Raw genomic sequence first — 56,128 nt, 5'->3', positions numbered from 1 at the left:
CAGGCCGGCGCGCAGGTGGTCACGGCCGGCCAGCTCAAGCTGGACAGCGGTGCCCGCGTACGGCTCGGCGACGACCCGCTGGCCCAGCCGGGCCAGGCCAGCGCAGCCCACCCGCAGCCCTGACCCCTCGGCGCCAAGGACCTCGATATGGCTTTCACAGATCCCTTCATCCGCCGTCCGGTGCTGGCCAGCGTGGTCAGCCTGCTGATCATCCTGCTGGGCATGCAGGCCTTCAGCAAACTGGTAATCCGCCAGTACCCGCAAATGGAAAGCGCGCTGATCACGGTGAGCACCGCCTACCCCGGCGCCAACGCGGAAACCATCCAGGGCTACATCACCCAGCCGCTGCAGCAGAGCCTGGCCAGCGCCGAAGGCATCGACTACATGACCTCGTCGAGCCAGCAGAACCTCTCGGTGATTTCCATCTACGCACGCATCGGCGCGGACAGCGACCGACTCTTCACGGAACTGCTGGCCAAGGCCAACGCGGTGAAGAACCAGTTGCCGCAGGAAGCCGAGGACCCGGTGCTGGCCAAGCAGGCCGCCGATTCGACGGCGCTCATGTATGTCAGCTTCTACAGCGACCAGCTGTCCAACCCGCAGATTACCGACTACCTGTCGCGGGTCATCCAGCCCAAGCTGGCCACCTTGCCAGGCATGGCTGAGGCAGAAATTCTCGGCAACCAGGTATTCGCCATGCGCCTGTGGCTGGACCCGGTGAAGATGGCTGCCTACGGGGTTACCGCCGATGGCTTCAGCAGCGCCGTGCGCCAGTACAACTTCCTCGCCGCCGCCGGCGAAGTGAAGGGGCAATACGTGGTCACCAGCATCAATGCCAGCACTGACCTGAAGAGCGCCGAGGCTTTTGCCGCCATTCCGGTGAAGACCGTCGGCGACAGTCGCGTGCTGGTCGGCGATATCGCCCGGGTGGAGATGGGCTCAGCCAACTACGACTCGATCAGTTCGTTCGACGGCATCCCTTCGGTGTACATCGCCATCAAGGGCACGCCCAGCGCCAACCCGCTGGACGTGATCAAGCACGTGCGCGCCGCCATGCCTGAGCTGGAGGCGCAGCTACCCCCCAACCTCAAGGTCGCCATCGCCTATGACGCCACGGAGTTCATCCAGGCATCCATCGACGAAGTGCTGAAGACCCTGGCCGAGGCGGTGCTGATCGTCATCGTGGTGGTCTTCCTGTTCCTCGGCGCGCTGCGCTCGGTGCTCATCCCGGTGATCACCATTCCGCTGTCGATGATCGGCGTCCTGTTCTTCATGCAACTGATGGGCTACTCGATCAACCTGCTGACCCTGCTGGCCATGGTGCTGGCCATCGGCCTGGTGGTGGACGACGCCATCGTCGTGGTGGAAAACATCCACCGGCATATCGAGGAAGGCAAGACACCGCTCGATGCAGCCATCGAGGGCGCCCGCGAGATCGCCGTGCCTGTGGTCTCGATGACCATCACCCTGGCGGCGGTGTATGCCCCTATCGGTTTTCTCGAAGGGCTGACCGGCGCACTGTTCAAGGAGTTCGCCCTGACCCTGGCCGGTGCGGTGATCATCTCCGGCATCGTCGCGCTGACCCTCTCGCCGATGATGTGCGCCAAGCTGCTGCGCCACGAGGAGAACCCCAGCGGCCTGGCGCATCGCCTCGATCAACTCTTCGAGCGGCTCAAGCGCCGCTACCAGCGCGCCCTGCACAGCACCCTGGAAACGCGGCCGGTGGTGCTGGTGTTCGGCCTGATCGTCATGCTGCTGATTCCGGCATTCCTCGCCTTCAGTACCAGCGAGCTGGCCCCGGAAGAAGACCAGGGCATCGTCTTCCTCATCGCCAATGCCCCACAGCCCAGCAACCTGAACTACCTGAACGCCTATACGGCGGACTTCGTGAACATTTTCAAAAGCTTCCCGGAGTACTACTCGTCGTTCCAGATCAACGGCTCGGACGGCGTGCAGGCCGGTATCGGCGGCTTCCTGCTCAAACCCTGGGGCGAGCGCGAGCGCACCCAGATGGAGCTGCTGCCGCTGGTCCAGGCACGCCTCGACCAGATCCCCGGCCTGCAGATTTTCGGCTTCAACCTGCCCTCGCTACCCGGTACCGGCGATGGCCTGCCGTTCCAGTTCGTGATCAACACACCCAATGACTACGAAACGCTGCTGCAGGTTGCCGAGCGCATCAAGCAGCGCGCCATGCAGTCCGGGCAGTTCGCCTTCCTCAACGTCGACCTGGCCTTCGACAAGCCGGAGATCGTGGTCGATATCGATCGCCAGAAGGCTGCGCAAATGGGCGTATCCATGCAGGACCTGGGCACCACCCTGGCCACCCTGCTCGGTGAAGGCGAGATCAACCGCTTCACCATCGACGGGCGCAGCTACAAGGTGATCGCCCAGGTCGAGCGCGCCTACCGCGACAATCCGGGCTGGCTGAACAGCTACTACGTGAAGAGCAGCAGCGGCGAGATGGTCCCGCTGGGCACCCTGATCAGCCTCAGCGAGCGCGCCCGGCCGAGTCGTCTCAAGCAGTTCCAGCAGCTCAACGCCGCGACCCTGGAAGGCGTGCCAATCGTCAGCATGGGCGAGGCATTGGCCACCGTGCAGCGCATTGCCCGCGAGGAAGCCCCGCGCGGCTATGGTTTCGACCAGGCGGGCAGCACGCGGCAGTTCGTCCAGGAGGGTAACGCCCTGTACCTGACTTTCGCCCTGGCGCTGGCGATCATCTTCATGGTGCTGGCGGCACAGTTCGAGAGCTTCCGCGACCCGCTGGTGATCCTGATCACCGTGCCGCTGTCGATCTGCGGTGCGCTGATCCCGATCTTCCTCGGTTTCTCCAGCATGAACATCTACACCCAGGTCGGCCTGGTCACCCTGATCGGCCTGATCAGCAAGCACGGCATCCTGATCGTCGAGTTTGCCAACCAGCTACGCCACGAGCGCGGCCTGAGCGTACGTCAGGCCATCGAAGACGCCGCGGCCATCCGCCTGCGGCCGGTACTGATGACCACCGCCGCCATGGTCTTCGCCATGCTGCCGCTGATTTTCGCCAGCGGCGCCGGCGCGGTCAGCCGCTTCGACATCGGCCTGGTGATCGCCACCGGGATGACCGTGGGCACGGCCTTCACGCTGTTCGTGCTGCCGTGCGTCTACACCCTGCTGGCCAAGCCCGATAAGCCGCCGGTCGGCCAGGCCCAGACGGCCTGACTGCGCAGCATGTCAGGCCACGCCGCGATCACCCGCTACCCGGCGCCCAGCGAGCAGGCGTTGCTGCGCGCGGCGCTGCGCGGTGCGCTGACCCTGCTGTTTCGCGGTCTGATCCGTCCGGGCCTGCCGATCAGCGGCCAGCGCCTGGTGCTGCGTGTACTGACCGCAGTGCATCCCACCCAGCCAGGCGTGCGACGCCAGGCTGGACAGCTGGCCGGACGCCCCTGCGAGTGGCATCGGCCACAGGGCGCCAGCCACGGCACGCTGCTCTATCTGCATGGCGGCGCGTTCATGCTCGGCGCGCCGGCCAGCCACCGCGCACTGTGCGCGGCACTCGCCCACTACGGGCAGCTGGATGTCTGTGCGCTGGATTACCGGCTGGCCCCCGAACACCCCTTCCCGGCGGCCCTCGACGATGCGCTGGCGGCCTATCGCTGCCTGCGCGCACAGGATGAGCGGGCGCTGTTCATCGGCGGCGATTCAGCCGGCGGCAATCTGGCTCTGGTTACCTGCCTGCGCCTGCGTGAACAAGCCATCAGCCAGCCCGCCGCCCTGCTCTGCCTGGCCCCGGTGGTGGACTTCTCCGGCGTGCAGTTACACCAGCCGGCCGCCGGCGACCCCCTGCTCAACCCCGCCTGGCTGGAACAGGCCCACGCCTGCTATTGCCCGCCCGGCGTCGATCCGCTGCAACCGTGGATTTCCCCGATCAATGCCGACCTGCACGGCCTGCCGCCCCTGCTGCTGCAGGTGGGCGAGGACGAGCTGCTGCGCAATGACAGCCTGCGCCTCGCCGAAAAAGCCGCCGCCAGTGGCGTCAGGGTGCGTCTTGAGCATTACCTGGGGCTGTGGCACGTATTCCAGTGCCACGCCGGGCTACTGCACGCCGCCGACCGGGCCTTGCAATCGGCGGCCGACTTCCTCCGTCAGCATTCCTGAACAGCCGTCCAGAAAAAAGCCCCGCGCGGTTTCCCGGGCGGGGCTGTGGCTGACCGGCGATCAGATCGCGCCGCGCGAACGCAACAGCTCCAGCACCGCCTTGACGCCCTCTTCCACCGACATGGCCTGGGTGTCGATCAGCAGATCGGCATCCAGCGGGATGTCGTAGGGGAAGGACTCGCCCGGGATGTTGTCGCCAGCGGCGGCATACAGGCCCTGCGGATCGCGCTCACGGCACACCGCCGGCGAGGCCTGTACGTAGACCGTGAGCAGGCGCTCGGCGCCGACGATGGCCTTGGCCTGTTCGCGGCCCTCGGCATCCGGGGCGACGAAAGCCGCCAGGGTCAGTAGGCCAGCCTCATTGAACTGCTTGGCCACCTGAGCGGCACGCCGCCAGTTCTCGGCACGTCCGGCACGATCCTGCGGCAGGCCCTTGTTCAGGTCATGACGCAGGTTCTGGCCATCCAGCACATACACCGCACGGCCCATATCGAACAGCTTGCGCTCCACGGCATAGGCCAGGGTGCTCTTGCCCGCGCCGGACAGGCCGCTGAACAGCACGGTGGCCGGCTGCTGACCGAAGCGCGCAGCACGCTCCTCGGTGGAGACATGGGCGAGCTTGCCGTGGTGACCGCCACCCTGGGCGCCGACCGGATCGGCGATGATCATGCCGGCACCGACGGTACCGTTGGTCAGGCGGTCGATGACGATAAAGGCGCCGGTGGTGCGGTTGTGCTCATAGCCATCGAGGGCGATGGGCGCATCCAGGGCCACCTTGACCCGGCCAATCTCATTAAGCTTCAGCTCGCTCGCCGCGCCCTGTTCCAGGGTGTTCACGTCAACGCGATGGACGATGCTCGGGATCGACCCCGGCACGTAGCTGGTGGCGCGCTTGATGTCGTATTTCTTGCCCGGCAGCATGGGCTCCTCGCCCATCCATACCAGCATGGCCTCGAAGCTGTCGGTGACCTGCGGGCGGCTGTCGGCATGCACCAGCATGTCGCCACGCGACACGTCGATCTCGTCTTCCAGGGTCAGGGTAATGGCCTGGCCTGGGCCGGCCTGCTCCAGCTCGCCCTCGAAGGTGACGATGGACTTGACCTTGCTGCTCTTGCCCGAGGGCAGCGCAGTCACTTCGTCGCCCTTGCGCACGATGCCGCTGGCCAGGGTGCCGGCGAAACCACGGAAGTTCAGGTTGGGGCGGTTGACGTACTGCACCGGGAAGCGCAGGTCGCTGAAGTTGCGATCGCCCGCCACTTCCACGGTCTCGAGGATTTCCATCAGCGACTGCCCCTCGTACCAAGGCGAACGCACGCTGCGGTTGACCACGTTGTCGCCCTTGAGCGCCGACATCGGCACGAAGTGCAAGGTGGTCGGTTTGAGGTTGATCTTGTCGGCGAAGGCCAGGTAGTCGGCCTTGATCGACTCGAACACGCCCTGGTCGAAGCCCTTGAGGTCCATCTTGTTGATGGCCACGACGATGTGCTTGATGCCCAGCAGGCTGGCGATAAAGCTGTGACGCTTGGTCTGCGTCTGCACACCGTAGCGCGCATCGATGAGGATGATCGCCAGATCGCAGGTCGAGGCACCAGTGGCCATGTTGCGGGTGTACTGCTCATGACCGGGGGTGTCGGCGATGATGAACTTGCGCTTGGCAGTACTGAAATAGCGATAGGCCACGTCGATGGTGATGCCCTGCTCGCGCTCGGCCTGCAGGCCGTCGACCAGCAGCGCCAGGTCGACGTCATCGCCGGTGGTGCCGACCTTCTTGGAGTCCTTGGTGATGGCTTCCAGATGGTCTTCGTAGATCATCTTCGAGTCGTGCAGCAGGCGCCCGATCAGGGTGCTCTTACCGTCGTCGACGTTGCCACAGGTGAGGAAGCGCAGCAGTTCCTTGCGTTCGTGCTGGGCCAGGTACGCGAGGATGTCTTCGGAAATCAAATCGGACTGATGGGACATGGTTTTTCTCTAATCGCTAAAGGCTTGAAGCTGGAGGCTGAACGAAAAAGCACACCGAGCCAGCCGATAATTCATGGACGCTGAAGCAACCTGAGCAGACCGGAGAGCATCGCCGCGATACGCTTGCAGCGGTCAATCCAGTTCCGACCGATCTCGGTCGAAATAAAGCCGACCTCAACACCTATATAAATCTGAGTTCGCAACTCCGAACATGACCCTTTGGCCATGCTCAGAAAGTAACGTTTTTCCTTGTCGCCATCTCGCGTCATGCCTTCGGCAATATTGCTGGGAACGGACAAGGCCGAGCGGGTTATCTGATCCTTGAAGCCAAAATCCCGACAACCAGCCAGCTCTCGATATACATCCACCGAAAGTCTTGCAGAGAGTTTCCATACATCGAGCCGCTCGAAATCCATTTCATTCAGCCTCCAGCCTTCCAGCGCTTGTATCGGCTTTAAAAGTACCCCTGACGTTTCTTTTCTTCCATCGAACCGGCCTGATCATGGTCGATCACCCGGCCCTGGCGCTCGCTAGTACGGGTCAGGAGCATTTCCTGGATGATTTCCGGCAGCGTGGTCGCGGTGGATTCCACGGCACCGGTCAGCGGGTAGCAGCCGAGGGTACGGAAACGCACCATCTTCTTGGTGATGCGCGCCTTTTCCTCGTCCGACAGGTGCTCAAGGATGCGCTCGTCGTCGATCATGATCAGCGTGCCGTTCTTCTCGATCACTTCGCGCTCGGCGGCGAAGTACAGCGGCACGATCGGGATCTGCTCCAGGTAGATGTATTGCCAGATGTCCAGCTCGGTCCAGTTGGACAGCGGGAAGACGCGGATCGACTCACCCTTCTTGACCTTGCCGTTGTACACGTTCCACAGCTCGGGGCGCTGGTTCTTCGGGTCCCAGCGGTGCTTGCTGTCACGGAAGGAGTACACGCGCTCCTTGGCGCGGGACTTTTCCTCGTCGCGGCGCGCGCCACCAAAGGCGGCATCGAAGCCGTACTTGTCCAGCGCCTGCTTGAGACCCTCGGTCTTCATCACGTCGGTGTGCTTGGCACTGCCGTAGGTGAAGGGGTTCATGTCCTGCGCCACGCCATCTGGGTTGATGTGGGTGAGCAGGTCGAGGCCGTATTCGCTGACCATCTTCTCGCGGAAGCGGTACATCTCCTGGAATTTCCAGCGGGTATCCACGTGCAGCACCGGGAACGGCAGCTTGCCGGGGAAGAACGCCTTGCGCGCCAGATGCAGCATCACGGCGGAATCCTTGCCGATGGAATAGAGCATCACCGGGTTATCGAATTCGGCGGCCACCTCACGAATGATGTGGATGCTTTCCGCCTCGAGCTGTTTGAGGTGCGTCAGTTTGTCGAGCATGGCTACTCACGATTGGCTGGCTGAGGACGGCCCGAGGGCCTTGAACGTGGCGCACTCTAACACAGCACTTGCTTATATTGATGGCGCCACTTAGATCAAAACGTTCTGCTCATATAGCCTTCAAATCGGGTTGGGGCAGTCGATGAAGCGGTGTTCCAGAGCGAAATGGCTGGCCAGGTATTCACCCAGCGCCTGTACGCCGTAGCGCTCGGTGGCATGGTGCCCCGCGGCGATGAAGGCGATGTCGTTCTCCACGGCACTGTGGTAGGTCTGTTCGGAAGCCTCGCCGGTCAGGAACAGGTCCACTCCGGCGGCAATCGCCTGTTCGATATAGCCCTGCCCGCCACCGCTGCACCAGCCAATGCGGCTGACCCGTCGCTGCGGGTTGACCAGCAGCGGCGCGCGTCCCAGTACCTGCTCGACGCGGGCGGCAAACTCGCCGGCCAGCAACGGTTGCGGCAGGCTGCCCTGCAAACCGATCACCTTGGGATTGCCCGGCACCAGCGCATCCTCCACCTCGATGCCCAGGCGGTGCGCCAGTTGTACGTTGTTACCCAGTTCGGCATGCACATCCAGCGGCAGGTGATAGGCCAGCAGGCTGATATCGTGCGCCAGCAGCGCCTTCAGACGGCGCTGCTTGCTACCCACTACCCGGGCATCCTCGCCTTTCCAGAAGTAGCCGTGATGAACCAGCAGCACATCGGCTTCGGCGGCAATCGCCGCATCGATCAGCGCCTGGCTCGCCGTCACGCCACTGACGATACGCCGGACTTGCGGGCGCCCCTCCACCTGCAGGCCATTGGGGCAGTAGTCGCTGATACGTGCAGCATCCAGCAAGCGATCGGTTTCGGCGACCAGGTTGGTCAGGGCAATGGCCATGGCAGGGACTTCCTCGAACAGTACGCAGCGCGGCGGCTGCCGCCTATAATGGCCGCCACCTTAAGGGGCCGCCCGTGCCTCGACAACCCTCAGGATGTCTCCATGAACCAGGCCTTGCGTTACTTTGGCTGGCCGCTGCTGGCCGGCCTGCTGCTGGCGTTACTGCTCATCCAGCGCTACCCCCACTGGGTCGGCCTGGACCAGCCCGGCGCGCACGGCCAGGCACTGCTTGGCGCCCGCTCGCAGGCGGCCACCTATTCCTATGCCAACGCGGTGGACAAAGCCTCGCCGGCAGTCGCCAACCTGTACACCAGCAAGCTGGTCAGCCGTGCCATGCACCCGCTCATGGAGGACCCGCAATTCCGTCAGTTCTTCGGTGACAACCTCCCGCGCCAGCAACGCATGGAGTCCAGCCTCGGTTCGGCGGTGCTGATCAGCCACGAGGGCTACCTGCTCACCAACAACCACGTCATCGCCGGCGCCGACCAGATCATCGTAGCCCTCAAGGACGGCCGGGAAACCCTGGCGCGCCTGGTCGGCAGCGACCCGGAAACCGACCTCGCGGTGCTCAAGATCGACCTACCCGACCTGCCGGCGATTGCCGTCGGGCGCTCCGACCGCATCCGCATTGGCGATGTGGCGCTGGCCATCGGCAATCCCTTCGGCCTGCAGCAGACGGTGACCATGGGCATTATCAGCGCCACCGGACGCAACCAGCTGGGCCTCAACACCTACGAGGACTTCATCCAGACCGATGCAGCGATCAACCCCGGCAACTCGGGGGGAGCGCTGATTGATGCGGAAGGCCAGCTGGTCGGCATCAATACCGCGATCTTTTCCAAGTCCGGCGGTTCGCAGGGCATCGGCTTTGCCATCCCGGTCAAGCTGGCCATGGAGGTGATGCAGTCGATCATCGAGCACGGCCGGGTGATCCGCGGCTGGCTGGGCATCGAAGTGCAGCAACTGACCCCAGAACTGATCGAGGCTTTCGGCCTGCAGGGGCGCGCCGGCATCCTGGTCGCCGGGATCTACCGGGGCAGCCCGGCGCAGCAGGCCAACCTGCTGCCCGGCGACATCATCCTGAGTATCGACGGCGAGGCAGCCAGCAATGGCCGGCGCTCCATGAACCAGGTGGCACGCACCCAGCCAGGACAACGCATCCAGATCGAAATCCTCCGCGATGGCAAGCTGTTGCAACTCAGCGCCGAGGTCGGCGTCCGCCCGACCGCCGGCGAGCAGTAGACACCCCGGCCGGCCCGCGCTGCGCGCTGGCCGGCCGGCAGCAGGGTGATCAGACCTTGCGCACGAACATCGACTTGAGCTTCATCGCGCCGATGCCGTCGATCTTGCAGTCGATGTCGTGGTCTCCGCCGCACAGACGGATGTTCTTCACCTTGGTGCCGACCTTGACCACCAGCGAGCTGCCCTTGACCTTGAGGTCCTTGATCACCGTAACGGTGTCGCCATCCTGCAACAGGTTACCTACCGCATCCTTGATCGGCGCATCAGCGTCGACGGCATCGCTGTCGCCCGCGGCCGACCACTCGTGGGCACATTCGGGGCAAATCAGCAGATCACCGTCGGCATAGCTATAGGGACTGGCGCATTGCGGGCAGGGTGGCAACTGGCTCACGGAAACTCCTCGACGGAATGGGAAAGCGCGGCATTGTACGCCGTTGACCGGGATGACGATCAGACACCGGCAAAAACCTGCCATTTCATTGATCTGCTACGGGGAAAAGTGCCGGCAGATCCTTATAGTGACCCACCATCACCTCTTTCGAGGTACTCCCTGTTCAGCGTGCCGCCTGCGTCCAAGGATTTACGCCCATGCGTGTCATCGTCATTGCTCTACTCGGCTGCCTGACCGGCAGCGTCATGGCCAGTGAAGAAGCACTGGAACGCTTCAACCGCATCACTGCCGACCCGCAACTGCGCGAACAGGCCTACGCCAGTGGCGCAGAGCGGGTACGCTTCTGCAGCTACTGCCACGGCGAAACCGGCAACAGCAAGCGCGCCTACATTCCCAACCTGGCGCAGCAGAGCCCGATCTACCTGTTCAATGCCTTCGAGAAATTCGCCAATGGCCAGCGCAGCGATTTCGTGATGAGCAAGCTGGCCAAGACCCTGACCCTGGAGGAGCGCGTGGACATCGCCGTGTACTTCAGCCAGCAGCAGGTCAAGGCCCCCAAGGAGCCGGTCGATCCGGCCCTTCTGCAGCAGGGCCAGGCCATGTTCTCGAGGATTTGTGTGGCCTGCCATGGTGCCCAGGGCGAAGGCCAGGAAAGCATGCCGCGCCTGGCCGGCCAGCCTGCCGAGTACGTACGCAAGGCATTGACCCGCTTCCGCGACAAGGACCCCAGCCGCGCCGGCTCGGTGATGCTGACCATCGCCGAGAAGTTCACTGACCAGGAGATCAACGCCCTGGCCAGTTTCCTCCAGCAACTGGAACCCTGAGTCAGCAGCGGCCACGCACAGCGGCCGGGTGATGCACCTCGAACAGCCAGGGCTGGCTGTTCGAGGCGTTTAGCAGGCGCTTAGAAGTGCGCCTTGAGCAGCAGGCTGGCGGTGTTCTGCTTGGTCGAACCGACAAAGTTGTCGCTGACGAAACCACCGTCCTGGATGCCGTACTTGTGCTTCCAGTAGTCGTATTCCACACCGACGTAGAACTGCTTCTCGCCCCAGCTCAGCGCCTTGCCCAGGTCATACTTGATCTGCGGGTTGATGTGCAGGTTGGCGTGATACTCACCGGCCGGGCCGTTGTCATCGTTATCGACCACCCAGTCGATGAAGCCGTCGATGAGGATGTCCGAGTTGCCCACCGGCAGGGTGTAGCCCCACACCGGAGTCACCTGCCAGACACCACTGCCGGCGCGCTTGCCATCGGTTTCGCGACGGTAGACGTTGAGCTGGAAGTAATCGAAGCCCGGCACCGCCAGGTCGAAGCCCGGGCCGATCAGGTAGCTTTCGACATCATCTTCACCAAACTCGTAGGTGGTCGCCAGCAGCACGTCACTGATCGGGCCGATGCTCAGCGGCATGTCGAAGACCTTGCCCAGGCTCAGTCGCGGCGACAGCTCGCCGTAGAAGGTACGGCTATCACCGGCACCGTTCTGCCCGCCGTTGTAGTGAATCAGGTCGGTGAAGAAGAACAGGTCACCGAAACGCCAGCCACTGGCATGTTCGAAGGTCACGGTTTGCTGGATGCCCGGATCGACCTTGTAGTCATGACCATACAGGTAGCTCAGGCTGTTGTTCTGCCAGTGCAGCAGCTCGCCAGCCAGCGCCGGCGTGGCGACAGTCAGCGAAGCGGCCAGGGCCAGCGCGCGGTAGGTGTGCGTCATCGGAATACTCCTGAAGGCGGCTGGCCATCGCCAGCATTAAAAAAGCTGGCGATTAAGTCAGATAACCCTGCCGGGAGCAATGGCATTTTTTGCCGCAGCCGGGAAAAACCGACCGCCGTTCAGCGCAACAACGCGGCCAGTTCCGGCCAGTCCTGCTCGGCCACTGCGCGCAGACGCGCCTGCAACTGGCGGTAGCGCTGCAGCACCTGGCGGCCTTCGTCGCTGAGCTGGGCACCACCACCCTGGCGACCGCCGGCCAGGGCCTGCACCAGGGGCTGGCTGAAGCAGCGGTTCATGGTTTCCACCAGCAACCAGGCACGCCGGTAGGACATGCCCAGCGCACGGGCTGCCGCACTGATCGAGCCTTCCCGCTCGATGGCCTCGAGCAGATCGGCCTTGCCCGGCCCCATGGCAATCTCATCGCCCAGCATCAGGCGCACCTTAAGATCCAGCCGCTGCATCGCCTGCCCTCCTGTCGCGCCAGCGCCGCCAGTGTCGGCAAGCGCCGGACGCGACGCAAGCCTTCAACTACCGCCGCGCGCCAGACGCCAACGCTGCAACAGGCCATAGGCCGCCGGCAACAGCAACAGTGACAGCAAAGGCGCGCTGAGCATGCCGCCGACCAACGGTGCGGCGATACGCTGCATGATCTCGGCACCGCTGCCGCTGCCCCAGAACATCGGCAACAGCCCGACTACCAGCACCGCCACAGTCATTACCTTGGGCCGCACCCGCAGCACCGCGCCCTCCACCAACGCCTCCTGCAAGGCCTGGACACTCTTCGCGCCTGCGGCCTGGCGGGCTCGCCAGGCATTATCCAGGTAGAGCAACATGATCACCCCGAACTCCGCCGCCACACCGGCCAGGGCGATGAAGCCGACCGCCGTGGCCACCGACAGGTTGAAGTCCAGCAGGTAGAGCAGCCACACCCCGCCGATCAGCGCAAACGGCAAGCTGGCCATGATCAACAGAGCCTCGCCAACACGCCGGAAGGTCAGGTAGAGCAGCACGAAGATGATCAGCAAGGTCGCCGGCAGTACCCAGGCCAGGCGCGCATTGGCACGCTGCAGATACTCGAACTGGCCGGCATAGGCCAGGGCAACGCCGGCCGGCAAAGCCACTTCGCGGGCAATGCGCTGCTCCAGCTCACGCACCGTCGACAGCAGGTCACGACCACGAATGTCCACGTAGACCCAACCCGCCAGACGCGCATTCTCGCTACGCAGCATCGGCGGCCCCTCGCTCAGGCTGATCTGCGCCACATCACCGAGGCGCAACTGCTGCCCAGACGGGCTGAGCAGCGGCAGCCGCCGCAACGCCTCCGGAGTATCGCGCCAGGCCCGCGGATAGCGCAGGCTGATCGGGAAACGCGCCTGCCCCTCGACCACCTCGCCGATAGTGCGACCACCAACCACCCCGGCCACCAGTGCCTGCACGTCGGCAATGTTCAGACCGAAGCGCGCGGCAGCTCGCCGGTCGATCTGCACATCCAGGTAGGCGCCACCCACCAGGCGCTCGGCGAGCGCCGACGTTACCCCCGGCACCTGGCGCGCCTGGGCTTCGACCGCCTGCGCCACCTGCTCGATGAGCTGCAGTGACGGCCCGCTGACCTTGATGCCCAGCGGACTCTTGATCCCGGTGGCCAGCATATCGATGCGGTTGCGAATCGGCGGCACCCAGACATTCGCCAGGCCAGGCACCTGCACCGCGCGATCCAGCTCTTCGAGCAGGCGCTCCGGGGTCATGCCGGGGCGCCACTCGTCACGGGGCCGCAGGCGAATGCTGGTTTCGAACATTTCCAGCGGCGCCGGGTCGGTAGCCGTCTCGGCACGCCCGGCCTTACCCATCACCCGCTCTACCTCGGGTACCGTACGGATCATCCGATTGGTTTGCTGGAGCAGCTCGCTCGCCTTGTTGGCAGACAGCCCGGGGAGTGCCGAAGGCATGTACAGCAAGTCGCCTTCATCCAGCGGCGGGAGGAACTCGCCACCCAAGCGACTCAGCGGCCACAGACAGGACAGCAGCAACAGCAGTCCCAACGCCAGGGTCAGTCGCGGCCAGGCCAGCACGCGCAGCAACAGCGGCCGGTAGGCGGCAATCAGCCAGCGATTCAACGGATTGCGCTGTTCACCGTGGATGCGTCCACGAATCCAGTAGCCCATGAGTACCGGCACCAGGGTCACCGACAGGCCCGCCGCCGCCGCCATGGCATAGGTCTTGGTAAACGCCAGCGGGCCGAACAGCCGGCCCTCTTGCGCCTGCAAGCTGAATACCGGAATGAACGACAGGGTAATGATCAGCAGGCTGAAGAACAGCGCTGGCCCCACCTCCTCGGCCGCATCGCCGATCAGCTGCCAGTGTTGCGCACCGTGCAGACGCTGCCCGGGATGCGCCTGTTGCCAGGCCTCGATGCGCTTGTGCGCGTTCTCGATCATCACCAGCGCCGCATCGACCATGGTGCCGATGGCGATGGCGATACCACCGAGCGACATCAGGTTGGCATTGACGCCCTGCCAGTGCATGACGATGAAGGCCAGCAGCACACCCAGCGGCAGGCTGATCACCGCCACCAACGAGGAACGCAGGTGGCCCAGGAACAACAGGCAGACCACGGCCACGACGATGAACTCCTCGACCAGCTTGCCACCCAGGTAGCCGATGGCGCGATCAATCAGTTCGCTACGATCGTAAGTGGTGACGATCTCCACGCCTGGCGGCAGGCTGGCGCGCAGTTGCTGCAGTTTCTCGTGCAGCAGCGCGAGGGTGGCCCGGGCATCCTTGCCGGCACGCAGGATCACGACGCCACCGACCACCTCGCCTTCGCCATCCAGCTCGGCAACGCCGCGGCGCATCTCCGGCCCCAGCTGGATATGCGCCACCTGGCCAAGCAACACCGGCACGCCTCGCGCATCCACACGCAACGGCACCTGGCGGAAATCCTCCAGGCTCTGCAAGTAGCCACTGGCGCGGACCATGTACTCGCGCTCGGCGAGCTCCAGCACGGCGCCACCGCTTTCCTGGTTGGCGGCCTGCAAAGCCTGCTCCACCTGTTGCGGGGTGATCCCGTAGACCAGCAACTTTTGCGGGTCGAGCACGACCTGGTACTGGCGCACCATGCCTCCCAGACTGGCGACCTCGGCCACATTGCGCAGGCTGGTCAGCTCATAGCGCAGGAACCAATCCTGCAGGGCGCGCAGCTCGGCGAGGTCATGGCGACCACTACGATCGACCAGGGCGTATTGGAAGATCCAGCCCAGCCCGGTGGCATCCGGCCCCAGGCTGCTCTGCACGCCCGGCGGCAGGCGCCCCTGCGCCTGGTTGAGGTACTCCAGCACGCGCGAGCGTGCCCAGTACAGGTCGGTGCCCTCCTCGAACAGCACATAGATGAAGGAATCGCCATAGAAGGAATAGCCGCGCACTGTCTGCGCACCCGGCACGGCCAGCAGGCTGCTGGCCAGTGGATAGGTCACCTGCTGCTCGACCAGCTGCGGAGCCTGTCCGGGGTAGCTGGTGCGGATGATCACCTGCGGATCGGACAGGTCAGGCAGGGCATCCAGCGGGGTCTGCTGGAGCGACCACAGTCCCCAGGCGCTGAGCAGCAGCGTGCTCAGCAGCACCAGCAGGCGCTGCTGCAAAGACCAGCGGATGATGCGCGCAATCATGGCTGCACCTCCAGCACATCGATGCGTTCCACCTGCAAGCCCTGTGCGCCCTGGCTGACCCCGACACGCACGCGCATGCCCTCCACCAGCCCCTCGCCCAGCTCGGCACGCGCCAGGCGAAACGGCATGGTCATGCCCGGCATGTTGAGTGTTACAAAGGGCCCGTGTTCGAGCAGCAAACGCTGCCCTTCGATACCGCGTATCCAGCCGTCCGCCTCATGCAGCGGGGCCTGCGCCGGACGACTGGCCAAGCCACGCAGGCTGGCTTCGGAATCGAGCAGAAACTGCCCGGAACTGACGACCTGCTGCCCCTCCTGCAGACCTTCGAGGATTTCCACCCACTGGCCGTTATCACGGCCAAGGCGTACCTCCTGGGCAACGAAGCGCCCATCCTCCTCAGCCAGCATGACCAGGTTGCGCTGGCCACTGCGAATCACCGCTTCACCCGGCAGGCGCAGACTCGGCTGCGCGTCCTGCAGACGCAGTTCCAGTTCGGCGAACATGCCTGGGCGCAGCCGCCCCTCGGGGTTGGCCAGCTCGCTGCGCAGGGTCAGGGTACGTGTCTGCGCATCCAGGCTGGGTAACAACGCCAGCACCCGGGCTTCCAGCGGCTGCCCAGGTTGGGCCGCCAGGTGTACGCGCAACGGCATGCCGGGACGGACCCGCAGCGCCGCCTGCTCAGTCACTGCTGCCTCCAGCCATACCGTGTCCAGCCCGTTGAGCAGGGCCAGTTGCTGCCCGCTGCTGACGCGCATGCCCAGGCGCAGATCAAGTTGCTGCAGCTCGCCGGCCGCCGGGGTACGCAGGGTATAGAGTCCTGCCGCGCGTCGACTGCGCGACAGTTCGGCGATGTCCGCGGCAGGCATGCCAAGCAACAACAAGCGCTGGCGTGCCGCCTCCTGCAAGGCTCGGTCGGCATGCGCCAGCAGGGCCAGGTACTCCAGTTGCGCCGCCTGCCAGGCAGGCACCAGCAGGTCAGCCAGGGGCGTGCCGGCCGCCAGCACATCGCCGGGGGCATGCCCATAGACTCGCTCGACAAAGGCATCGGCGCGCGCCTGCAGGCGTATGACCTGGCGCTGGTTGTAGGCCAGGCTGGCGGGCAGTCGCCAGTTTTCCTCCCAGGCGGCGCGAGTGACCCGCGTGGTACGCATGCCCAGGCTCTGTACCCGCTCGGCACTGACCTGCAGGCCGGCCTGTTCGTTCTGCTGGTCGGCATAGCGCGGCACCAGCTGCATGTCCATGAACGGCGACTTGCCGGGTTGGCTGAAATGCTGGTCGGGACGCATCGGGTCATACCAGTACAGAACTCGGCGCTCATCGCCCGGCGTATCCGCAGCGGCTGGCCCATGAGCATGTCCCGCATCCCCGTCGGTCGGCTGCTGCATCGCCAGCCAGTAGCCCAGCAGGCCGCCGGCCAGTAACAGGACGACGGCCAGAAAAGTCATCAGGGTAGCGCGCTTCATGGCTGCGGCTCCTCCAGGTAAAGGTGATAAAGCTGCGCATCGAGCTGGCTCAGGCGCCCCTGTAGCTGCAATTCGCGCAGGCGACTGTCAGCCAGCGCCTGGCGCGCCAGCAAGACGGCCTGCAAGGGCTGGCCTCCCGCCTGGTAGGCCGCCAGTTGCAGCGTCACGGCTTGCTCGGCCAATGGCACCAGCTGCGTCTGGCTGCGCTGCACGGCCTGTTGCAACTGCTGGCGGCTGGCCAGCGCGCCCTGCAGCTCGGCCTGCAGTTGACGCCACAGGGCGTCCTGCTGCGCCTCGCTCTGCCGCTGTAACTGACGCTGCGCGGCGATACGCGGTCCCTGGCGACTGCCGACGAACAGCGGCAGATCGACCCGCCACTCCAGCATGAGCATGTCGCCATAGCCGGCACGGTTGCCGTAAGCCACTTCCACAGCCCAATCCGGGCGCTTTTCGGCCAGCGCCTGCTGCAACCCGGCATCCGCCTGGACAACTCGCGCCCGCTGCACCTGCAAGTCCGGGTGCTGCTGCAGGGCAGCCTGCAACTGCGCGGCATCCAACGTTCGCTGCGGCGGCGGACCTTGCAGCGACTGCCAGGCCGCTGCGCCAATCCAGCGCGCCAACTGGCTACGCGCGGCCTGCAGATCACGCTGCAACTCCTCGTCGCGCTCATCCAGCAACAGCCATTGCTGGTCCAGCTGCAGCCACTCGGCTGGCGTGCTGCGCCCTTCCGCAAGGGCCGCCGGCAAACTGTCACGCTGCATGGCCACGGCTTGCCGCCATTGCGCCAGCAAGGGCTGGCGCTGTTCCAGGTAGTACAATTCCAGCCAGGCCAGGGCCGCCTGCAAGCGGCTTTGCCGCTGACTGAGCTGGCTGGCGGCCAGCGCCAGGCCGATCTCCGCCTCCGCCTGCTGTTCGCGTGCGGCACGCTTGGCCGCGTTGGGCACACTCTGCATGACACCCAGGCGCCGCTGGGTCATGGGGTCCTGATTGAGACTGAAGCGTTCGCGGCCATCCAGCGGCAGGTTGTCCAGGCCGAGGATCAGTTGTGGATCGGGCAGTTCGCCAGCAGCCTGGCGGACCACCTGTGCGGCCTCCAGCCCTGCGGCAGCGGCTTCATTCTGCGGTGCCGAGTGCAGCGCCAGGCGCAACGCGTCGGCATAGCTCAGCGACTCCGGCGCAGCGCCCAGGCCCTGGCTGATACACAGCAGCCAAAGGCCCAGGGCAACGCCACGGGAAAAAACAGGCATGGTCGGTTCTCCAATGCACAGTAACAGGCCGTGGACAGCCGCCACGGCTACTCGCCGGTCAAGCCGGCACGGTTCAGGGCATCAGAGGGCGCGGGGTGGACGCCAATGGGGCAAGGGCACCAAGGCCAGGGGACGGGAAAGCATGGGCTGCAGTGGCGCTTGCACCAGCGGTTGCTGCAAGCTCATCGGCCAGGCCAGTACCAGGCAGGCGCCACCACAACTGTGGCCATTCTCGCAGGAGCTGGGCGCCTGCTCGGCTGCCAGGGCATGGCAGTCATCGACGACTGCTACGTCATGCGCTGCAGCCTCGGTATGCTCAGCGCAATGCGGCATCGCCACGGCCGCACTCAAGCCGGCCAGGCTCGGCAACAGCAGGGCAGACAGCAGGCTCAACAGCAGCAACAGGCGCACAGTAGGATTCCGCACAAAACACGACCCGGACGGTCACGCTGGCCACAGTCTAGCCTAACGAAGGCTACCCCGAAAGCCGATCACCGCGGCGGCTTGTCGCCGGCAGCACGAGCTGGCAGGGTGCAGCCTGTCCCCACAACAACAGCTACAGGACACCCGCATGTCGCGCACCTACCGCATCATTCCCGCCGACTGTGCCGATTACCGGCGCCTGGCCGAACGCCGCCTGCCCCGCTTTCTTTTCGACTACATCGATGGCGGCGCCAATGCCGAGCACACCCTGACCGCCAACTGCGCCGACTTTGCCCGCCTGCGCCTGCGCCAGCGCGTGCTGTGCGACGTCAGCCAGCTGGACACGCGCTGCCAGCTGTTCGGCCGGACGCTAAGCATGCCGCTGGCCCTGGCACCATTGGGCATGGCCGGGCTCTATGCGCGGCGCGGCGAGGTGCAGGCGGCCCGTGCCGCCGAGGCGGTGGGCGTGCCTTTCAGCCTGTCTACCGTCGGTATCTGCGCCGTGGAAGAAGTACATGCGGCGTGCGCCCAGCCCTGCTGGTTCCAGTTGTACATGCTGCGTGACCGTGGCGCCGTAACGGCCTTGCTGCAACGGGCGCTGGCGGCTGGCTGCGATACCCTGCTGTTTACCGTGGACCTGCCGGTGGCCGGCATCCGCCGGCGCGATATCCGCAACGGCATGCTGGATGCCGGCTGGCGCGGGCGGCTGGCCAAGGCCACGCAACTGGCACTCAGCCCGCACTGGCTGGTTGACGTGGGCATTGCCGGCAAGCCGCATCATTTCGGCAACCTGGCCGACCGGATGGCCGACCCCAGCGACCTGACGGCCTTCAAGGCCTGGCTGGATGCGCAGTTCGATCCCTCGGTCAGCTGGGCGGATATCCACTGGCTGCGCCAGCAATGGCCCGGCAAGCTGATTCTCAAGGGTATTCTCGAACCGGCCGATGCGCTGCGCGCCCTGCAATGCGGCGCCGACGGCATCGTGCTGTCCAACCATGGCGGTCGCCAACTGGACAGCGTGGCCTCGACCATCAGCCAGCTGCCCGCCGTGGCGGGCGCACTCGACGGAGGCCTGCCGATCCTCCTGGATGGCGGCGTACGCAGTGGCGTCGACCTGCTCAAGGCCCTGGCCCTCGGCGCCCAGGGCGTGCTGATCGGTCGCCCCTGGGCCTGGGCCCTGGCCGGCGCCGGTCAGGCTGGCGTGCAAAACCTGCTGGAAGCCCTGCGCAACGAACTGGCTGTGGCCATGGCGCTGTGTGGCGTCAGTCGCATCGAGCAGATCAACGCCGAACTGCTGGAGCCCTGCCAGGCCGGCTAATCGCCTGCCCGGCGCGGCAACCCCAGCGAGCACAGCGCCGCCAGCAGCACGAACAGGCTCGACCACCACAGGCAGCTGGCCAGGCCGTACTGCTGGTAGAGCCAGCCCGAGAGCAGCGTACCCATCAGCCGGCCCAGGGCGTTGGACATGTAGTAGAAGCCCACGTCCAGCGATACGCCGTCTTCCTTGGCGTAGCTGACGATCAGGTAGCTGTGCAGCGAGGAGTTCACCGCGAACAGCACGCCAAACAGCAGCAACCCGCCGAGCAGGACCCACTGCGCTGGCCAGCCAGTACCGAGGCCCAGCGCGATCAGCGCCGGCAGGCCGGCCAGCAGCGCGGCCCAGACGAAAGCGGCGCGGCCGTCCGGCACCTGTCCGCGTTGTTTGCCGGTGATACGCGGCGCGAAGGACTGCACGATGCCGTAGCCGATGACCCAGGCAGCGAGAAAACCACCCACCATCCAGAAGTCCCAGCCGAACACCGTGCTCAGGTACACCGGCAGCGCCACCACGAACCACACGTCGCGGGCGCCGAACAAAAACAGGCGGGCGGCCGACAGGATGTTGATCGCCCGGCTCTTCGACAGTAGGTCGCGGAACTTCGGCTTGGCGCGGGCTTTGCCCAGGTCCTTCTTCAGCAACACCAGGCTGCCCAGCCAGATCAGCGCCAGCACGGCGGCCATCGCCAGCACCGCGCCGCTGAAGCCGAGCAGCGCCAGCAGCGCACCGCCGAGGAAGAAGCCGACGCCCTTGAGCGCATTCTTCGAGCCGGTGAGAATGGCCACCCACTTGTATAGCGTGCCCTGCTGGTTGTCCGGCACCAGCAGCTTGATCGAACTCTTGGCGCTCATCTTGTTGAGATCCTTGGCGATGCCAGACAGCGCCTGCGCGCCCATCACCCAGGACACCGTCAGCCAGGCGGCCGGCACCGTGAGCATCAGCAGGGCCAGCACCTGCAGACCCAGGCCGAGGTTCATGGTGCGGTTCAGGCCCAGGCGCGCGCCGAGGTAGCCACCGACCAGATTGGTGACTACGCCGAAGATCTCGTAGAACAGGAACAGCGCGGCAATCTGCAGCGGCGTGTAGCCCAGCGCGTGGAAATGCAGCACCACCAGCATGCGCAACGCGCCGTCGGTGAGGGTGAAGGCCCAGTAGTTACCGGTGACCAGCAGGTACTGGCGGACTTGCGCAGGCAGGGCTGACAACGCCTTCATGATCGCCGATTACCCCGCCGCGCCGACCAGCCGCGCCAGCTCCACCGCGCGGTTGGCATAACCCCACTCGTTGTCGTACCAGGCATAGACCTTCACCTGGGTGCCATTGACCACCAGGGTCGACAGCGCATCGATGATCGAGGAGCGCGGGTCGGTACGGTAGTCGATGGACACCAGCGGGCGCTCCTCGTAGCCGAGGATGTTCTTCAGCGGGCCCTCGGCGGCGGCCTTGAGCAGCGCATTGACCTCCTCGGCGCTGGTCGCGCGCTCGACCTCGAACACGCAGTCGGTCAGCGAGGCGTTGGCCAGCGGCACGCGCACGGCGTGGCCATTCAGCTTGCCGCGCAGCTCGGGGAAGATCTCGGCAATCGCGGTGGCCGAGCCGGTGGTGGTGGGGATCAGACTGAGCCCTGAGGCGCGGGCGCGGCGCAGGTCCTTGTGCGGCGTGTCGAGGATGCTCTGGGTGTTGGTCAGGTCGTGGATGGTGGTGATCGAGCCGTGGCGGATGCCCAGCGCTTCGTGGATCACCTTGACCACCGGCGCCAGGCAGTTGGTGGTGCAGGAGGCGGCCGTGACAATGCGGTGCTGCGCCGGGTCGAACAGCTGCTGGTTGACGCCCATCACCACGTTCAGCGCGCCTTTCTCCTTGACCGGTGCGCAGACCACGACGCGCTTCACGCCCTGCTCCAGATAGCCCTGCAGCACGGCGACCGTCTTCATCTTGCCGCTGGCTTCGAGCACCAGGTCGCAGCCGCTCCAGTCGGTGTCGGCGATGGCTTTGTTGGCCGTCACGCGGATGCGCTTGCCGGCGATCACCACGCAGTCGCCATCGCTGCCGGCCTCGTGCTGCCAGCGGCCATGCACCGAGTCGAAATTCAGCAGGTGGGCATGGGTGGCGGCGTCGCCGGCCGGGTCGTTGATCTGCACGAACTCCAGCTCGGGCCAGTCCCAGGCGGCGCGCAGGGCCAGACGGCCGATGCGGCCGAAGCCGTTGATGCCTACTTTGATGGTCATGGTAAATCCTCGTTAACGGCGAAACGGATAGGTGGAACGCGCGGCAGTGAGGCCTGTCAGGCGCACAGGGGCTTGCGCCCCGGTCGGTCGCGCATCTGCCAGAGACGCTCGACGTCCTGGCGCAACCATTCGGCGTTGTGCTCCAGGGTCTGCCTGAGCACCTCGCTCGCCCACTCCGGCAGTTGCGGATGCAGGCGGTAGTAGACCCACTGGCCATTGCGCCGGTCCTCCAGCAGGCCGCTGCCGCGCAGCAGGGCCAGGTGGCGGGAAATCTTCGGCTGCGCCTCGTCGAGCGCCGCGGTCAGCTCGCAGACACACAGCTCCTGCTCCAGGCTGACCAGCAGCGCGATGCGTGCGCGAGTCTCATCGGCCAGGCACTTGAACAGCTCGGTGGGCGACAACAAGCCGCCTTCAGCCACGGGCGCGGCCGGCCGGTTCTTGATCAGCACGAACATCTTTATCCGCTCGTGAATCTCCTGCAGCGTCTTGCGATAGGCGTCCTTCTGCGTGCTGGTCGCCGGGTCCGCGAAGTTCCAGGCGATGTACTCGCCCGCCCCGGGCAACGCCAGGCACTCCAGCGCGGATTTGTCGCACAGGGTGATCACGTAGTCGAAGGGCTCGCCGGCCACCTGCTCGATCGACTTGCTGAACAGCCCCTCGCAAGAGATGCCAAGCTGTTGCAAGGCTCCGCGCGCACGCTCATCCACCTGCGTGGGCGCGCTGCCGGCGCTGAAGGCCTCGAAATGCTCCGGATCGAGGTGGCGCAACAGGGCTTCGGCCATCTGCGAGCGCGAGGAATTGGCTACACAGAGAAAGAGCACACGCTGTTTCTGGCTCATGTTGATCTCTATCAAAGATGCACGGCAGCGAATATATTATTCTTCATATATCCGGTAAAGCGAATATTATTGAGCCATTGGTAAGCCGAGGATGGGCAGCAAACGATGACATCTGCATGTGAAGTCGCGACAAAACAGGCCTCTGGCGCACCGCTCGGCTTTTTCGAGCGCTACCTGACGCTGTGGGTGTTCCTGTGCATCGTCGCCGGCACCCTGCTCGGCCTGCTGGTGCCCGAGGCCGCCCAGGCCATCGGCGCGCTGGAGGTGGCGCAGGTCAACCTGCCGGTCGGCCTGCTGATCTGGGTGATGATCATCCCCATGCTGATGAAGATCGACTTCGCCGCGCTGCATGAGGTCCGCCAGCAGAAGGCCGGCATGGGCGTCACCCTGCTGGTCAACTGGGCGATCAAGCCCTTTTCCATGGCGCTGATCGGCTGGCTGTTCATCAAGGTGCTGTTCGCCGACTGGCTGCCGGCCGACGAGCTGGACAGTTACATGGCCGGGCTGATCCTGCTGGGCGCCGCGCCCTGCACGGCGATGGTGTTCGTGTGGAGCAACCTGTGCAACGGCAACGCCAACTTCACCCTCACCCAGGTCGCGCTGAATGACCTGATCATGGTGTTCGCCTTCGCGCCCATCGTCGCCCTGCTGCTGGGTGTCTCGTCGATCCCGGTGCCCTGGGACACCCTACTGCTCTCGGTGCTGATGTACATCGTCATCCCGCTGGCCATCGCCCAGTTCCTCCGCGCGCAGTTGCTCAAGCGCGGTGCAGAGGCGTTCCAGGCCGCGCTGGCGAAGATTTCGCCCTTCTCCATCCTGGCCCTGCTGGCCACCCTGGTGCTGCTGTTTTCCTTCCAGGGCGAAGCCATCGTCGAACAGCCGCTGGTGATCGGCCTGCTTGCCGTGCCGATCCTGCTGCAGACCCTGTTCATCGCCGCGCTCGGCTACTGGCTGTGCCGCCGCCTGCGGGTACGTCACGACGTAGCCGGGCCGGCCAGCATGATCGGCGCCTCGAACTTCTTCGAACTGGCGGTGGCCGTGGCCATCGTGCTCTACGGTTTCGACTCCGGCGCCGCGCTGGCTACGGTGGTCGGCGTGCTGATCGAGGTGCCGGTAATGCTCTGGCTGGTGCGCAGGGTCAATCGCAGCCGTGCCTGGTACGAACGCGCCCTGCCGCGCCCGTGAGGAGCTGAACCATGGATAGCTTCGCCTGGCTGAACGACCAGCTGCTGCGCATGAACTGGCTGTCCGATCTGGTGCGCCTGCTGATCGAAAAGGTCTTCGGCCTGGACATGGCCAGCCGCCTGGGCGGTAGCCTGCATTTCTTCATCTACGACGTGATCAAGATCTTCATCCTGCTCTCGGTGCTGATCTTCGTCATCTCCTGGGTGCAGAGTTACTTCCCGCCCGAGCGCACCCGGCGCATTCTCGGCGGCATGCGCGGCTTCAGGGCCAACCTCACCGGTGCGCTGCTCGGCACGGTCACGCCGTTCTGCTCCTGCTCGTCAATTCCGCTGTTCATCGGCTTCACCAGTTCCGGGCTGCCGCTGGCGGTGACCTTTTCGTTCCTGATCTCCTCGCCACTGGTCGACCTGGCCTCGATGATCCTGCTGGCCAGCATCTTCAACTGGTCGATAGCCCTGGCCTACGTGGTGCTCGGCATCGCGCTGGCAGTCATTGGCGGCAGCCTGATCGGCCGGGCGCGCATGGAGCGCTACGTCGAAGCCTTCGTGACCCAGCACCGGGCGCTCGACCTGCCCGCGGAACAGCTGACCCTGGCGGATCGCCTGCGCTATGCGCGCCAGCAGGTCGCGGAGATCATCCAGCGGGTGTGGCTGTACATCCTGATCGGCGTGGGTATCGGCGCCGCCATCCACAACTGGATTCCCGCCGAGCTGATCAGCGCCCTGATCGGCCAGAACAACTGGTGGTCGGTACCGCTGGCGACATTGGTCGGGGTGCCAATGTACGCCGATATTTTCGGCACCCTGCCGATTGCCGAAGCCCTGGTGGCCAAGGGCGTCGGCCTGGGCACGGTGCTGGCGTTCATGATGGCGGTAACCGCGCTATCGCTACCAGCGCTGATCATGCTGAAAAAGGTGGTGAAGCCCCCCCTGCTTACCCTGTTCTTCACCATCGTGGTGGTCGGCATCACGTTGATCGGCTATCTGTTCAACCATTTCGCCTACCTTTTGCTTTAGGCAGACAAGGAGCCTCCCATGCACATCAAGATCCTCGGCCCAGGTTGCAAGAAATGCCAACTGCTCCTGGAGAATACCCAGCAAGCCCTAGCCACCCTGGGCATGGATGCCTCCATCGAAAAAGTCAGCGACTATGCCGCCATCGCCGCCCTGGGTGTCATGAGCACACCCGCGCTGGTCATCAATGAGCGCGTCGTCGCCAGCGGCCGCGTTCTCGACAGTCAGGAAATCGCCCACCTGCTGCAGCAGGCCTGAAAGACTTACCCCTGCCAGGCGACCATGCGATGATGGCCGCCCCACTCACCTGGAACGCCATCATGCCTACCAGCCAAGCTCTGCTCGACGATCCTCACTGGCAACAACACTGTGAGGCTGCCGCCCTTGACCCCGAGCGCCGCCTGGCCGCACGCCTGGCCGTGCTACAGAACAGTCACAGCCTGGAAGCCACCCTGTATCGCCCGGACCACGAAGACCCTGATGCCGAGGAAAACGACCTGGGCGAGGCCTGCGTGGAACTGCGCGGGGTCTTCGAGCCACCGCAGGACTGGGATGCCGCCGAGCGCGAGGAGTACTACGACGGCGAAGACCCGCAGACCTTCTTCAGCGCCCGCGTGGAATGCCAGGCACGCCCTGGCAGCACGGATTTCTTCCAGCCGGAACCCGGTGACCTGCTGGCCGTCACCGAGGCCGACGGCCGCGTGCAGATGTACTACCTCTACGAAAGCTTCGAGGATGACGACGGCTGGCAGTGCGTACTGATCCGCGAGGACGAAGTGCTCGCCTGAGCCGTCAATCCACACCGAACAGGTCGCGGCTGTAGACCTTCTCCGCGACATCGGCCAGGGCCGGATCGCGGCGATTGCAGAGAATCAGCTCGGCGCGCGCCTTGAACTGGGCCAGCTCTGCGCAATGGCTGGCCCAGGGCAACTCCCCTTCGCCCAGGCCAGGCTGGTAGACCAGCACCTCGACCCCCTGCGCCTGCAACAGGCGCAGCACGTCGACGATGCTTGATTCACGGTAATTGGCCGAGCCCTGCTTCATCGCCAACTGGTAGGCACCCACCACCCGGGGCTGGCGGCGCAGAATATCCTCGACCAGCCACTGCTTGCGCTCGGCATTGGCCTCGACCACCGCCGCGATCAGGCTATGCGGCAGCCCGGCAAAATCGGCCAGCAACTGGCGGGTATCCTTGGGCAGGCAATAGCCCCCGTAGCCAAAGGACGGGTTGTTGTAGTGCCGGCCGATGCGCGGATCGGCGCATACCCCCTCGACCAGCTGGCGGGCATCCAGGCCACGCCCCAGGGCAAAACTGTCCAGCTCATTGAAGAACGCCACGCGCATCGCCAGGTAGCTGTTGGCAAACAGCTTGATGGCCTCGGCCTCGTCGCTGCCGCACACCTGCACAGGCGCATCACGCCGCTCGGCAGCCTCCAGCAGCAACTCGGCAAACGGCCGGGCCAGGTGCGGGTCACCACCGACCACGATGCGCGAGGGAGCCAGGCAGTCCTGCAGGGCCTGCCCTTCACGGAGAAACTCCGGACTGAACAGGAGCCGGGCGGTCTCGCCCAGCTGCCCACGCAACCGCCGGCAGTAGCCGATCGGCACCGTGGACTTGACCACCAGGCAGGCGTCCGGGCAATAGCGCTGCGCAGCGGCGGCCACCGTCTCGACGGAGCGCGTGTCGAAGCAGCCGCGCACGGCATCGAAGTCCGTGGGCGTGGCAATCAGCACATAGTCCGCGCCGGCATACGCTTCGGCGGGATCAAGGGTGGCACTCAGCGCCAGGCATTGCTCGTCCAGCCAGCGCTGCACCAGCTGATCATCAATCGGCGAGCGGCGCTGGTTGATGCAGGCCACCTTGTCGGCCTGCACCTCCAGTACCACCACCTGATGCTGGCGCGCCAGCATCAGCGCATTGGCCATGCCGACATAGCCGGCCCCAACAACCACGAATTTCATTGTCCTGCTCTCCCGTCCTTGATGAACAACCGCTCGAACAGCCGCACAGCGCGTTGTTGCCGGGTATAGCGCGACAAAGTGACAGGCAAAGGACGGCCCCCACCTCAACCTGGTGCCTGCCCGGCCGGCTGCGCGCCTCGCCGCCCTGCTTTGGTGCGCGCAATGGCCAACCACCCCGCGAAGGCCTGATTTCACGGTTCTACACTTCTGGCACGCCGCTTGCGATGCACAGGATGCCCGCCGCGCAAGGAGAGGTATCCATGGCCCGCGAGTTCTATGACGAGATGTACGACGGCAGCGGCAACTGCCGCAGCCATTACCGCGAGTTTGCCCGCTGGCTGGCCACGACACCCGCCGAGCAACTGGCACGTCGGCGCCAGGAGGCTGATCTGCTGTTCCACCGCGCCGGCATCACCTTCACCCTGTATGGCGACGAACAGGGTACCGAGCGTCTGATCCCCTTCGACACCATCCCGCGCAGCATCCCGGCGCGCGAGTGGAAGACCATCGAGCAGGGCTGCATCCAGCGCGTGAAGGCGCTGAACCTGTTCCTCGCCGACCTCTACCACGAGCAACGCATCCTCAAGGCCGGGATCATCCCCGCCGAACAGGTGCTGGCCAACGACCAGTACCAGCTGGCCATGCAGGGCCTGGACCTGCACCGTGACCTGTATGCACACATCGCCGGGGTCGACCTGGTACGCGACGGCGACGGCACTTACTACGTGCTGGAAGACAACCTGCGCACACCCAGTGGCGTCAGCTACATGCTCGAAGACCGCAAGATGATGATGCGGCTGTTCCCCGAACTGTTCGCCGCGCAGCGCATCGCGCCCATCGACCACTACCCCAGCCTGCTGCTGGCTACGCTGAAGAGCGCCAGCGCGGTGGACGATCCCTGCGTGGTGGTGCTGACTCCCGGTCACTTCAACAGTGCCTACTTCGAGCATGCCTTCCTCGCCCGCGAGATGGGCGTGGAGCTGGTCGAGGGGGCTGACCTGTTCGTGCGCGATGAGCAGGTATTCATGCGCACCACCGCCGGCCCGCGGCGGGTCGACGTGATCTACCGCCGGCTGGACGATGCCTTCCTCGATCCACTGGCCTTCAACCCCGACTCCATGCTCGGCGTACCCGGGCTGCTCTCGGCCTACCGTGCCGGGCGGGTGGTGCTGGCCAACGCCATCGGCACCGGAGTGGCCGACGACAAGTCGATCTACCCCTACGTGCCGGAGATGATCCGCTTCTACCTGGACGAGGCGCCGATCCTCGCCAACGTGCCGACCTGGCAATGCCGCAAGCCGGCTGAACTGTCCCATGTGCTGGCCCATCTGCCCGAACTGGTAGTCAAGGAGACCCAGGGCTCCGGCGGCTACGGCATGCTGGTCGGGCCGACCGCCAGTCGGGCCGAGATCGAGGCTTTCCGCGAACGCCTCAAGGCCAACCCGGCAGCCTATATCGCCCAGCCTACCCTGAGCCTGTCGACCTGCCCGACCTTCGTCGAGCAGGGCGTCGCCTCACGCCATATCGATCTGCGCCCCTTCGTGCTGTCCGGTCGGGAAACCCGCCTGGTGCCTGGCGGCCTGACCCGCGTGGCGCTGCGCGAAGGCTCGCTGGTGGTCAACTCGTCGCAGGGCGGCGGCACCAAGGACACCTGGGTGGTGGAGGACTGAACATGCTGTCGAGAACCGCTGCCGCACTCTATTGGATGTCGCGCTACCTGGAACGCGCCGAGAACCTCGCGCGCATGCTCGACGTGAGCTATTCGCTGTCGCTGATGCCGCAGGACGGCAGCGGCGACGGCCTCGACGAGCTGGCCATGCCGCTGCAGATCACCGGCACCCTGGAGGACTACCGCAACCGCCATGGCGCACTGGATGCCGAGCGCCTGCTGCACTTCTTCGCCCTCGATGGCGACAACCCCGGCTCGATCTTCAGCTGCCTGCGCGCCGCGCGCAGCAATGCCCACGTGGTGCGCGGGCGGATCAGCGCCGACATGTGGGAGAACATCAACGCCACCTGGCTGGAAATGCGCGAGATCGCCTCGCAAGGCCTGGGCGGCTACGGCATCAGTGCCTTTTGCGAGTGGGTCAAGCAACGCTCACATCTCTATCGCGGTGCCGCCTTCGGTACCAGCCTGCGCAACGATGCCTTCCGCTTCATCCGCCTGGGCACCTACATCGAACGCGCCGACAACAGCCTGCGCCTGCTCGATTCGCGCTATGAAATGCTCGGCGAGCAGGCCGAAGAAGGCTCGGCGCGCGACTACTACCAATGGAGCGCGCTGCTGCGCGCCCTCTCGGTATTCGAGGCGTTCAGCGAGATTTACCGTGGCGCGCCGGACAAGCGCCAGGTCGCCGAACTGTTGATCCTGCGCGAGGACGTACCGCGCTCGCTGCGCGCCTGCCTGGGTGAAGCCGCGCTGATCCTTGCCAGCCTGCCTGGCGAAAACGGCCGTCCGGCGCAACGCATGGCCGCCGAACTGGAAGCGCGCCTGCGCTACACCGGCATCGAGGAAATCCTCGCCACCGGCCTGCACGCCTGGCTATCCGAATGCATCCTGCACATCAATCACCTGGCCGGCGCCATCCACAGCGCCTATCTGGAGGCCGCATGAAACTCGCCATCCGTCATGACACCACCTATCGCTACGATGACCAGGTGCGCGCCAGCATCCAGTACCTGCGCCTGACCCCGCAGGAAAGCCAGCGCCAACACGTACTCGACTGGCATCTCGAATTACCGCGCCCGGTACCGGCGCAGCGTGATCCCTATGGCAACATCCTGCATGTACTGAGCCTCGATGAGCCACATGACTCGCTACTGATCAGTGCGCATGGCCAGGTTGAAATCGACACCACGCGCGACTGCGAGCAGGACAGCCTGTCGCCACTGCCGTTCCTGCGTTTCACCCGGCTAACCCAGGCTGACGAGGCCTTGCGCCAGTTCGCCCGGCGCTATTGCGGCGCACACCGTGACCGCGCGGCCCTCAGCGAGCTGATGTTCGGCCTGGCCGATGCCATGCCCTACAGCCCAGGAAGCACCCGCGTCGACAGTACCGCCGCGGAAGCCTTCGCGGTCGGCGCCGGGGTCTGCCAGGATCACAGCCATGCCTTCCTGGCCTGCGCACGCAGCCTGGGCGTGGCCGCACGCTATGTATCCGGCTACCTGTTCAGCGATGACAGCGCCCACCTGGCCAGCCACGCCTGGGCAGAAGCCTGGATCGATGGCGCCTGGTACAGCTTCGACGTGACAAATGGTCTGACACGTGCTGAACGTCACCTCAAGCTCGCCGTGGGACTGGACTATCTGGACGCCTGCCCGGTACGCGGCATGCGCCGTGGCGGTAGTGGCGAACAGATGCATGCACGTGTCCAGGTCAGCCAACAACGGGTGCAAGCCCAGCAATGATGCGCCAGACTGGCTACCCGCAAGCCCTGCAGAGTGCTCCGCCATGACGTACTGCGTTGCCATGAACCTGGCCGATGGCCTGGTGTTCGTTTCCGACTCGCGCACCAATGCCGGTGTGGATCACATCGCCACCTTCCGCAAGCTGCACCTGTTCGGCGTCCCCGGCGAACGGCTGATCGTGCTGCAAAGCGCAGGTAATCTGGCCACCTCGCAATCGGTGGTCAGCCTGCTGCGCCAACGCTGGGGCAGCGAGCAGGCCAACCTGCACAACGCTGCCACCCTGTTCGATGCCGCCGGATTGGTCGGCGCCACGCTACGCGAGGTGCTGCAGCGCGACCAGGGTGCCACGCTGTGCCAGGGCCTCGACCTGGGTTGCTCGTTCCTTGTCGGGGGGCAGATCGGCAACGAAACGCCCCGTCTGTTCAACCTCTACCCACAGGGAAATTTCATTGAATCGTCGCTGGACACCCCGTATTTCCAGATTGGCGAGAGCAAGTACGGCAAGCCCATCCTTGATCGAGCGCTGCACCATGCCACGCCCCTGGAACAGGCACTACGCTGCGCGCTGATCAGTTTCGACTCGACCATTCGCAGCAATCTGTCGGTGGGCATGCCGCTGGACGTGCTGGTCTATCGACGCGACAGCCTGGCCGTACCCCAGGGCTTTCGTATCCACGACGGAGACCCCTACTTCGAACGTATCCGCGCCCAGTGGGGGGGCGGCCTGCGGCAACTGCTTGGTGAACTACCGGATGTACCAGGCCAGTACTGGGACTAGTCCATAGCGTTTGGCTGGGTGAGCCTGGCGCACACACATTTGTCATCATCCAGCCGGCTAACTATCCTGTCAGCGCAGTCTGTCACCCAGGCCTGTCACGCAGTTTCCTGCACGCCGCAGCAATAATCCGGTAACTCGCCATCATGAAGAGCGGCGCTTTCATACTCGACAACACGGTCATGGACCTCCTGCTGGATACCATTTGCGTGGTAGACGCGCATGGTCGCTTCATGGCGCTGAGTGCAGCCTGCGAACAGCTGCTCGGCTATCGTGCCGACGAGCTGATAGGCCGCACGATGATCGAGCTGGTGCTGGAGGAAGATCGTCCGCGTACCCTGCAAGCGGCGCGCGAGATCATGGCCGGCGCCCCGCTGCCCTGCTTTGAGAATCGCTATGTGCGCAAGGACGGGCAAATCGTCCACGTCATGTGGTCGGCCCGCTGGTCCGAAGAGCATCAAGTACGCATCGCCGTTGCCCGCGACATCACCGCCCGCAAACGCAGCGAGGAACGCCAGGCCGCTACCTTCGCCCTGTCCGAAGCGGCGCATTTTGCCGAAAACCTGCCCGACCTCCTGCAACGCGTCAGAGAGATCATCCACGGCCTGCTGCCTGACAGCGAGCTACATGTTGCCCTGCCGGACAACGACAGCGGCTTGTTGCAGCTGGCCCTGCCCTGCGCCACGCCCGCCGAGGCGAGCCAGTTGCTGGCCGACGCTCAACAGCTGCTGGCTGGCCAGCCCCCGCCTGCTCATGCCAGCCACCGGCTAGCCATACCGCTGCAGGGCAGCTCCGGCAACCTCGGCGTACTGCTCCTGCAGGGACAGCGCAGCACGCTAAGCTACCAGGCCGTCGACCGGCAGTTGCTGCACTACCTGGCAACCCAGCTGGTTGCCTTCATCGAGCGGCAACAGATGCTCACCCGCCTGCAACTCATGGCGCAGTTCGATCCCCTCACCGGCCTGCCCAATCGCGCCCTGCTGTTCGACCGCCTGCACACTGCGCTGGAGCGTGCCCGACGCGAAAGGCACCTGTTAGGGCTGCTGTTCATCGACCTGGACAACTTCAAGCAGATCAATGACAGCCTCGGCCACAAGGCCGGCGACCTGCTGTTACAGCAAGTGGCCCAGCGCCTGCAGGGGTGCATGCGCCAGTCCGATACCGTAGCGCGCCTGGCCGGTGACGAGTTCGTAGTGCTGCTGGAAGACCTTGGCAGTGCCAGCCATGCCCTGCGCGCCGCCGAGAAGATCCGCCTGGCACTCAACGCCCCCTTCACCCTGGAGCAGCTCCCACAGCAGGTGTTGCCCAGCATCGGCGGTGCGCTCTATCCGCTGCATGCACAGGAGGCCACGCAGCTTCTCCAGCAAGCCGATACGGCCATGTACGCCGCCAAGCGTGCCGGTGGCAATCGCATTCAGCTGGCCAGCGCGCACGGGGCCATGCCAGGTCAAGACGGGCTGCCCGGCTAGAAGTAGCCCTCGATCTTTTTCTTTTCCATCGAGCCGTCCTGATCATGGTCGATGATCCGCCCCTGGCGTTCCGAGGTGCGGGTCAGCAGCATTTCCTGAATGATCTGCGGCACATCGGTGGCGGTGGATTCCACGGCGCCGGTCAGCGGGTAGCAGCCGAGGGTGCGGAAGCGCACCCAGCGTTTGCGCATGCCGGCGCGCTGGGCGGCGCTCAGGTGCGGCACGATGCGTTCGTCATCGATGCAGATCAGCGTGCCCTCATGCTCCACCACCGGCCGCTCGGCGGCGCGGTAGAGGTCGACGATCTCGATGTTCTCGAGATGGATGTACTGCCAGATATCCAGCTCGGTCCAGTTCGACAGGGGGAACACGCGCAGGCTTTCCCCCGGCTGCACGCGGGTGTTGTACAGCTGCCAGAGTTCCGGGCGTTGCTGCTTGGGGTCCCAGCGGTAGCGGTTGTCGCGGAACGAGCAGACGCGCTCCTTGGCCCGCGACTTCTCCTCATCGCGGCGGGCGCCACCGAAGCAGGCATCGAAACCGTACTGGTCCAGCGCCTGCTTGAGCGCTTCGGTCTTCATCACATCGGTGTACTTGGCCGAGCCCACCGAGAAGGGCGTGATGTTCAGCCGTGCGCCATCCGGGTTGATGTGCACGCGCATGTCCAGCTTGAGCTTTTCCGCCAGGCGGTCACGGAACACGGCCATTTCGCCGAACTCCCAGCCGGTGTCCACATGCAGCAATGGGAACGGCACCGGCCCCGGGAAGAACGCCTTGCGGGCCAGGTGCAGCAGCACGGTGGAGTCCTTGCCGATTGAGTAGAACAGGCAAGGGTTGCGCATCACCGCCACCACCTCGCGCAGGATGTGGATGGACTCGGCCTCCAGGGCGCGCAGGTGGGTCAGGCGGTCGGGATGGATCATCGGGTTGGCTGTCATGGCTTCAGGGATTGCAGCTGGGGCAGTGGACGGGGTCGGCCCGTTCGGGCCGCTGACGGGTTGCGCTGTGACCACAGGCCGGGCACAGCCAGTGCTCGCGGACGGCCTGCGTGGTCGGCGTGGCGCAGGCCCGGCAGGGCAGGCCATGTTCCAGATGGTCGATGCCGTAGCCCGGTGCCTGGCAGGCCGGGCAGTACTGGCTCAGGCGGTCGGCCAGGCGTTGTGCGGCGCGGCGAATGACCGCCTGGCGGCGTGGGTTGAGGTGGGCACGCATGTCCGTCTCGATCCACACGCTGGCTTGCGTGGCCAGCACTTCGCGCAGCAGTCCCTCGAACGTCTCACCGTGCTGCAGGCCCTTGCGAAACCAGGGGTCGCCGGGGCGGCCGAGAATCAATCCGTGCTCGGGGAAGCCGGCGGCGCGAGCGAAAGCCTGGCCCTCCTCCAGGCTGCCCACCTCGCGGTGCGCGTAGTTGGTGTCGCTGGAACCCTGGCTGGCATACACCGCATAGCCGCGTTCATGGTCCCACCAGCAGAGCAGTTCGCTGTTCCAGGCCAGCATGCCCAGGTAAGGGTCGCGGCCAAAGCTGCCTTCGCTGCCCAGACCATAGCGGCTCCCAGTATGCTCGGCGGCCAGCCGCGCCTTGGCCAGTGCCGTTTCGTGGGCGCTGCCCAGGCGCTCCACCTCGCGGCTGAAGGTGCCGAAGCGGTCGGTGTCCAGGCTGTCGAGGGTTTCCACCCGGAAGCAGCAGCCGGCCAGGGCCTCTTCCACCAGCGGTGCCTTGTGGTGGCAGGTGAGAAAGCTCAGGCGTTTCATGGGGTCTCCTCAGCCGTGCACGGCGGCGTAACCGGGTTCGCCATCGAAGGTGTAGAGGTTCTCGGTCTTGATCGGCTCGAAGCCGGCCAGGTTCAGGCGGGTCTGCAGAGCGAGCAGCTCGGCGAAGTCCACCGCCTGTCCGGCCGGCGCCAGGAAGCGGCAGCGCCAGTGATCGACACAGGTGGTTTCGGCAAAGCCGTTGGGCCACACCTTGACCCCGCGGTTAGTGATCACCGACAGCGGCAGGCCGTGAGCCCCCAGGCGCTGCAGGCGAACGCCCAGTTCGGCGGCCGGCAGGGCGCGCTGATGGAGGAACACATCGACGCCGACCAGTTGCTTGTGCGCCGGCGGGCGCTCGGGCAGCGGCCGCTGGGGCAGACGGCTGTCGGCCGGGTAGTCCACCGCGCGCAGCATCTCAGGCCGCTGACCGAGGCGGGCGATCACCGCATCGGCGAACTCGCGGGTCCCCAGCTTTTTCCGGCTGTGGGCCTGGTCGAAGATGTCGTAGGTGTGCAGCCCCTCCTCGAGGGTGCGCAGCCAGGCGTTCTGCACTCGGCTGGCCACCTCACCCTGGCCGATGTGCAGCAGCATCTGCACGGCGCCCTGCAGCAGGCCGGAGGGGTTGGCCAGATTCTGTCCGGCGCGCCGCGGCGCCGAGCCGTGGATGGCCTCGAACATGGCGCACTGCTCGCCGATGTTGGCCGAGCCGGCCATGCCGACGCTGCCGGCGATCTGCGCGGCCACGTCGGAGAGGATGTCGCCGTAGAGGTTGGGCATCACCACCACGTCGAACTGCTCCGGGGTGTCGGCCAGCTTGGCTGCACCGATGTCGACGATCCAGGTTTCCTGTTCGAGGTCCGGGTATTCGCGGCCGATTTCCTCGAACACCTGATGGAACAGGCCGTCGGTGAATTTCATGATGTTGTCTTTGACGAAGCAGCTGACCTTGCGCCGGCCCTGCTGGCGGGCGTAGTCGAAGGCGTAGCGGACGATGCGCTCGCAGCCGGGGCGGCTGATCAGCTTGAGGCACTGGAACACCTCGTCGGTCTGGCGGTGCTCGATACCGGCGTAGAGGTCCTCCTCGTTCTCGCGCACGATCACCAGGTCCATGGTCGGGTGCCTGGTCTGCACGAAGGGCGCGTAGGCCACGCAGGGGCGGACGTTGGCGTAGAGGCCGAGCGCCTTGCGGGTGGTCACGTTGAGGCTCTTGTAGCCGCCACCCTGCGGGGTGGTGATCGGCGCCTTGAGGAAGACCTTGGTACGGCGCAGGGATTCCCAGGCTTCGGGAGCGATGCCGGCCAGCTCGCCGCGCTTGTACACGGCTTCGCCGACTTCGATCACCTCCGGCGCAATGGCGGCGCCGGCGGCATCGAGGATGCGCAGGGTGGCTTCCATGATTTCCGGGCCGATGCCGTCGCCGTAGGCCACGGCGATGGGAGTCTTGTGCATGATGCGCCTCGTCAGTCAGGGGATTCGAGGCTATTCTGGCCAGCAAGATTGATTGTTAATAATCGAATTTAATCAGCTAAAGCATTGCCTAAAGACGATGGATAAATCCCGCTTCCACACCCGCCAGACCACCTTCCGCCAGCTGGAAATCTTCCGCGAGGTGGCCGAGCGACTCAGCGTCACCGAGGCCGCCCACGCCCTGCACCTGGCCCAGCCGTCGGTATCGACCCAGCTCGGCAAGCTGGAGCAGGCGCTGGGGCTAAGTCTGTTCGAGCAGATCGGCAAGCGCCTGCACCTGACCGATGCCGGCCGTGAGGTGCTGCAGGGAACCCGCGAGCTGTTCGATGCTCTGGACCGTCTGGAAATGCGTCTGGGCCAGTTGCGCGGGCTGACCGCCGGCCAGCTGCGGCTGGGCGTGGTGACCACGGCCAAGTATCTGGTGCCGCGCCTGCTCGGGCCGTTCTGCCGCAGCTACCCGCAGGTCGAGGTGCAGTTCAACATCGCCAACCGCTCCGAGGTGATCCGCCGTCTGCAGGACAATCTCGATGACCTCTATGTGTTCAGCCAGCCGCCGCAGCACCTGGATATCGTCGCCACGCCGCTGGCCGACAATCCGCTGGTGGTGATCGCTCCGGCCGCCCACCGCCTGGCCGGCAAACGACTGCGCTGGGAGGATCTGGCCGAGGAACCGTTCATCAGCCGGGAAACCGGTTCGGGCACCCGCCGGGCCATCGAAGAGCACTTTGCCCGCTTTGGCTGGAGCCTGCGGCCGCGCATGACCATCGAAAGCAACGAGGCGATCAAGGAGTCGGTGGCCGCCGGGCTGGGTATTGCCATCGTATCGCGGCATACCTTGGTGCATACCGCGCCGGGTAATCTGGTGGAACTGGAGGTGGAGCAGTTCCCCATCCCCAACCGCTGGTATCTGGTGCGCTGGCGGGGCAAGGCGCTGTCGCCGGTGGCCGCGGCCTTCAGTGAGTTCGTCTGTGAAGGTGATTCATTGCTGATCAGCAATTCAACCAGCACATAAAATCCATTGTTCTACGCCTGTCGGATTTCCCTAGTCTGTGCCTGTCCCCTACCCGTACGGAGCGCCAGACGATGAAAACCGTTCACAAGCACATCCTTCCTACCGATGCCTCGCCCGTGCAACTGCGCCTGCCACAAGGCTGGCGCCTACTCAAGGCGGAGTATGTGCTGGTCACCAAGCAGGTGTGCTGCTGGGTGGAAGTCCCCACCGACCCGCAACGCGCGCAGGAGCACCTGGAACTGCGCCTGTTCCGCAGTGGCGATGGCATTCCCGCTGATTACCACTACGTCGATACCGCCGTGGATGCCCTGGCCCCCGAAGCCTGGCACCTCTACAGCCGGCCGAGTCGCGCACCCCGGGTCGCCGCCTAAAGCGTTGCAGACGGCCGGACCGGTCTTGCTCCGCGTCGTGACAGGCAGGCGCGACGCGGAGCCAACCGGACAATCGCCCCGTTGTCAGGCCGTCGGCTCATCGCCGCCAACCTCCAGCAGGCTGCCCAGCGTGGGCAACTGGGTTTCACAAGCCATTTGCGTATCGCATTCGATCTGGCGGCTGAAGCGTTGCAGGGAATGGTTTTGCGCCGGCTGGGCATCACTGGCAAATACCGGCGGGCTCATCAGGTAGGCGCTGAGCAGTTGCGTCAGCCCCAGCAGACTGTCGATGTGGGTGCGCTCGTAGCCATGGGTGGCATCGCAGCCAAAGGCCAGCAGCGCCGTGCGGATATCATGCCCTGCGGCAATCGCCGACTGGGCATCGCTGTGGTAGTAGCGAAACAGGTCGCGATGCACCGGAATAGCCTGCTCCGCGGCCAGCCGCAACAGATGCCGGGTCAGGTGATAGTCATAGGGGCCGCCCGAATCCTGCATGGCCACGCTGACGCAATGCTCGCTGGACTGCTGGCCCGGGGCAACCGGAGCAATGTCGATGCCGACAAATTCACTGACATCCCAGGGCAAGGCAGCCGCGGCACCGGAGCCAATTTCCTCGGTAATGGTGAACAGCGGATGGCAGTCGATCTCGGGAGTCAGTCCTGATTCGACAATCTGCTTGAGCGCACAGAGCAGCGCGGCAACCCCTGCCTTGTCGTCCAGATGGCGCGAACTGATATGCCCACTTTCGCTGAACTCCGGTAACGGATCGAACGCGACGAAATCACCGATCGAGACCCCCAGCGCCTCGGCAGCAGCGCGATTGCTGCAGTCGGCATCCAGACGTAGCTCGACATTGTCCCAACTGATCGGCAGTTCATCGATGGCCGTATTGAAGGCGTGCCCGGAAGCCAGCAGAGGCAACACGCTGCCACGCAGCACGCCGTGGTCGGTAAACAGACTGACCCGGCTGCCCTCGGCAAAGCGACTGGACCAGCAACCGATCATGGCCAGGGCCAGACGGCCGCTATCCTTGATCTCGCGCACACTGGCGCCAATCGTATCCAGGTGCGCCGAGACGGCCCGATCCGGGCTCGACAGGCGCCCCTTGAGTGTGGCGCGAATGGTGCCACGACGCGTGAGTTCATAGGGGATGCCGAGTTCGTCAAGACGCTCGGCCACATAACGCACCAGCGTATCGGTGAAACCGGTGGGACTGGGAATGGCGAGCATTTCCAGCAGGACGCGACGCAGGTAGTCCAGGTCAGGTGCAGGCAAGCGCATGGTGGCTCCTAGCCCTGTGGGCAACTGAGGGGAAACAGAAGATCGATGAAGCGTTCGGCCGTCGGCTGTGGCTCATGGTTGGCCAGCCCGACCCGCTCGTTGGCTTCGATCAGCACGTAAGCCGGCCGGTCTGCCGACTCGACCAGCAGATCCAGGCCGACGACCGGAATCTCCAACGCCCGCGCAGCACGGACTGCCGCCTCGGACAGCTGTGGATGCAGGCGCGCAGTGACATCTTCCAGCGTGCCGCCGGTATGCAAGTTGGCTGTCTTGCGTACCGCCAGGCGCGTACCGGCCGGCAGGATGCTGTCGAGGGCATAGCCGGCATCACGCAGGGTGCGCAGGGTTTCCTCGTCCAGCGGAATTCGACTCTCCCCGGCCGTAGCGGCAGCACGGCGGCGGCTCTGGGCTTCGATCAGTTGCTCGATACGGTGCAGACCGTCGCCTACCACCATGGCCGGATGTCGGATAGCTGCAGCAACCACCTCATAGCCGATGACCACGATGCGCAGATCATGGCCGGGGTGATAGCTCTCCAGCAGCACACGAGCATCGAACTGTCGGGCACGCATAATCGCCCGCTCCAAGGCCTCGGCATCCCGCAGGTCCACGGCCACGCCCTGGCCCTGCTCGCCATTGACCGGCTTGACCACAACCCGCCCATGCCGCGCCAGGAACTCGGCATTGGCCGGCGCGCCTGCGGCCAACTGCTGGGCGGGCTGGCTAAGACCGGCCTGGGCCCAGGCTCGATGGGTCAACTGCTTATCGGCGCAGAGCGTCATGCTCACCGCACTGGTCAGGTCTGACAGCGATTCCCGACAGCGTATCCACCGCCCCCCGTGGCTCAGCGTGAACAGCCCCCCCGGCGCATCATCGACCTGCACCTCGATACCCCGGCGTTGCGCCTCGTCGACGATGATCCGCGCATAGGGATTCAGCGCAGCATCCGGACCAGGGCCGAGGAACAGGGCCTGGTTAATGCCGTTGCGGCGCTTGATGGCAAACGTTTGCAGAGGCCGGAAACCCAGCTTGCGGTAAAGCGCCTTGGCTTGCTGGTTGTCATGCAGCACCGACAGATCCAGATAACTCAAACCGCGACTCATGCCATGCTCAACCAGGTGGCGCACCAGCGCCTCGCCCACCCCCGGACACGGACAGTCGGCGGCGACCGCCAGGCACCACAGGCTGCTACCGCCCTCCGGGTCATCAAACGCCTTGCGATGATTGAGCCCCATGACGCTGCCGATTACTGCGCCGCGGGCATCCTCCGCCAACCAGTAACTGGGCCCGCCCTGCTCTCGGGGAGTAAGTTGTTCAACATCCACCGGCAGCATGCCGCGTTGTACATAGAGGCAATTGACAGCAGACCAGTCGCTGCTCGTCTGTACGGGACGAATACTGAAGCCGCGAAAGCGTCGGCGAGCCGGGCGGTAATCACTGAACCACAGGCGCAGGGTATCCGAGGGATCAAGAAACAGTTGCTGCGGCGCATAGGCCAGCACCTGCTGGGGCGCTGCCACATAGAGCGCGATATCGCGCTGGCCAGGTTGCTCACCCAGTAAATCCGTGGCCAGCGCCTCAGCCCGTGGATAGGTGTGGCCAATCAGCAAGCGCCCCCAGCCACAATGAATACGCTGCGGCTCGCAAGGTTGGTTGCCAGCCTTGGCATGGTGCGCCTGGATCTATTTCGTTGTCCAGAGTGCCAAACACCAGAAAGCCAGAGCAACGCTGCTACTAGAGCGCAGCCAGCTGCAGGAAAGAATCAAGCAGCTCGGTGAGTTGACTGAAGCGCAGCGACGTGAAATCCAGGCGTTGCTTGATGAGGCTCGGGTAGCTGCTCAGCGTTATGTCGATCAAGGCAACAGGCTGGCGACTCTCCAGGCGCAGTTGGAGCGCTACCAGGCTCTTGCCGATGTGGAGGCTGAGGTTGCCCGGCTGGATGAAGAAATCAAATCGCAGAAAGACTCGATGCTCAAGACCACTCGGCAGCGCCTGGAGCAGGCGGAGGCGCGCCTATCAGCTGCATTGCTTGAGGCTGAGCGCATTGTCAGCTCTGCGCATGCAAAAGCCGAAGAGATTGCCGGTGAGGCCTATGGTGCTGTCGGGCGTTTGAAGGAGCTGACGGAGGCGGCTGCCGCGATCAAGAACAAGATCGAAGGCTACGGCGATTCGTACATCATCCCGACCTACCACCTGCTGGATGATCTGGCGGAGGAGATCGGCTACACCGAGGCTGGTCAGAAGCTTAAAGATGCCCGCGAGCTTTCCAAGATCATGGTCAAGAATGGGCAGGCCGCTGTTTGTGACTATGCCGAGGCAAACCGGCGTTCGACGGCGATCCGATTTGTCACGGATGCCTTCAATGGCAAGGTGGACTCGATTCTCTCCCGGGCCAAATCGGACAACCACGGCATGCTTGAGAAAGAGATCAGGGACTCGTTCGCCCTGGTTAACGTCAACGGCGCTTCATTCCGCAATGCCAGGGTCACTGAAGCCTACCTGCAGGCCCGCTTGGAGGAGTTGCGTTGGGCTGCCACTGCCCAGGCGATTCGCGAACAGGAGCGTGAGGAGCAGCGCCGGCTGCGTGAGCAGATTCGCGAAGAGGAGAAGGCCCGTCGCGAGTACGAGCGCGCCATCAAAGAAGCGGCCAAGGAAGAGCAGAACCTGCGCAAAGCCATGGAAAAGGTCGAGGCTCAGGTGGCTGCAGCTTCCGAGGCACAGCGGGCAGAGTTTGAAGCCAAGTTGGCTGCACTGCAGGAACAGTTGCGCCAGGCCGAGGAGAAGAACCAGCGTGCGTTGTCGATGGCCCAGCAAACCCGCACCGGCCACGTCTATGTCATCTCTAACATCGGCTCATTCGGCGAGGACGTGTTCAAAATCGGTATGACCCGGCGTCTGGAGCCTGCTGACCGCATTCGCGAGCTGGGTGATGCCAGCGTGCCCTTTGAATTTGACGTGCACGCCATGATCTTCAGCGAGGACGCCCCGAGTCTGGAGAAACAGCTACATCGCCACTTCCTGCGTCAGCAGGTGAACAAGGTCAATCCGCGCAAAGAGTTCTTCCGCCTGGGAATTACCGACATTAGGCAGGAGCTTGAGGAGCTGGGCGTGCAGACACAGTGGACCATGACCGCTCAGGCGCGCGAGTACCGCGAGACGCTACAGATTGAGCAGCAGATCCGTGAAAACCCGGTCGTTGCTGCGGAATGGACACGCCACCAGATGGAGTACGAAGAAGTGGCGGATGAGGAAGTAGTGATTGATTGATTCCTCCTCGTTCAATCGGAAGCTGGCTGACGTAGCCGATCATCGCAACAGACATCGGCCCCAAACAGTCTCTCGGATGTCTCGGGGCGATTCACACTGATCAGAACATGTAACCTGATCGCTTTTGATCCATTCAGTTTTATAAATGTCGGCAGCGGCTCAAGTCAGCTGTTACCAAGTGTCTACTTAATTTTTCCCCTAAGTCGCTCGCTGAGGAAGTCAAGGAAGCAAGTAATTCGCGAGGCTAAGGGGCTGTTGCGGTAGTAAACTGCATTGATCGGCTGACGCACCTCGACCCGCTGCTCGGCTAGCACCTCGACCAGATCGCCGCGAGTGCGATCGGCCTCAGTCATGAAGTCAGATAAGCAAACCAGACCCTGCCCGGCTAATGCCAACGCCCGATGGGTGTCACCGCTTGAAGCGCGCAGAGTCGGAGTAATCTTCCAATGATCACTCTGGTCGTGACGCAGCGGCCATTCATTAAGGCTCTCCGGCTCGGTAAAGCCGATCAGGCTGTGTCCCTCCAGTGCTTCGACTGAGACCGGAATGCCGTGGCGCTCAAGGTAGGCAGGGCTTGCCAGCACGCGCCGGCGACTGGCGCACAACGGCCGCGCATGCAGGCTGGAGTCGGCCAGGGTACCTATACGAATCGCCAGGTCGGTACGTCGCTCAAGAAGGTCGATAAAGCGGTCGTCGCTGTTCAACTCCAGCTCGATCTGTGGGTACTGCGCGCGAAAATCGCCGATCAGCGGCACTATCACATGCAGCATGAAGGGCGATGCGGTGTTCACTCGCAGGCGCCCTGCCGGCACCTGCCGGCGCAGCGCCATCTGCTCTTCGGCCTCTTCCACACTGGCCAGAATTCGACGCGCTTGGGTGAGGAACACCTGACCCTCTTCGGTCAGCTCTAGACGTCGCGTGGTTCGGCGCAGCAGGGTCACTGCGAGTTTTCCTTCCAGACGACCGAGTGCGCGGCTTACTCCCGATGCGGTCTGCTGCAGCTGCTCGGCTGCGGCGCTGATCGAGCCAGTGTCGACCACGCTGACGAAAGCAAGCATCTCTTCCAGGCTGATTTTCATTGTTGATCTTCAGTCAAAAGTCTTTGCCGGTTTTGCTGGTTTTTCCGCATTAGTCTGCCGCGGATACTGAGCGCCTTCAATCTTCTGTGGAGTCATCCCATGCCTATTGCTCTCTTGGCGCTTACCCTAAGCGCCTTTGCCATCGGCACGACTGAGTTCGTGATCGTTGGCCTGATCCCCACCGTCGCTACCGACCTCGGCGTCGACATCCCTGCCGCTGGCCTATTGGTCAGTCTCTATGCATTGGGCGTTGCCGTGGGCGCGCCGCTGCTCACCGCGCTGACCGGCAAGGTTCCGCGAAAGGCTCTGCTACTGGGCCTGATGCTGCTGTTCACGGCCGGCAACCTGCTGGCCTGGCAGGCGCCAGGGTATGAGTCGCTCATCATCGCGCGCATCGTTACCGGCGTTGCGCATGGGGTGTTCTTCTCAATCGGTTCGACCATCGCCACCAGCCTGGTGCCTAAAGAAAAAGCCGCCAGCGCGATTGCCATCATGTTCACCGGGCTGACCGTGGCTCTAGTCACCGGCGTGCCGCTGGGAACCTTTATCGGCCAGCACTTCGGCTGGCGCGAGACCTTCCTGGCGGTGTCGGCGCTGGGCGTGATCGCCTTTATCGGTAGCCTGCTGTTTGTGCCGCGAAAAATCCAGCATACCCCTCCGGCCTCGCTGCTGACCCAGCTTGCGGTGCTAAAGCAGCCGCGCCTGCTGCTGGTATATGCGATGACGGCGCTGGGTTATGGCGGCACCTTCACTGCGTTTACCTTCCTCGCCCCCATCCTGCAGGACATCAGTGGTTTTAGCGCAGGCGCCGTCAGCCTGGTGCTGCTTGTCTACGGCTTGTCGGTGGCGGTAGGCAATATCTGGGGTGGCAAGCTGGCCGATCAGCGCGGGCCAATCGGCGCACTGAAACTGATCTTCACGCTGCTCGCCGGCGTGTTGTTATTGCTCAGCTTCACTGCCAGTAACTCTTGGCTGGCACTGGGCACCGTGTTGCTTTGGGGTGCAGTGGCCTTCGGCAACGTGCCGGGCCTGCAGCTATACGTGGTGCGCCAGGCCGAACACTTCAGCCCGCAAGCTGTGGATGTAGCCTCGGGCTTGAACATCGCTGCCTTCAACCTCGGTATCGCCGGCGGCGCCTGGCTGGGTGGGCATATCGTCGCCGACATCGGACTGATCCACACCGCATGGATTGGTGCCTTGGTAGTACTGGGTGCGCTGATCCTCACCTTCTGGAGTGGTCGCCTGGATCGCCTCAACCCGACGACCGCCAACCCCAGCGCCAACAGTGGTCTGACGGTCGGCCACTGAGGTTGAGGAGTCAGACAATGCAAGCTCTATCACAACTCTGCCAAGGCGGCTTCAGCATCGGCGTCGAACTGCCGCTGGATAACGACTGGTCGCCGGCAGGGCAAAATGCCCGCCTGCGGGATGGCCGCCCACACGGTGTGCCGGACCTGCGCCAGCATGCCAAGCTGGCCCGCCAGGTCGATTCTCTAGGCTTTCGTGCCCTGTGGGTACGCGATGTACCACTTTACGACCCTCAGTTCGGCGATGCCGCGCAGGTATTTGAGGCCTTCAGCTATCTGGGTTACCTAGCTGGCATTACCGAGCGTATTTTGCTCGGTACCGCCGCCGTGGTACTGCCGCTGCGCCAACCCTGGCTGACGCTCAAGGCCGCAGTAAGCATCGACCAGCTTAGCGGAGGTCGCCTCTTGCTAGGTGTCGCCAGTGGTGATCGTCCGGTCGAGTACCCGGTGTTCGGAGCTGACTTCGACAACCGCGGCGAGGCCTTCCGCGCGCAGGTCGAGTTACTGCGCAGCGGTGGCGCAGGGCAACTGCCGGATGGTGTGCAATTGTTGCCGGCACCCGCGCAGCAACGCCTGCCGCTACTGGTCGCCGGGCTGGCCCAGCAGACCCCAGCCTGGGCCGGCGAGCACCTCGACGGCTGGCTCGCCTACCCCGGCACCCCGGACGACCATCGACGCCGCTGCGCCCTGTGGCGCGACGTCGCCGGCAGCAAACCTTACGTCAGCTTCATCCATCTCGACCTGCTAGATGGCCCCCAGGCCCCGCTGCGCCGCCATCGCTTCGGAGCGGCTGTGGGCCGCGAGGGTCTGATCGCCGAGCTGCACGCCATGCGCGCCGCCGGCGTCGACCATGTCGGTCTGCACCTACGTCGCAACCAGCGCCCCCTGCAAGAAACCCTTGAGGAGCTCGGCGAATATGTCTTGCCGTGCTTCCATCACTAAGGAGCAGCGCATGTTTGAGTACCACCTTCCGGAATCGCAACAGGTTTGGAGCTGGCAAGGTCCCGGCCAGTTAGAGCTGCACAGCAAAGCGCTGGTAGCCCCGCAAGCCGGCGAAGTGATCGTCGCCAACCAGGTTATCGGCCTCAATCCGGTGGACTGGAAGATGATCGAGCGCGGCCATCCCGATTGGCGACCTGGGCATATACCGGGCGTCGATGGTATGGGCATCGTGGTCGCCCGTGGCGCCGGGGTCAGCCTGCCGTTGGGCAGCCGCGTAGCCTATCACCAATGGCTTAAGTGCGACGGTAGCTTCGCGCCTTTCACTCGCCTCGCTGTCGGTGCGTTGCTTCAAGTTCCGGAAGGCGTTGCTAGTGAACAGGCCGCCGCGCTGCCTTGCCCGGGCCTGACCGCCTGGCAGGCACAAGCCAAAGTCCCAGATGCCGGCCAGCGCGATGTGCTGATCATCGGCGCCGGCGGCGCCGTGGGCCTGTTCCTCGTGCAGCTGGCGGTGGCGCGCGGCTGGCGCGTGTGGGTTACGGCGGCGCCACGCCACCATGGCCCACTGAGTGCCATGGGCGTGAGCGGCAGCTTCGACTATCGCGACAGCCAATGGAGTGTGGCCCTGCAGGCCGCCCTCGGCGAACGCAGCCTGTACGCCCTGTTTGACACCGTGAGCGGCGAGCACGCACGCAATCTGGCGCCGCTGCTCGGTTACAACGGCCACCTGGTGTGCATCCAGGACCGTCTGGAGCAGGCCCCGCTACCGGCCTTCGGCACAGCGCTGTCGTGCCACGAAGTGGCGCTGGGCAGCATGCATGACCACGCCAGCGCCGCCGACTGGGTGCAAATCCGCCAGGCCGGCCGGCAACTGCTGGAGCAACTGCGCGACGGCAATCTGACCACGCCCGCCCTACACCTAGACGACTACGCCAACCTGCCCAGGGCCCTGGCCGCCGTCAAAGCTGGCCAGGGTGGCAAGTGGCTGATCAAGGTCGACCATGCCCCGCTCACTGTCCACTCAGATCAGGAGCCTGTATGAGCCTGCACGTCATTGCCAGCGTCGTTGTCCTGCCCGAGTGCAACCAGCATGTAGCCACCTCACTACAGGAACTGACTCAACACTCACGCCTCGAGCCCGGCAACCTGAGCTACGACCTGTACCGCGACAGTATCGACGCCAATACCTTCCACCTGTTGGAAACCTACGTCGACCAAGCCGCCTTCGATGCGCACCTGCAATCGCTGCACTTTGCTGCGCACGTAGCACGCTGTGAAGGCTGCCTGGCCGAGCCGGCGCGCATCCACGTGCTGCATGCCCTAGACGAATACCTCTCTACCCGGTAAGCCCACAAGGAACACACCTATGACTACCCTAAGATTCGGCATTATCGGCAGCGGCATGATTGCCCGTGTCATCGCCAAGGCCGTTCAGCAAGCCCCCAGCGCTCAGCTAGTGGCTGTGGCCAGCCGCCGCGAAGAAAGCGCACGCGTCTTTGCCTGGGAACACGATATCCCCAGCGTGCACGCCGACTGGCAGGCGCTGGTACAGGCCGACGACATCGACGTGGTGTATGTCGCCACCCCCACCGCCGGGCGCGAAGAGATCTGCCTGGCCGTGCTGGATAACGACAAGCACCTGATCAGCGAGAAGCCCTTTATCAGTGCCGACTCGGCACGCCGCATCGCCGCCCGGGCGCAGGCAAAGGGCCTAGCCTTCATGGATGCAACGCACTTCACCCACCACCCGCGCACCGCCGAAGTCCAGAGTCGCCAAGACAAGCTGGTTGGCAAAGCACAGCGCGTCAACACCTCGTTCTTCTTCCCTTTTATGGATCGCAGCAATATCCGCTTCGACCCCGTCAAAGAGCCCACAGGCGCAATCGGCGACATGGCCTGGTACAGCATGCGCGCCATCGTTGAATACCTGCGTCCGAGCGGTGAGGTACTCAATGTGCACGCCGCTGTGCGTCGTGACCCAGAAACCGGCGCCTTTGTCGGCGGCAGCGGCCTGGTCGTGTTCGCCAGTAGCCAGACCTCTAGCTTCGACTTCGGTTACGACGCCGGCGTCTGCCAGATGGATTTGGACATTCTCGGCGACAGCGGCCTGATTCAGATCGACGACTATGTACTGGACTGGAAAGACGGCTTCGCCTTCGATAACCCTAAATACATGAACCGCTACACCCTGCGCCAGGGCATGGCCTCGCCAGACGAGTTCCAGCACATTGACGTGGCCACTGAGCAGCCGCAGGCCGTACATCTGGTCGAACACTTCTGCACCTTGGTTCGGGAGCCGCAAGGAAGCGCCCGCGAAAGCGCCATCCGCCGCGCGATCGACACCCAAACCCTGCTGGATCGCTACTGCCAGGCCGTTGGCCTTAATGTTGAGTGAAATGAGGAGCCATAAGAAAACCTAGTTACTATCCCCACTGGCGTGGGCAGAAACTTAATTACTTCGGAATTACAGCCTCTGGCGGATAATTGCCTTTCTTGAACGGTTGTAATCGACCAAAAGTAGTCGTCTAGGAAAGCTGGGGCGATTCAGGGGCTGTCCGAAGTGGAGATAATAAAGAGGGATCGAAGTCCCTCTTTATCGGTAGCCTGAGCTTATGGAAATTTGCCTTTGCTGCACCAATATTTCCATTCGTCTGGTTGACCACCGACGATCTTGCGTCTTCGCCCCCGTCTTTACGAAAGGCCACGATCCATATATCTATACATTGCTCGGATCGTTACTGTCGCTGGCTGTCCAATATCAGATCTGCTTGGAACTGCTCCCAGCCGCCTTCGTAGTGTTTGTTCAACTCGGCTTGTATGGTGGCATGGTCGTATTACTGGGCTGAAAAGGTTGTGGCTTTGGTTTGGCCCGGCTTGCGAAAGGCTTTTAGAAGTTTGCAGAGGATCCAGCAGGCCAAGAACACAGCGACCAGCAGCGGTGGGAAGCGCAGCATAAGCAGAACGCTGATAACCATCGCGCCTGCTGCAGCCATCGCGCCGATGAAAGTGAATAGGCACAGCAAAAATCTCAGTAGTGTCATCTCGAATCTCCGAAGGCCTGCCCGGAGTGAGCAGGCGCAAGGTTAGTGGGTTTGAGTGGCGAGTACCTCCAGCTTGCCTGCCAGTGAGTTGGGGGCAGGCGGGGCGGTGCTGCTCTGACTGTCGGATGTCGCATCCGGATTGGCGAAGAACTCCTCTACGATGGCACCGACATCCTCCTCGCTGTCCTCGAAGGCTCCGTTGCCGAAGCCGCGTCGTGCCGCCTCATCCAAAGCGACCTGATTGAAGCCGGCTGCCTGACGACGCGAGTCGAGTTCGCTTGCTGTCACCAGTGCTTCAGCCATGTCCATGCCACCGCGTACTGTCAGGTCGGCGTAGAAGATCGGTGTGCCATGGCTCTGGCGTGTCGACTTGCCACGCAGGCGCAGTTCCAGCGGCAGACAGGCCAGTCGGTTACCCGAGATGGCCTGGAAGTAATGCAGTCGAGCAGCCAGGGTGCGGATGCTGTTGAAGCCGGTGGTGCGGAACACAAAGCTGCCCAGCGGATCCTCATCGCCAATGACTACATTCAGCCGGCCATAGGGCTTGCAGGCACCACCTTTCGCCAGTGGGCAGGCATCCGGCGACGGGCAAGGCAACGACTGCATGCCATCCTGAGTGACTCGTTTGCAGGTCTCGCCATTGCCGACGCAAACAGGTCGGCCCGATTGTCGGTCGAACAGCGTGTAGTCGGCTCGGAAATTCAGCTCCGGCTCGTTGAACAAAAGACGTACCGGAATGCTGCGCAGCTTGTCGTCCTTGCCCAGACGCAGCTCTTCATTGAGCGGGTGCAGCAGCCAGCCGTCCTTACCCTGCACCTGGGAGGTGATGGTGAATTGGTCATCCTTCTCCGGCAGGCGCTTGCCGTTTTTCTCGATGACCTTACCGATGGAAATCCGCCCGAGCACCGGCGGAGTGATAGCCAGACCTTTGAGCATGGTGAGTCTCCTGGAAATGAAAAAAGCCAGCCACGCAGCGCGAACTGCATGGACTGGCCAAGGGGAGGGAATGGTTGGAGTAGTGGCGGTTCAGCCGACCAGGAAGCGCCGTGCACCCTGCTTCAGCAGTGGGTACTTGGCCTGCAGGTAGGGTTTGTCCTTGAGCAGTTGAGCAACATCGAGGCCGATGCTGTCCTTGGCTTTGCGCCAGCTGACATAGCCGCTGGTGAACTCAGCCCGACTGGCGTCGCCCATGGCCTGCTGCAGCATCTGCTTAAGTTCAGCCTCACGCTTTTCCCTGTCGGCAATCGACTGGCGAACGGCTTTCAGCTCGATGTAAGCCGCGCTGAGTCCGGCATGCTGGCTGAAGTCGACGATCTGACCGTTGTCCTCCGGGTAGAGGCAGCGCAGTGCTGACTCTGCCGAAGCGGTGCCATCAGCCGGTGGTGGCGTGTCGGTTTCCACGTACTGCCAGAACCGGCGTTCCAGCTCGATCAGGCGGGCGATCATCTGCTCGTCCCGTTCGATGCGGTGAATCTCCAGCGTCTGGCCGCCAAGCAGCACGGCGACATCCGCGGCCTGCTTGCCGGTGACGGCGAGCTGGTGCATTACCTGCAGCTGTACATACTCCGGCACGCCCTCTTTCCAGAGGCGTGCCCCGTTTATGCCGGCTGTCTTGCATTCAAGGATCTGCACATCGTCGGCCCCGATCACCTCGCGGTCGATGTTGGCCAGCATCCAGGGCAGCTCCGGATCCGCGTGCTGCAGCACGGCGTTGATGCGCCGTACCTTATTCCTAGTGCGCTTGCTGTAATGCCAGGCCACGATGGGTTCCAGCACATTGCCCCAGTACATCGGGCTTTCCTCATCCTGAGGATCAGCCTTTGGCATGCCGGCATCACGCCCCGTCTTTTCCATCCACAGCTCCAGTTGCGACTTGTACGGGTTCAGACCGACTGCTGCCGCAGCGTCCGAACTACCGATACCTTGCTTGCGGATCTGCAGCCAGTCCTCGCGCGGCAGCTCCTTGGTGCTGACCAGGCGCAGAGCCGGACGGGTTTTGCTGGTGCTGCGATTCAATGAAGTAGCTTTCATAGCGTTCACCTTGCAGAAATAGAAACGCCCGACCTGCAGCGAAGCGGGTCGGGCGTTATGGTGGGGGTGGATAAAAGGTCAGGCGACCAATTGCAGGGCTGTATCCAATGCGCGTTGCTTGATCTGGGCACCTTGGCCGAACCAGGCAGAGTCGAGGCGGTACTCTGTGCTGCGTGCCCGGCGCTCGTGATCGACGTACTCGGTCACGGCATTGAGCAGGCCCCAGGCAGTGCCGCGTGCTGAGTCCAGCTGGCTCCCCCGGCCACGGCCTTCGTACAGCTCCTGCACTTTGCGCAGAGCGCGCTCGTTCGGCAGCTGTTCAGGAAGCGGACCGGTCGGGCTGGTCTCACACATCACGTTCATAAAGAAGCCCAGTGCCTCATGCCACTGCACCTTGCGTTCCGCCAAGTGGCGCATGCGGTACATAAAGTCATCCCATTGCGAGACGGCGATACCGAGCTGCTTCTTCACCAGGTCGCCATCGAAGCGGGTGCTGTGCGGAACCTTGATCGCACGACTGGTGCCGTCCAGGGCGATGGTCAGGGTGTTGTTGCAGACTACGCGGATGGTGGTGGGGGTGCCCACTGTAGGGTTTGATTGCTTCCAGTAACGCGAGAGCCTGTTCCGTGAGCGGAATCATGTGAGTGCGGCGTTTCTTCATCCGCTCAGCTGGGATCGTCCAGATTTTCTTTTCAAAGTCGATGTCTGCCCATCGAGTGGTAGCTGCCTCCGCTGGTCGGGTCATGGTGTGAAGTTGCCATTCGATCAGGCAGCGGGTCGTTCTTTTTATGCTGGCATTGGCAATTGCCACCATGAGCTCGTTCAGCTCATCTGGGGGCAGTGCAGCCATGTTTTTCTTTTTTGGTTTCTTGAAGACAGAGCGGATGCCGCTGAGCGGGTTGGCATGGATCAGTCCAGAGCTGACCCCGTAGGTCATGATCTCGTTGAGCCGTTGCGTCAGCCGTTTAACGGTCTCAAGGCTACCCTTGGTTTCGAGTGGCCGAAGCAGGTTGATGACCTGTGGTGCACTGATGGCTGAGATCGGTGTTGTACCCAAGTCTGGGAATACGTGCAGCGTCAGTGAACGCCAGATGTCCTCGGCGTAGGCCTGTGTCACGGAGTCTTTTTTCAGCTCATACCAGGCTGTAGCTACGTTCTGGAACGTGTGCTCGGTTGCAGCCTTCTTGGCACGTCCCGACGCTTCCCGATGCTCTTTCGGGTCTACCCCCAAGGCAAGCAGCTCTCTCGCGTCCACTGTCATTTTCCTGGCCTGTGCCAGGGAGAGTTCAGGGTAAATGCCAAGCCCCATGTTGATGCGCTTTTTAGTTATGGGGTGGTGGTAATTAAAGTTCCACAGCTTTGAGCCAATGATTCTCACTCGCAATTGAAGGCCGCCGCCATCGCTCAGAACGTAATCTTTATCTCTGGGCTTCGCAGCTTTAATTTTGGCTTCAGATAGACGTGTGCTTTTGGCGCCCATTGGTATTCCAGGAGGAGATTCTGTATTCCTGAAATTAACACCTGTATGCCTGGAATACCATTAGGAATACAGAAATGCGCGGATGCTGTCGGATGTCTTAGGACGCTATAGGTGCTGAAAGCCCCGTATTTGCTGGGTTTCAGGCACAAAAAAAGACGTCCGTGGACGTCTTTAGATGTGTATTTGGTGGAGCCGGGGGGATGGTCAACCGTGAATCTACGTCCCCTCTACAAGCCGCTAAATCCCTGCGCTTGAGGCCCAGCACCAGCTCTGCAGTGTCACACCCTGATGGGGCTGGTTGATGGTTCATAGAGAATTTACGTTGCGGTTTACAACGTGGCAACGACAAGCGAGTCGGCCCTAGGGGCTGATGGCCTGTGATGTTGCCGGCCTGTATTTTTCAGTCGAGCGAATTGGGCGCGTGGTTTGGGACATCCTGAACCGTGCGCGCTCACGACTTAACATAAGTGGCTCGGTGGTGCAGCTCGCGCAGTTTTCTACTAAGCTGCGGCCCACATAACCATGATTCTTGCGGAGTATCGGAACAAAGGATGGTTCTCGCTTATCAGAATGAAGTCGCTCAGATTGCGGCTGGTGTTGATCAATGCCCACCTGCATCAGCCGTGGGTGTGAATCGCGAGGCTTGGCGCTGGGTCGCAGGAAGCCCAAGTCGGGAATGCTTCCTGCCCCAGGCTGTTAAGAATCCGCCTCGCTTTCTCAGGGCAGCAGACTCCGAAGAGAAGTGCTCCTGTTGGGCCCTTTCTATGCATGCATCTTATGCCGGAAGCGTTACAGCATTTCAGCATCTGGAAAGTCACTTTAGGCGTGCGCGCAAGATATTTGGCGGGTATGTGGCGCGCGCAGATTTGACGCCACAGGATGGCCTATGTACGCCAGTGGATGAACGGCAACATTTTGATTTCCATCCATATGCTAGTTATGACTTTCTCCTCTCATTCTCTTTGGCTGGGGAGATTCCATAATGTCTTTCTTGCGAGTGGATGGGCGAAGAATTGATGGTCGGAACATCCCGAAGCATACGTGGAATGCCGACTTAATAGACTTTGATGGCCCTCTCCTTAGTTTATTCAAAAGTGAAGAGGGGGATGACGTTCTCTATTCTTGGCTTGATTGTACGGCTTCGCGGAATCGGTGGTGTATGGTTCCAGTGGTGCGTGCAGATTTAAGGGGGTACTTAGATGGCCTGCTTTCTTTGCGGGAATTATTTGAGCGTGCGGACTGGTTAACTGTTTTTGATATGGGGGCGTCTGCTAGAAGATCTGCCTTCGTCAAAACTACTTTTCAGCAACTTCCCGAAGAATATCAGCCGTCTGAGAATTCCTATCTGACTTTTGATATAGCAACGCCTGCTGCGCGGCAGTTAGCTGTTGATGTAACTGATGATTATTTTATTGGCTTGGATCGTGAGTTGTACATAGACGATCTTTCGTTAGTGCCCAAGCTATATCAGCAGCTATATTCATTTCACTACGGTCTTGAGCACTTAGGGCGAGAGGCGGTCAGAGGTACTCTTGCGAGGGTAATGGCGAAATGGACTGGCGGCTTTAGCGCTGTTAATATTTTTAGTGGATTGAAGTCAGTTATACCATCGATTCATCGGCCTTGGGTGGCTGAGCTGAGATTTAACTCGCCCGGGCACATAAGGTTAAATATGTTGCCGCGAATGGCTGCTCAGATTGAGCGTGCGGCTGTTAGAATTTGCGATGATGATGTTTTTAATGATTTAGAGTTGTTCTATAGAAGGGTCTATCGCTACTTTTCAGAAAATAATCTTGGCGGCTTCGAAGATGAAAGGCGTCAGGTAGATATTTTCCTAACTGATGGCGTTGTTCAGCAGCTTGTAAGCTTTGTTGATCAGTTCTTTTCTGTCATGCTTTGGGAGCAGTATAGAGAGGAATTCAATGCTATAGAAGCAAATGCATTGCAACAGATTAGAGTGCTTTTGGCTTACTATCGGCGGTTAAGGAAGTTAAGGCCGTACATGGTAAGTGGTCAGGTCACTCTTGGGCGGTCTCGCTTAGCCTCTTCTAGTTAAATAATTATTAGTTTTAAACCCCTGCTTGTCAGGGGTTTTGTTTTTGGGCGGGGATTCTTTGAGTCTGAGGACGTTTGTTAATGCGTTGTAAGTAATGCGGCAGGTTCTAAGCTCAGGGCTTGTGCAATACGCTCGATATTGTAGATCGTCACGTTTTTCTCCCCCCCCTCTCTAACATCCCCACATAAGTACGATGCACACCTGCGGCCTCGGCTAGCTCTTCTTGCGAGAGGCCGAGCTCAAGGCGTCTCCTTCGCACGTTGGCAGCGAATATGGTGACAAGGGTGCATTGCTGAGGCTTGACGGGCATCTGCCCACTGTCAGTCTATGCATACTATGATTCTACATACTATGTAAGCGCTCCATAAACCCCGTCCTAGTGGACGGGGTTTGTTTTCAGGAAGCAAAGGCAGAAGCCGGCGAGCAGTTCCACGGCAGCAGCGCTTCGTAGTCCTCGACGCTCTGTGCCGTTGGCAGGTGTTCGAGGATGTGGCGCAGCCAGGCGTAAGGCTCTTGGCCGTTGGCCTTGGCGGTTTCGATCAGGCTGTAGATCTGTGCGCTGGCCGTGGCGCCCTTGGGCGTGTCGCTGAACAACCAGTTCTTGCGACCGATGACGAACGGGCGGATGGCGTTTTCGGCGCGGTTGTTATCGATGGGCAGGTTTCCACCTTCGACGTAACGCACCAGCCGGCCCCAGTTGCTGGCCAGGTAGTTTACGGCCTTACCCAGAGCCGTCTGCCCAGCAACCTGCGGCTGGGTCTTGTCCAGCCAGGCCTTGAGTTGATCGAGCAGCGGTTGGCTGCGTTGCACTCGGGTGGCCTGCCGCTCGGCATCGCTGGCGTCCTTCAGTTCACGTTCGATGCTGTAGAGCTTATTGATCAGGTTCAGCGCCATGTCGGCACGGCCGGTCTTGCCCTTGGGCTGCACTTTCTGCGCCTCGACGAACTTGCGCCGCGCATGCGCCCAGCAGGCCAACCGCTCGATGCCCTCTTGCACGGCCACGGCGTTGTAGCCAGCGTAGTCGTCAGTCATCAGGTAGCCGTGATAACCATCGAGCAGGCGCAGCGGTACCTCCTGCGCGCGGCTGGTGGTGTAGTCGAAGAGGATCACCGGCTTATCTGGCGGCCCGCCGCTTTGCACCCACATCCAGGACTGCGCGGTGGGATCGCGTCCGGGTTCGTGCAGCACCTGCAGGCGGGTTTCGTCACAGTGCAGCACCGGGTAGTCCAGCAGTTTGTCGCGCATCAGGTTGAGCAGCGGCTGCAGCTGCTCGCCACTTTGGATCACCCAGCGCGCCAGGGTCTGGCGGGGAATGTCGATGCCGTGGCGACCGAGCATTTTCTCGAAACGGTACAGCGGGATGCCGTCGGCGTACTTGGTGGTCAGCAGCATCGCCAACACGCTGGGACTAGCCAGGCTCTTCTCGATCAGTTGGGCCGGTTTGTCGGCGGTGACCGGTGCGGTTTCGCAGGCCTTGCAGGCGTAAGTCTTGCGGATATGACGGATAACCCGCACCTGCATCGGGATGATCTCCAGTTGCTCGCTGGTCTCTTCTCCAATCACCTGCTTGCAGGCGCCGCAGGCGCAGGTCAGTTCGTGCTCGGGCAGTTCATGGACGACTTCGACGCGCGGCAGATTGGCCGGCAGCGGCTTGCGCTTGCCACGACGCTTGATCGGCGCAACGACTTCTTCGGCTTCAGCTTCGGCTGGCTCGGCAGTCGGCTCTTCGACCAGCTCTTCGGCCTCGTTGAACATGGCCAGCTGCGGTGAGTCGGCATCTTCAGGGCTGCGCTCGGACTTGGGTGAGAACAGCTTGTGCCGCAGCAGGGCGACCTGCTCCTGCAATTGCAGCACCAAGGCCTTGAGCAGGACGGGATCGTTAGGAAGGTTGTCGGCGCCAAATTTCATGGCGCTGGATTATACCGGCTCAGGCCACGAACCGCGGCGTCAGTACCTGGTGCGGACGATTGCGCCACAGGTCAATTCCGTCGAGCAGCCAGTTCAGTTCGTCAACCGTCAGCTCGATGGCCTCGTCGCCTGCATCGGGCTTGGTCTTGAAGCGCTCGGCTTCCAGTCGCTTGAGCCACAGGCAGAAACCGTTGCGCTCCCAGTAGAGAATCTTGACCTGGCTGCGCGTGCGATTGAGGAACACGAACAGCACCGGGTTGAACACTTCCACCTTGATGTCCAGCTCGACCAAGGCGGCCAGGCCGTTGATGGATTTGCGGAAGTCGACGGGCTTTGGGTAGAGGTAGACCTTCTGCACCTTGGCATCGGGACGCATCATGGGATGAACTCCAGTGAAAACGGGAGCTCAGCATCCAATGATCTGCGGCCTATGGGCAGGTGGGGTTTATGGAGCGCTTAC

Annotated in this window: 50 protein-coding genes and 3 pseudogenes (1 of these 53 cut by a window edge); 24 read left to right on the top strand and 29 right to left on the bottom strand. The window is 63.3% G+C overall.

The window, feature by feature from the left end; genetic code table 11:
- The 3 genes in view from CW360_RS15055 to CW360_RS15045 are tightly spaced (at most 24 nt apart) and all read left to right on the top strand, a layout consistent with a single transcriptional unit that may run on beyond the window.
- Nucleotides 1–123, top strand: partial view of an efflux RND transporter periplasmic adaptor subunit gene (locus tag CW360_RS15055; protein WP_101194275.1) — the 3' end only. Its footprint begins 1,032 nt before the window's first position; only the last 123 of its 1,155 coding nucleotides appear in the window; its start codon lies off the left edge, out of view; its stop codon occupies nt 121–123.
- 24 nt (nt 124–147) lie between these two features.
- Nucleotides 148–3,198, top strand: coding sequence for a multidrug efflux RND transporter permease subunit (locus tag CW360_RS15050; RefSeq protein WP_101194274.1), 3,051 nt, complete (start codon nt 148–150; stop codon nt 3,196–3,198).
- A gap of 9 nt (nt 3,199–3,207) precedes the next feature.
- Nucleotides 3,208–4,134: an alpha/beta hydrolase gene (locus tag CW360_RS15045; RefSeq protein ID WP_101194273.1), complete on the top strand. Its 927-nt coding sequence runs from the start codon at nt 3,208–3,210 to the stop codon at nt 4,132–4,134.
- Between the two features lie 60 nt (nt 4,135–4,194).
- Here the strand turns inward: CW360_RS15045 and cysN are convergent, their stop codons facing one another.
- The 4 genes from cysN to CW360_RS15025 form a co-directional block, all read right to left on the bottom strand.
- On the bottom strand, nt 4,195–6,093 hold the full coding sequence (gene cysN / locus CW360_RS15040; RefSeq protein ID WP_101194272.1) for a sulfate adenylyltransferase subunit CysN: 1,899 nt from the start codon (nt 6,091–6,093) through the stop codon (nt 4,195–4,197).
- Nucleotides 6,094–6,164: 71 nt separating this feature from the next.
- Entirely contained in the window at nt 6,165–6,509 is a 345-nt protein-coding gene (locus CW360_RS15035; RefSeq protein WP_093985888.1) for a four helix bundle protein, read from the bottom strand.
- A 38-nt stretch (nt 6,510–6,547) separates the two neighbouring features.
- Nucleotides 6,548–7,465: a sulfate adenylyltransferase subunit CysD gene (gene cysD / locus CW360_RS15030; RefSeq protein ID WP_093985887.1), complete on the bottom strand. Its 918-nt coding sequence runs from the start codon at nt 7,463–7,465 to the stop codon at nt 6,548–6,550.
- A 120-nt stretch (nt 7,466–7,585) separates the two neighbouring features.
- A complete protein-coding gene (locus CW360_RS15025) occupies nt 7,586–8,344 on the bottom strand; it encodes a Nif3-like dinuclear metal center hexameric protein (protein ID WP_101194271.1) in 759 nt (252 codons plus the stop codon).
- 102 nt (nt 8,345–8,446) lie between these two features.
- On the opposite strand from CW360_RS15025, the gene algW reads away from it, so the two are divergent.
- On the top strand, nt 8,447–9,586 hold the full coding sequence (gene algW / locus CW360_RS15020) for a Do family serine endopeptidase AlgW (protein WP_101194270.1): 1,140 nt from the start codon (nt 8,447–8,449) through the stop codon (nt 9,584–9,586).
- A 49-nt stretch (nt 9,587–9,635) separates the two neighbouring features.
- Here the strand turns inward: algW and CW360_RS15015 are convergent, their stop codons facing one another.
- The gene (locus CW360_RS15015) at nt 9,636–9,977 is read right to left on the bottom strand and encodes a zinc ribbon domain-containing protein YjdM (RefSeq protein ID WP_093985884.1); all 342 of its coding nucleotides are present in this window, start codon (nt 9,975–9,977) and stop codon (nt 9,636–9,638) included.
- 197 nt (nt 9,978–10,174) lie between these two features.
- Between CW360_RS15015 and CW360_RS15010 the strand changes: the two genes are divergently transcribed.
- Entirely contained in the window at nt 10,175–10,801 is a 627-nt protein-coding gene (locus tag CW360_RS15010) for a c-type cytochrome (protein ID WP_093985883.1), read from the top strand.
- Between the two features lie 80 nt (nt 10,802–10,881).
- Here the strand turns inward: CW360_RS15010 and CW360_RS15005 are convergent, their stop codons facing one another.
- The 6 genes from CW360_RS15005 to CW360_RS14980 form a co-directional block, all read right to left on the bottom strand.
- Nucleotides 10,882–11,688 carry an outer membrane protein OmpK gene (locus tag CW360_RS15005; protein ID WP_093985882.1) on the bottom strand — a complete coding sequence of 269 codons (807 nt, stop codon included), beginning with the start codon at nt 11,686–11,688 and terminating at the stop codon, nt 10,882–10,884.
- Between the two features lie 119 nt (nt 11,689–11,807).
- Nucleotides 11,808–12,149, bottom strand: coding sequence for a winged helix-turn-helix domain-containing protein (locus CW360_RS15000; RefSeq protein WP_093985881.1), 342 nt, complete (start codon nt 12,147–12,149; stop codon nt 11,808–11,810).
- A 63-nt stretch (nt 12,150–12,212) separates the two neighbouring features.
- On the bottom strand, nt 12,213–15,350 hold the full coding sequence (locus tag CW360_RS14995) for an efflux RND transporter permease subunit (protein WP_101194269.1): 3,138 nt from the start codon (nt 15,348–15,350) through the stop codon (nt 12,213–12,215).
- Nucleotides 15,347–16,813 carry an efflux RND transporter periplasmic adaptor subunit gene (locus CW360_RS14990; RefSeq protein WP_101194268.1) on the bottom strand — a complete coding sequence of 489 codons (1,467 nt, stop codon included), beginning with the start codon at nt 16,811–16,813 and terminating at the stop codon, nt 15,347–15,349. Before CW360_RS14990 ends, CW360_RS14995 begins: the two co-directional genes overlap by 4 nt.
- Nucleotides 16,810–18,060, bottom strand: coding sequence for a TolC family protein (locus CW360_RS14985; RefSeq protein WP_093985878.1), 1,251 nt, complete (start codon nt 18,058–18,060; stop codon nt 16,810–16,812). The genes CW360_RS14990 and CW360_RS14985 overlap by 4 nt, the downstream gene beginning before the upstream one ends.
- Nucleotides 18,061–18,141: 81 nt before the next feature.
- A complete protein-coding gene (locus CW360_RS14980) occupies nt 18,142–18,471 on the bottom strand; it encodes a hypothetical protein (protein ID WP_101194267.1) in 330 nt (109 codons plus the stop codon).
- 160 nt (nt 18,472–18,631) lie between these two features.
- On the opposite strand from CW360_RS14980, the gene CW360_RS14975 reads away from it, so the two are divergent.
- On the top strand, nt 18,632–19,801 hold the full coding sequence (locus tag CW360_RS14975; protein WP_101194266.1) for an L-lactate dehydrogenase: 1,170 nt from the start codon (nt 18,632–18,634) through the stop codon (nt 19,799–19,801).
- On the opposite strand, the gene arsJ is transcribed toward CW360_RS14975, so the two are convergent.
- From arsJ to CW360_RS14960, 3 genes are read right to left on the bottom strand one after another with little or no spacing between them, the layout of a single operon-like run.
- Nucleotides 19,798–21,015: an organoarsenical effux MFS transporter ArsJ gene (gene arsJ / locus CW360_RS14970; protein ID WP_101194265.1), complete on the bottom strand. Its 1,218-nt coding sequence runs from the start codon at nt 21,013–21,015 to the stop codon at nt 19,798–19,800. The genes CW360_RS14975 and arsJ overlap by 4 nt on opposite strands.
- A gap of 9 nt (nt 21,016–21,024) precedes the next feature.
- On the bottom strand, nt 21,025–22,029 hold the full coding sequence (locus CW360_RS14965; protein WP_101194264.1) for an ArsJ-associated glyceraldehyde-3-phosphate dehydrogenase: 1,005 nt from the start codon (nt 22,027–22,029) through the stop codon (nt 21,025–21,027).
- Nucleotides 22,030–22,085: 56 nt separating this feature from the next.
- The gene (locus CW360_RS14960; RefSeq protein ID WP_101194263.1) at nt 22,086–22,868 is read right to left on the bottom strand and encodes a metalloregulator ArsR/SmtB family transcription factor; all 783 of its coding nucleotides are present in this window, start codon (nt 22,866–22,868) and stop codon (nt 22,086–22,088) included.
- Between the two features lie 105 nt (nt 22,869–22,973).
- Between CW360_RS14960 and arsB the strand changes: the two genes are divergently transcribed.
- The 4 genes from arsB (at nt 22,974) to CW360_RS14940 (ending at nt 25,854) form a co-directional block, all read left to right on the top strand.
- On the top strand, nt 22,974–24,053 hold the full coding sequence (arsB, locus tag CW360_RS14955; RefSeq protein ID WP_101194262.1) for an ACR3 family arsenite efflux transporter: 1,080 nt from the start codon (nt 22,974–22,976) through the stop codon (nt 24,051–24,053).
- An 11-nt stretch (nt 24,054–24,064) separates the two neighbouring features.
- Nucleotides 24,065–25,069 (top strand): permease, encoded by a 1,005-nt coding sequence (locus CW360_RS14950; RefSeq protein ID WP_101194261.1) that lies wholly within the window; start codon nt 24,065–24,067, stop codon nt 25,067–25,069.
- Nucleotides 25,070–25,087: 18 nt separating this feature from the next.
- Nucleotides 25,088–25,324 (top strand): thioredoxin family protein, encoded by a 237-nt coding sequence (locus CW360_RS14945; RefSeq protein WP_101194260.1) that lies wholly within the window; start codon nt 25,088–25,090, stop codon nt 25,322–25,324.
- A 62-nt stretch (nt 25,325–25,386) separates the two neighbouring features.
- Nucleotides 25,387–25,854, top strand: a complete 468-nt coding sequence (locus CW360_RS14940; protein WP_093986048.1) for a hypothetical protein — start codon at nt 25,387–25,389, stop codon at nt 25,852–25,854.
- 4 nt (nt 25,855–25,858) lie between these two features.
- Here CW360_RS14940 and CW360_RS14935 read toward each other — a convergent pair whose 3' ends face one another.
- Nucleotides 25,859–27,028 (bottom strand): nucleotide sugar dehydrogenase, encoded by a 1,170-nt coding sequence (locus CW360_RS14935; RefSeq protein ID WP_101194259.1) that lies wholly within the window; start codon nt 27,026–27,028, stop codon nt 25,859–25,861.
- 260 nt (nt 27,029–27,288) lie between these two features.
- On the opposite strand from CW360_RS14935, the gene CW360_RS14930 reads away from it, so the two are divergent.
- The 5 genes from CW360_RS14930 (at nt 27,289) to CW360_RS14910 (ending at nt 32,680) form a co-directional block, all read left to right on the top strand.
- Nucleotides 27,289–28,698 (top strand): circularly permuted type 2 ATP-grasp protein, encoded by a 1,410-nt coding sequence (locus tag CW360_RS14930; RefSeq protein ID WP_101194258.1) that lies wholly within the window; start codon nt 27,289–27,291, stop codon nt 28,696–28,698.
- Nucleotides 28,699–28,700: 2 nt separating this feature from the next.
- Complete coding sequence (locus tag CW360_RS14925; RefSeq protein ID WP_093985867.1) at nt 28,701–29,642, top strand: alpha-E domain-containing protein; 942 nt, start codon at nt 28,701–28,703, stop codon at nt 29,640–29,642.
- On the top strand, nt 29,639–30,436 hold the full coding sequence (locus tag CW360_RS14920) for a transglutaminase family protein (protein WP_093985866.1): 798 nt from the start codon (nt 29,639–29,641) through the stop codon (nt 30,434–30,436). The genes CW360_RS14925 and CW360_RS14920 overlap by 4 nt, the downstream gene beginning before the upstream one ends.
- A 43-nt stretch (nt 30,437–30,479) precedes the next feature.
- A complete protein-coding gene (locus CW360_RS14915; RefSeq protein ID WP_101194257.1) occupies nt 30,480–31,214 on the top strand; it encodes a proteasome-type protease in 735 nt (244 codons plus the stop codon).
- Nucleotides 31,215–31,357: 143 nt separating this feature from the next.
- Nucleotides 31,358–32,680 (top strand): sensor domain-containing diguanylate cyclase, encoded by a 1,323-nt coding sequence (locus tag CW360_RS14910; RefSeq protein ID WP_101194256.1) that lies wholly within the window; start codon nt 31,358–31,360, stop codon nt 32,678–32,680.
- Here the strand turns inward: CW360_RS14910 and cysD (CW360_RS14905) are convergent.
- Genes cysD (CW360_RS14905) through CW360_RS14895 form a run of 3 tightly spaced genes read right to left on the bottom strand, consistent with a single transcriptional unit; the run spans nt 32,677 to nt 35,878 of the window.
- A complete protein-coding gene (cysD, locus tag CW360_RS14905) occupies nt 32,677–33,615 on the bottom strand; it encodes a sulfate adenylyltransferase subunit CysD (RefSeq protein WP_101194255.1) in 939 nt (312 codons plus the stop codon). The genes CW360_RS14910 and cysD (CW360_RS14905) overlap by 4 nt on opposite strands.
- A 4-nt stretch (nt 33,616–33,619) precedes the next feature.
- A complete protein-coding gene (locus CW360_RS14900) occupies nt 33,620–34,429 on the bottom strand; it encodes a DUF6671 family protein (protein ID WP_101194254.1) in 810 nt (269 codons plus the stop codon).
- Between the two features lie 9 nt (nt 34,430–34,438).
- On the bottom strand, nt 34,439–35,878 hold the full coding sequence (locus tag CW360_RS14895) for an NADP-dependent isocitrate dehydrogenase (protein ID WP_101194253.1): 1,440 nt from the start codon (nt 35,876–35,878) through the stop codon (nt 34,439–34,441).
- Nucleotides 35,879–35,975: 97 nt separating this feature from the next.
- On the opposite strand from CW360_RS14895, the gene CW360_RS14890 reads away from it, so the two are divergent.
- Nucleotides 35,976–36,908 carry a LysR family transcriptional regulator gene (locus tag CW360_RS14890; protein ID WP_101194252.1) on the top strand — a complete coding sequence of 311 codons (933 nt, stop codon included), beginning with the start codon at nt 35,976–35,978 and terminating at the stop codon, nt 36,906–36,908.
- Nucleotides 36,909–36,979: 71 nt separating this feature from the next.
- Nucleotides 36,980–37,279: a DUF7352 domain-containing protein gene (locus tag CW360_RS14885; protein ID WP_101194251.1), complete on the top strand. Its 300-nt coding sequence runs from the start codon at nt 36,980–36,982 to the stop codon at nt 37,277–37,279.
- An 84-nt stretch (nt 37,280–37,363) separates the two neighbouring features.
- Here CW360_RS14885 and CW360_RS14880 read toward each other — a convergent pair whose 3' ends face one another.
- Nucleotides 37,364–38,560 (bottom strand): osmoprotectant NAGGN system M42 family peptidase, encoded by a 1,197-nt coding sequence (locus CW360_RS14880; protein ID WP_101194250.1) that lies wholly within the window; start codon nt 38,558–38,560, stop codon nt 37,364–37,366.
- A gap of 8 nt (nt 38,561–38,568) precedes the next feature.
- A pseudogene (gene ngg, locus CW360_RS14875) lies at nt 38,569–40,209 on the bottom strand (N-acetylglutaminylglutamine synthetase); the annotation flags it as partial.
- A gap of 13 nt (nt 40,210–40,222) precedes the next feature.
- On the opposite strand from ngg, the gene CW360_RS14870 reads away from it, so the two are divergent.
- Nucleotides 40,223–41,827, top strand: a complete 1,605-nt coding sequence (locus CW360_RS14870; protein WP_245874733.1) for an SNIPE associated domain-containing protein — start codon at nt 40,223–40,225, stop codon at nt 41,825–41,827.
- Between the two features lie 182 nt (nt 41,828–42,009).
- Here CW360_RS14870 and CW360_RS14865 read toward each other — a convergent pair whose 3' ends face one another.
- Nucleotides 42,010–42,906, bottom strand: a complete 897-nt coding sequence (locus CW360_RS14865) for a LysR family transcriptional regulator (protein WP_101194248.1) — start codon at nt 42,904–42,906, stop codon at nt 42,010–42,012.
- 99 nt (nt 42,907–43,005) lie between these two features.
- Here CW360_RS14865 and CW360_RS14860 point away from each other — a divergent pair, with 99 nt between their 5' ends.
- The 5 genes from CW360_RS14860 to CW360_RS14840 are packed head-to-tail and all read left to right on the top strand — an operon-like array spanning nt 43,006 to nt 47,547.
- Nucleotides 43,006–44,214: an MFS transporter gene (locus tag CW360_RS14860; protein WP_101194247.1), complete on the top strand. Its 1,209-nt coding sequence runs from the start codon at nt 43,006–43,008 to the stop codon at nt 44,212–44,214.
- Between the two features lie 17 nt (nt 44,215–44,231).
- On the top strand, nt 44,232–45,155 hold the full coding sequence (locus CW360_RS14855; RefSeq protein WP_101194246.1) for a TIGR03571 family LLM class oxidoreductase: 924 nt from the start codon (nt 44,232–44,234) through the stop codon (nt 45,153–45,155).
- 10 nt (nt 45,156–45,165) lie between these two features.
- Nucleotides 45,166–46,194 carry a zinc-binding dehydrogenase gene (locus tag CW360_RS14850; protein ID WP_101194245.1) on the top strand — a complete coding sequence of 343 codons (1,029 nt, stop codon included), beginning with the start codon at nt 45,166–45,168 and terminating at the stop codon, nt 46,192–46,194.
- Nucleotides 46,191–46,499: a putative quinol monooxygenase gene (locus CW360_RS14845; RefSeq protein ID WP_101194244.1), complete on the top strand. Its 309-nt coding sequence runs from the start codon at nt 46,191–46,193 to the stop codon at nt 46,497–46,499. The genes CW360_RS14850 and CW360_RS14845 overlap by 4 nt, the downstream gene beginning before the upstream one ends.
- Nucleotides 46,500–46,518: 19 nt before the next feature.
- On the top strand, nt 46,519–47,547 hold the full coding sequence (locus CW360_RS14840) for a Gfo/Idh/MocA family protein (RefSeq protein WP_101194243.1): 1,029 nt from the start codon (nt 46,519–46,521) through the stop codon (nt 47,545–47,547).
- 439 nt (nt 47,548–47,986) lie between these two features.
- Here CW360_RS14840 and CW360_RS14835 read toward each other — a convergent pair whose 3' ends face one another.
- The 5 genes and pseudogenes from CW360_RS14835 to CW360_RS14815 all read right to left on the bottom strand — a co-directional run.
- Nucleotides 47,987–48,193, bottom strand: a complete 207-nt coding sequence (locus CW360_RS14835) for a hypothetical protein (RefSeq protein WP_101194242.1) — start codon at nt 48,191–48,193, stop codon at nt 47,987–47,989.
- Between the two features lie 42 nt (nt 48,194–48,235).
- Nucleotides 48,236–49,129: a recombination directionality factor gene (locus CW360_RS14830; protein ID WP_101194241.1), complete on the bottom strand. Its 894-nt coding sequence runs from the start codon at nt 49,127–49,129 to the stop codon at nt 48,236–48,238.
- 90 nt (nt 49,130–49,219) lie between these two features.
- A complete protein-coding gene (locus CW360_RS14825) occupies nt 49,220–50,224 on the bottom strand; it encodes a YqaJ viral recombinase family nuclease (RefSeq protein WP_101194240.1) in 1,005 nt (334 codons plus the stop codon).
- A gap of 78 nt (nt 50,225–50,302) precedes the next feature.
- A pseudogene (locus CW360_RS14820) lies at nt 50,303–50,812 on the bottom strand (DUF932 domain-containing protein); the annotation flags it as partial.
- Nucleotides 50,802–51,704 (bottom strand): annotated as a pseudogene (locus CW360_RS14815) (phage integrase central domain-containing protein); the annotation flags it as partial. The pseudogenes CW360_RS14815 and CW360_RS14820, both read right to left, overlap by 11 nt.
- Before the next feature lie 982 nt (nt 51,705–52,686).
- On the opposite strand from CW360_RS14815, the gene CW360_RS16865 reads away from it, so the two are divergent.
- Nucleotides 52,687–53,760: a hypothetical protein gene (locus CW360_RS16865; protein ID WP_157825311.1), complete on the top strand. Its 1,074-nt coding sequence runs from the start codon at nt 52,687–52,689 to the stop codon at nt 53,758–53,760.
- Between the two features lie 148 nt (nt 53,761–53,908).
- Here the strand turns inward: CW360_RS16865 and CW360_RS14810 are convergent, their stop codons facing one another.
- From CW360_RS14810 to tnpB, 3 genes are all read right to left on the bottom strand, one after another.
- Entirely contained in the window at nt 53,909–54,070 is a 162-nt protein-coding gene (locus CW360_RS14810; RefSeq protein ID WP_425439773.1) for a helix-turn-helix domain-containing protein, read from the bottom strand.
- Between the two features lie 86 nt (nt 54,071–54,156).
- On the bottom strand, nt 54,157–55,668 hold the full coding sequence (gene tnpC / locus CW360_RS14805; RefSeq protein WP_101192531.1) for an IS66 family transposase: 1,512 nt from the start codon (nt 55,666–55,668) through the stop codon (nt 54,157–54,159).
- A gap of 19 nt (nt 55,669–55,687) precedes the next feature.
- Nucleotides 55,688–56,047: an IS66 family insertion sequence element accessory protein TnpB gene (gene tnpB, locus CW360_RS14800; RefSeq protein ID WP_058151328.1), complete on the bottom strand. Its 360-nt coding sequence runs from the start codon at nt 56,045–56,047 to the stop codon at nt 55,688–55,690.
- Between the last annotated feature and the right edge of the window lie 81 nt (nt 56,048–56,128).

The sequence above is a fragment of the Pseudomonas fluvialis genome, from assembly GCF_002835605.1.
In the GTDB taxonomy this organism is placed as follows: domain Bacteria; phylum Pseudomonadota; class Gammaproteobacteria; order Pseudomonadales; family Pseudomonadaceae; genus Aquipseudomonas; species Aquipseudomonas fluvialis.
This window is presented reverse-complemented; position numbering and strand designations above follow the sequence as displayed.

Bases quoted from the DNA above. Each gene is read 5' to 3' on its own strand.
- CW360_RS15005 (WP_093985882.1), bottom strand. From the start codon at position 11,688: ATGACGCACACCTACCGCGCGCTGGCCCTGGCCGCTTCGCTGACTGTC.
- CW360_RS14885 (WP_101194251.1), top strand. From the start codon at position 36,980: ATGAAAACCGTTCACAAGCACATCCTTCCTACCGATGCCTCGCCCGTG.
- CW360_RS14890 (WP_101194252.1), top strand. From the start codon at position 35,976: ATGGATAAATCCCGCTTCCACACCCGCCAGACCACCTTCCGCCAGCTG.
- CW360_RS14915 (WP_101194257.1), top strand. From the start codon at position 30,480: ATGACGTACTGCGTTGCCATGAACCTGGCCGATGGCCTGGTGTTCGTT.
- CW360_RS15045 (WP_101194273.1), top strand. From the start codon at position 3,208: ATGTCAGGCCACGCCGCGATCACCCGCTACCCGGCGCCCAGCGAGCAG.
- CW360_RS14845 (WP_101194244.1), top strand. From the start codon at position 46,191: ATGAGCCTGCACGTCATTGCCAGCGTCGTTGTCCTGCCCGAGTGCAAC.
- CW360_RS14825 (WP_101194240.1), bottom strand. From the start codon at position 50,224: ATGAAAGCTACTTCATTGAATCGCAGCACCAGCAAAACCCGTCCGGCT.
- cysN (WP_101194272.1), bottom strand. From the start codon at position 6,093: ATGTCCCATCAGTCCGATTTGATTTCCGAAGACATCCTCGCGTACCTG.
- CW360_RS14995 (WP_101194269.1), bottom strand. From the start codon at position 15,350: ATGATTGCGCGCATCATCCGCTGGTCTTTGCAGCAGCGCCTGCTGGTG.
- CW360_RS14925 (WP_093985867.1), top strand. From the start codon at position 28,701: ATGCTGTCGAGAACCGCTGCCGCACTCTATTGGATGTCGCGCTACCTG.
- CW360_RS15025 (WP_101194271.1), bottom strand. From the start codon at position 8,344: ATGGCCATTGCCCTGACCAACCTGGTCGCCGAAACCGATCGCTTGCTG.
- CW360_RS14965 (WP_101194264.1), bottom strand. From the start codon at position 22,029: ATGACCATCAAAGTAGGCATCAACGGCTTCGGCCGCATCGGCCGTCTG.
- CW360_RS14810 (WP_425439773.1), bottom strand. From the start codon at position 54,070: ATGCCCGTCAAGCCTCAGCAATGCACCCTTGTCACCATATTCGCTGCC.
- CW360_RS15010 (WP_093985883.1), top strand. From the start codon at position 10,175: ATGCGTGTCATCGTCATTGCTCTACTCGGCTGCCTGACCGGCAGCGTC.
- CW360_RS14930 (WP_101194258.1), top strand. From the start codon at position 27,289: ATGGCCCGCGAGTTCTATGACGAGATGTACGACGGCAGCGGCAACTGC.
- CW360_RS15000 (WP_093985881.1), bottom strand. From the start codon at position 12,149: ATGCAGCGGCTGGATCTTAAGGTGCGCCTGATGCTGGGCGATGAGATT.
- CW360_RS14975 (WP_101194266.1), top strand. From the start codon at position 18,632: ATGTCGCGCACCTACCGCATCATTCCCGCCGACTGTGCCGATTACCGG.
- cysD (WP_093985887.1), bottom strand. From the start codon at position 7,465: ATGCTCGACAAACTGACGCACCTCAAACAGCTCGAGGCGGAAAGCATC.
- CW360_RS15050 (WP_101194274.1), top strand. From the start codon at position 148: ATGGCTTTCACAGATCCCTTCATCCGCCGTCCGGTGCTGGCCAGCGTG.
- CW360_RS14950 (WP_101194261.1), top strand. From the start codon at position 24,065: ATGGATAGCTTCGCCTGGCTGAACGACCAGCTGCTGCGCATGAACTGG.
- tnpC (WP_101192531.1), bottom strand. From the start codon at position 55,668: ATGAAATTTGGCGCCGACAACCTTCCTAACGATCCCGTCCTGCTCAAG.
- CW360_RS14960 (WP_101194263.1), bottom strand. From the start codon at position 22,868: ATGAGCCAGAAACAGCGTGTGCTCTTTCTCTGTGTAGCCAATTCCTCG.
- algW (WP_101194270.1), top strand. From the start codon at position 8,447: ATGAACCAGGCCTTGCGTTACTTTGGCTGGCCGCTGCTGGCCGGCCTG.
- CW360_RS16865 (WP_157825311.1), top strand. From the start codon at position 52,687: ATGTCTTTCTTGCGAGTGGATGGGCGAAGAATTGATGGTCGGAACATC.
- CW360_RS14945 (WP_101194260.1), top strand. From the start codon at position 25,088: ATGCACATCAAGATCCTCGGCCCAGGTTGCAAGAAATGCCAACTGCTC.
- CW360_RS15035 (WP_093985888.1), bottom strand. From the start codon at position 6,509: ATGGATTTCGAGCGGCTCGATGTATGGAAACTCTCTGCAAGACTTTCG.
- CW360_RS14900 (WP_101194254.1), bottom strand. From the start codon at position 34,429: ATGAAACGCCTGAGCTTTCTCACCTGCCACCACAAGGCACCGCTGGTG.
- CW360_RS14850 (WP_101194245.1), top strand. From the start codon at position 45,166: ATGTTTGAGTACCACCTTCCGGAATCGCAACAGGTTTGGAGCTGGCAA.
- CW360_RS14880 (WP_101194250.1), bottom strand. From the start codon at position 38,560: ATGCGCTTGCCTGCACCTGACCTGGACTACCTGCGTCGCGTCCTGCTG.
- CW360_RS14985 (WP_093985878.1), bottom strand. From the start codon at position 18,060: ATGCCTGTTTTTTCCCGTGGCGTTGCCCTGGGCCTTTGGCTGCTGTGT.
- tnpB (WP_058151328.1), bottom strand. From the start codon at position 56,047: ATGATGCGTCCCGATGCCAAGGTGCAGAAGGTCTACCTCTACCCAAAG.
- CW360_RS14840 (WP_101194243.1), top strand. From the start codon at position 46,519: ATGACTACCCTAAGATTCGGCATTATCGGCAGCGGCATGATTGCCCGT.
- cysD (WP_101194255.1), bottom strand. From the start codon at position 33,615: ATGACAGCCAACCCGATGATCCATCCCGACCGCCTGACCCACCTGCGC.
- CW360_RS14940 (WP_093986048.1), top strand. From the start codon at position 25,387: ATGCCTACCAGCCAAGCTCTGCTCGACGATCCTCACTGGCAACAACAC.
- CW360_RS14855 (WP_101194246.1), top strand. From the start codon at position 44,232: ATGCAAGCTCTATCACAACTCTGCCAAGGCGGCTTCAGCATCGGCGTC.
- CW360_RS14895 (WP_101194253.1), bottom strand. From the start codon at position 35,878: ATGCACAAGACTCCCATCGCCGTGGCCTACGGCGACGGCATCGGCCCG.
- CW360_RS14920 (WP_093985866.1), top strand. From the start codon at position 29,639: ATGAAACTCGCCATCCGTCATGACACCACCTATCGCTACGATGACCAG.
- CW360_RS14835 (WP_101194242.1), bottom strand. From the start codon at position 48,193: ATGACACTACTGAGATTTTTGCTGTGCCTATTCACTTTCATCGGCGCG.
- CW360_RS14830 (WP_101194241.1), bottom strand. From the start codon at position 49,129: ATGCTCAAAGGTCTGGCTATCACTCCGCCGGTGCTCGGGCGGATTTCC.
- CW360_RS14935 (WP_101194259.1), bottom strand. From the start codon at position 27,028: ATGAAATTCGTGGTTGTTGGGGCCGGCTATGTCGGCATGGCCAATGCG.
- CW360_RS14865 (WP_101194248.1), bottom strand. From the start codon at position 42,906: ATGAAAATCAGCCTGGAAGAGATGCTTGCTTTCGTCAGCGTGGTCGAC.
- CW360_RS14990 (WP_101194268.1), bottom strand. From the start codon at position 16,813: ATGAAGCGCGCTACCCTGATGACTTTTCTGGCCGTCGTCCTGTTACTG.
- CW360_RS14910 (WP_101194256.1), top strand. From the start codon at position 31,358: ATGAAGAGCGGCGCTTTCATACTCGACAACACGGTCATGGACCTCCTG.
- arsB (WP_101194262.1), top strand. From the start codon at position 22,974: ATGACATCTGCATGTGAAGTCGCGACAAAACAGGCCTCTGGCGCACCG.
- CW360_RS14860 (WP_101194247.1), top strand. From the start codon at position 43,006: ATGCCTATTGCTCTCTTGGCGCTTACCCTAAGCGCCTTTGCCATCGGC.
- arsJ (WP_101194265.1), bottom strand. From the start codon at position 21,015: ATGAAGGCGTTGTCAGCCCTGCCTGCGCAAGTCCGCCAGTACCTGCTG.